We start from the raw sequence: 57,671 nt of genomic DNA, 5'->3' as shown, positions 1-57,671 counted from the left end.
ATGGCCGGTAAAGCATTGGGGTGCGGGTTTGATCTCAAATGCCAAGTTCCAAACCAAGTGCATCCCCCATGCTGTCACCGAAAGCTTTTTGTTTGCTCTGCTCTTCCCGCATAATCTCGTCGATGCTGCCCACGGGGACGAATGCCATGTGTGTAATTCTGTAGCGTGTTGAGCGAATTCGTGCGAATGGAAGAAACAAACCCATGGTGCAAACAATCAGGAGAATATTGCTGATGTGGATCCATGTGGCCGTGATTGGGCTCGCCGTGCTTTTGAACCGATGCTGGTTTGCAAGTGTGGTGTTGTTCCACATCAGGTTGTCAATGGCGGTTTTCAAATAGGCGCCGAATGCAAACAATACGAGATAAGCCAGCAATGCAATTGCGCCGAGGCTTGAAAGCATGGCCATGGCTTGCATGGCCACATGTGCTTGTTCTTGCGCAGCGCTGTCTTCTGTCGTGGGGGTTTCTTCACTCAAGGGCATCGAAAAATCGAACGCGTCGGTGAATAGGCTCATGTTGATGGCAAATGCAGCAATGGCCAGAAGAAACAAAGCCAGGCCAGCCAAAAATGTTGATTTCAGGGTGGTTTTGCCAAATTCGCCAAACTTAGCGCCGCACTTCAGCTCGGCGTTGCCGAACTTTGAGTGATTCATGACAAACAAGCGCAGGCCGCTGATGAACATGGCGAGAATGAATGCAATGCCAGTGCCTAGCAACAGTGAGGCTGCAATGATCATCAGGACTGAGGTTACCCCAGAGAATTCCAGGTTGATCAGCCCTCTACCGATTCCGAAAACCATGCCAAGCACCACAAAAAAGCCCAGACTGATCAAAATGGTGACTATCAATTTGCCATAGGCCCTTTTAGCTGCGCCGTTGAAGCGGAAGCGCAACCCCCTATAGCTGCTGTTAGCCAAGTGAAAACGCAGGCTCATGACCAGAAACAGTGGCATCAGGAAAATCACCGACAACATGATCAGGCCCGCAAAACCTGGGGAGTAAGCCGATGAAAACAGGTAGGTCAGTGCGATGCAGACAACCAGCAAATTGCCTTTCAGTATTGCTTTGGGGTCGCCGTGATAGTCAAACCTGTTGCCGTTTAATTCAGTGGATTGGTAGAAATACTTGCGGGTTCGCACTTTGGCCCATGCCGCGTAAATACCCAAGGTTGCGATGGTGAGTACAAGGTTTACAAGCCAGATTTTGAAATATTCGCGGCCTGCGCCATGAAAAATGAACTTGTCAGGGGTGTTGGTATCGAGCATGGACTAACAGCCAATCATGTAAACAAAGTAAGTGACTTTGCCGCACCGGAAAGTTCATTTGTACGTTTCCCCACAGAGAGGTACCAAGAAGGAACCATTCTTGTATGTTTCCCCACGAAGCGCTCCTTAACTGATTCAGGAGTGTTGATTATGCAAAGTCCGATTGGAAATCTTCATGCCCAGTTGCAGCACAGTACCGCGGTGCTGGATGGTTTCATTTCTGATGTTCAAACTTTGAAGAAAGAATCCAGTGCATTGACCAAGTCGGTCGACTCGCTGGCAAAAGATTATTTGAAGCAATGCCGACGTTTTGCCACGCCAGCCAGTGTGGCCAATCCGGTGATTCAAAACCTTGAAAATTTGCAGGCATGCAGTAGCCTTGTTTACGATCAGGCTGATAACTTGAAAGGCTGTCTGGATGCTGTGGTGAAAAACAGTTACAAACCCGATTTGAAGCGGGCTGATCAGGGTAAACGTACCAAAATACTGGTTCAAGCCGAACAAGAGGCCGCCACGTTTGAAACTCACATTCGTTTGGCCGAGAGTTTGGTGGCCACCGTCTTGCCCAGGCATCAGGCCCCGGCCTGCCACAATGCACTGCCCCGTGATTATCAACAGTTGGGTGACCTGAATTCAGCCTATTTGGCGGTTCAGGGCTCCATCCCCACCGGTATTCAAACACCACTGCTGGGGCAGTTGCGGGTAGGCACGTTGACGGCTGCAGCCATGCATCTGCGGGATCAAATCGAGGCGCCAAACGTGCGTCATCGTGTTCCGCCCTTGTCCTTACCCTTGCCCCTCAACCAGTAGGCAACACCGGGTTTTATAATTTCAATCAAGCAGGCGGCTTAGGCCCGGTTAAGCTCGCCTCACCCATTACAATCAAAGTCATGTAGCAACTGTTTTACCCCGCAGGCACCCCATGACTAGCAAAGCAAAAAAAGACCAAAATTCCCAATACCTAGGCAACATCATTCGTATCAAGGGTGCCCGCCAGCACAATCTGAAAAACGTTGACATCGACATCAAAACCGGTGAAATCACAGTGTTCACGGGTGTGTCGGGCAGCGGTAAAAGTTCATTGGTGTTCGATACCCTGTATGCCGAAGGGCAACGCCGCTATGTTGAAACCTTTTCGCCCTATGCGCGCCAGTTTCTGGACCGCATGGACAAACCCGATGTAGACAGCATTGAAGGCGTGTTGCCCGCCATTGCCATCGATCAGGCCAACCCCGTGCGCACCTCCCGCAGCACCGTGGGCACAATGACTGAAATCAATGATTACCTGAAGTTGATTTACGCTCGCGCCGCCCACCTGCATTGCCGCCAATGTAGCCAGTGGGTGCGCGAAGACACCGTGGCCACTATCAAGCAATCGATACTGGACAAGGCCGCTGCGCAAAACGACCCACGCTTGGTGGTTACCTTTCCCGTGCGCGTGCCCGCAAAATTTACGACTCAGGAGATTGAAGATTTCTTGAGCGCGCAAGGTTACACCCGCATTCACCGCGAAACACCGATTAAAAAAGGCCGCAGCGTGGTGGAAAAATTGCTCGATGTGGTGCAAGACCGCTTCCGCGTGGCGGGTGTAGAGGAAAGTCGTTTTAGCGATGCCGTGGCCAGCGCCCTGCACCGCGGCAAAGGCAAAGTGAATGTGTTTGCGCTGCCCGAAACTGGCGATGAAGGGGTTGTAGAACAAGAACCCTGGCGCTTCTCCGAAGGTTTGCATTGCGCCACTTGTGATCTGGATTATTCAAGCCCTTTGCCTAGCCACTTCAGCTTCAATTCACCCTTGGGCGCTTGCGACACCTGCCGTGGTTTTGGCAGGGTAATTGGCATTGATTATGGCCTTGTGATCCCAGATGAAAACAAATCGCTGGAAGAGGGGGCCGTAAAACCCTGGACCACCGAGAGTTTCAAAAGCTGCCAGAAAGACTTGGTGAAATTTGCCAAAAAACGCGGCATTGCCACCGATATTGCTTACAAACATTTGCCCGAAGAACACAAGTTGTGGGTGATTGAAGGTGATGCCAATTTTGACGGCAATTGGGACGGTCACTTGTTCTATGGTGTGGCCCGTTTTTTCGAATGGCTCGAAAGCCGCACCTACAAAATGCATGTGCGTGTAATGCTGAGCAAATACCGCAGCTACACACCTTGCGGCGATTGCGGTGGTGCACGTTTGAAGCCCGATTCATTGTTGTGGAAATTGCCCAGCGATTCGGGCAAATACAGCATTCATGAAATCATGCAAATGCCGCTGTTGAAGGTGGCACAGCTTTTCAAAAACCTGCAACTGCCCGGCGCGCTCGATGAGGCCAGTGATTTGGTGTTGCAAGAAATTCGCACCCGCTTGGGCTTTTTGATTCAAGTGGGCTTGGGTTACCTGACACTGGACAGGCAAAGCAGAACCCTGAGTGGTGGTGAAGTACAGCGAATCAATTTGACCACGGCACTGGGCAGTTCGCTGGTGAATACTTTGTTTGTATTGGACGAACCCTCGGTGGGCCTGCACCCCCGCGACATTGCGCGCGTGGCCCAAGCCATGCAGCGTCTGAAAGAGGCCGGTAACACCTTGGTGGTGGTGGAGCACGACCCGCAATTGATGAACCAGGCTGACAGGCTTGTGGACATTGGTCCAGGCCCGGGTGAAGCCGGTGGCAATATTGTGTTTGATGGCGCGCCCGCCAAAATTGCTCAGGCAAATTCGCTGACTGCCCGCTACTTGAAGGGCGAACTGAAAGTGGTGGAAAACATCGAGCCGCTGGGCGATTCCACAGAGCACATTAACTTGACCGGTGTGCGCGCCAACAATTTGAAAAACATCGACCTCAAATTGCCCTTGAACCGCCTGGTGGTGCTCACCGGTGTTTCAGGTTCAGGCAAAAGCACCCTGGTGCAAGATGTGCTGGTGCCCGCCATTAAAAAAATAAAAGGCGAGCCCACAGAGTCACCGGGTGACTTTGATTCATTGGAGGGTGTGGAATGTATTTCACAACTTGCCTTTGTTGACCAAAGCCCGATCGGCAAAACCACGCGAAGCAACCCCGCCAGCTATGTCGGTGCATTTGACGAACTTCGCAAACTGTTCTCCAAAACAAAAATTGCCGTAGAGCGCGATTACAAACCTGGCTTTTTCAGTTTCAACAGTGGCGATGGCCGCTGCCCCATGTGTGGTGGCAATGGCTTTGAACATGTTGAAATGCAGTTTTTAAGCGATGTGTATTTGCGCTGCGGCGAATGCAATGGCACACGCTACCGGCCAGAGGCACTGGAAGTCACGCTTGAACGAAAAGGCCAAGTGTTGAACATGGCGCAGGTGCTTGAACTAACCGTAGATCAGGCGCTTGATTTGTTTGAGAAAGACACTGCACTGCTAAAAACACTGCAACCGCTGGCACAGGTGGGGCTGAATTATTTGCGCCTGGGTCAGCCCGTGCCCACGCTTAGCGGTGGTGAAGCACAACGCCTGAAACTGGCTGGCTTTCTGGCCAACTTGAAGCCCACTGCCAGCGGCCAGAAAGTGGCCAAGCGTGGTGACCTGTTTGTGTTTGACGAACCCACCACCGGTCTGCATTTTGACGATGTGGCCAAGTTGATGCGTTCGCTGCGTTTGTTGCAGGAAGCAGGGCACAGCGTGCTGATTGTTGAACACAACCTGGATGTAATATGCGCCGCCGATTGGCTCATCGACCTTGGTCCTGAAGCGGGTGAATACGGTGGTGAACTGGTGGCCCAGGGCACGCCTGAACAACTTGCAAAAAACAAAGTTAGCCACACCGGCATTGCAATTAAGCAGTATTTGGCGCAAACCAATTTGCTGGATGCTGCCGATTTAAGTATAAAAAGCGACAAAGGCGCTCAAAGTGGCGACCGCATGGTGGCCGAAGCCGCCGCGCTGTACGGCCTGAACACCGCGCACAGCAAGCGCGGGCAGACAGATGGCATTGAAATTCTGCATGCGCGCGAGCACAACCTGAAGAATGTCAGTTTGACTATTCCGCGTGAAAAAATGACGGTGATTACCGGGCCTTCGGGCAGCGGAAAATCCACCCTTGCGTTTGATATTTTGTTTTCCGAAGGCCAGCGCCGGTATCTTGAAAGTCTGAATGCCTATGCCCGTCAGTTTGTGCAGCCAGCTGCCAAGCCTGATGTGGATGCCATTTTTGGTATTCCACCCACGGTGGCGATTGAACAGCGCACCAGCCGTGGTGGCCGTAAAAGTACAGTGGCCACAGTCACCGAGGTGTATCACTTCCTGCGCCTGATGTTCGTGAAGCTTGGCATTCAGCATTGCCCCACATGCGAGGTGCCCATTGCCCCGCAAAGCATGGACAGCATGCTGACGCAAATCATGCAACATTACAAAGGGCAGGAAATTACCTTGCTGGCTCCACTGGTACAGGGGCGTAAAGGTATTTACAACGAAATTGCAAAATGGGCCGTGGACCGTGGTTATGAACGCCTGCGCGTGGATGGTGAGTACGTGCCCACCAACCCCTGGCCCAAATTGGCCCGATATCAGGAACACCACATTGAAGTGCCTGTGAAAACCCTGCTAGTGCAGGCCAAAACAGAAAAAGAATTGCGCGAAGTGCTGATTCAAACGCTTGAGTTTGGTAAAGGCACGGTCATGGTCGAGGCGCCCGGAAAAAAAGGCGAATCACCTGCTATTCGTTTTTATTCCACCAAACGTGCTTGCCCCAGTTGCGCGCGCAGCTTTCCAGAACTCGACCCGCGCTTGTTCAGCTACAACAGCAAACATGGTTGGTGCGCCAGCTGTTTTGGGGTGGGTGAAGAAGTAGAAGGCTTTGATGCCGAAACTACAGGCGAAGAAGGCAAGTGGCTTTCTGAGCAAGACAAAAGCGCAGACGAAAATGCTGAAAATGAAGAAGGAAGTTATTTGCGCGAAAGCATGGTGTGTGGCTCCTGCAATGGTCAACGCCTAAACCCCACTGCGCTGGCTGTGAAGTTCAAGAACAGCAATATCGCCGAACTGGCTGATCAAACCGTCAGCGATGCTTTGCAGTGGGTGGAGCAGCTCGAACTGGACGAACGCGAAACAGCGATTGCCAAAGACATTCGCATCGAAATGGCCGGGCGATTGAAGTTTTTGAAACAGGTGGGTCTTGATTACCTGCACCTGAACCGCAGCGCGCCTACTCTGAGTGGTGGTGAAGCACAGCGAATTCGCTTGGCCAGCCAGCTGGGCACCAACCTGCGCGGTGTGTGTTACGTGCTGGACGAACCCACCATTGGCCTACACACTCGTGACAACCACCGCCTGCTGGATGCGCTTGAAGAACTTCGGGCCAAGGGCAATACGCTGTTGGTGGTCGAGCACGATATTGACACCATGAAACGTGCTGACCGGTTGGTCGACATCGGTCCTGGTGCAGGCAAGCTGGGAGGCGAAATTATTTCTCAAGGCACGGTGGCCGAGGTTACAGCGGACAAAAACTCGCTGACAGGCCGCTATTTGAAAAATCCGATTCCGCATTTGCTACAGCCCAAGCGCCCGGTGGAAAAACTCACCCCCCGATTGAGCATTAAAGGGGCAAAACTGCACAACATCAACGGTTTAAATGTGGACATTCCGCTGGGACGTTTGGTCGCCATTACTGGTGTGTCAGGTAGCGGAAAATCGACTTTGGCGCGCGATATTTTATTGGCCAATATGCGCCAGTATGTGCTGAACCAAAACAAGAAAGGCAAACCCATACACAACTGGTTTGCCTGCGATGCGATTGAAGGTGCTGATCAAGTAGCCCGTGTACTGGAGGTGGACCAAACTCCGATTGGCAAAACACCGCGCAGTTGCCCGGCCACTTACATTGGCTTTTGGAACCGAATTCGCAATGTGCTGGCTGACACCATCGAAGCCCGGATGCGAGGCTTTGCAGCCAACCGTTTCAGTTTCAATGCGGGGCCCGGCCGTTGCCCGGTGTGCGACGGCCAAGGCATGCAAACCATAGAGATGAACTTCCTGCCTGACGTGAAAGTGGTGTGTGAAGCCTGTCGCGGCAAACGATTCAACCCGGAAACCTTGCAAGTCACCTGGCGCGACAAAACCGCTGCGGAAATTTTGAACATGAGTTGTTCAGAGGCAGCGCCGTTTTTTGAAGCGCATCCGGCGATCGCGCAAGCCCTGCAACTGCTGAACGACGTTGGTTTGGGGTACCTGACTATTGGCCAGCCCAGCCCCACGCTGAGCGGTGGCGAGGCGCAGCGGATCAAGCTGGTGACCGAGCTGGTGAAAGTACGCGAAAACAAGGCGGGTGTACAAATGAGCCCCCCGACCTTGTATGTGCTGGACGAACCCACGGTTGGCCTGCACATGAACGATGTGGAAAAGCTGATTGCCGTACTGCACAGGCTGGTGGATGCGGGCCACACGGTGGTGGTGATTGAACATGACCTTGACTTGATAGCCCAGGCAGACTGGGTGATCGACATGGGTCCAGAGGCCGGCATTGGCGGAGGCCAACTGGTGGCGCAAGGGAGCCCGCAAACGCTGGCCAAGGCGAAAGGCAAGAAAGCGGGGCACACTGCAGCCGCGCTGGCGCAGTTTTACGCCAGTAGAAACTGATATGTATCAATAGCTGGAGGAACTTTCCGGCCGCATTTGTTCCTTAGATGAAAGGGGATATTTTCCCTGTCGTTTTACTGAATTTCAGGCAAGGGGAATACATGCCGGCCAGTTCCTCCGGGGTAGGGAATTCACCCTCCTTAACTCCTCAAAGTGTAGTTGCGGAAAGTGCAGCCAAATCACCCTCTGGCGCAAAGACTGTGGGTGAGGGTGGCCTGTCAAAGGCGGCATCAGCCATTTGGAACAAGCTGAGTGCAGACTTGAAGCAGAACCCTGCGCTGCATTGGCAAAATGCATTAAGCACCGCCGATGAATTGGCTCGGTCAGTATGTGGCCAGGATCTTCCCGAAGATTTTCAAGCCGATCTTATCGGCAATCTCAATCTCCTTGAACAAACATTGTTGGGGTTGAAAATTCAATCTACCGACGGACTGCTTGTCCCCGGCCCTCATATCAAAGAGCTGCTCTCGGTTTTAAAGTTGAATGTGGTGACCACCTCCAAGCAACTCCAGACCCTTCACAGTCTCAAGATGAATTCTTCAAATTGACCCCATGATTCAGACTCGGAGCTAATTCGTGACTCAACATTCTCCTATTTCATCCAATGCAAACGGCACAGTTGTTCCGCCCATTCCGGCGGCTGCATCCAATAAATCGGTGGTTCAGCCTCGGCCTTCTTCACAGCTGCTTGCAACTCAAACCAACGCGGATTTCACACGCTCACCACAGGCGCGGCCCAATGTCATCGAGTTACTTACTGAGTGCCATCAGATTGCTGGCACTGAAGAAGTAAGTAATGAGTTGAATTCGATTGTTGATGAGTTGGCGGTTCGTGTTGAAAAACTGGGTGGTGGTCACAAGTCCGATGATGTGAAAAATTTCATCATTGGACTCATGAAAAAAGCAGGCCCAGCAGTGGCTGCAACTCCCGCAGCAGCAACACCAGCAGCAACACCAGCAGCAACACCAGCAGCAACACCAGCAGGTTCCTCAACACTTTCGCCATCCCCAGCGCCTGCAACACCAGGAGGGACGGCTACCCCAACCCGCCACATTTCGACATCTTCTTTGCCGTCATCGCCACAACCCGAAGTTAAATCCGGCGGTGTTTGGAGTTGGTTGAATCCCCGTAACTATTTGGGCTCGAAAAGTCAGTCCATTTCCGAGGTGGTGCAGCAGGTCGCCAGCCAGGACGGACTCTCGGGCAAAGTGGTCAAGCTTAAAAAGCAGCTTGAAACTGAAAAACAAGAAAAAGCAGTTCAGGCAGAACTCAATGCAGAGCTCGCAGCGATTGATGGATTGTCTGATATCAAAGCGGTGACCACCGTATTTGAAAACCTTAGAACATCAACAGAATTGTTGAAAAAGGTTGTTGAAGCGAGAAAACAGGGTCTGGTTGGTGAACTTCGTCTTGTCGAGGTTAGCAATCGAAAAAAAGGCGAGTTGCTTGTTGAACAGCGGGTTACGCGTTCCGCGATTGATGCATTTTCTCCGCCAAAAACACTCGAGGAAAAGTATGCCAAAATTTGGTTGACCAAGGCCAGGAACGGGTCACAACTGCGTGAAGCTGCGCAATCTGCACAAGCGGGTTACAAACACATCCAAGAAAGCTCCTCGCAGTTGATCAATGTCACACTGCCCGAATTGCAGCCTAAAGTGAATAGTCAGGTGGCTAAATTGGAGGCCTTCGCTAAAAAGTTAGGCGAACTGGATACTCAATACAATCAGAGCTTGGACAAACTTAAAAGTGATTTGGGTGTTGCAAAAAAAGAGGGTCGGGCTAACGATGTGTCTCAGCTTCTGACCCAGATTGACCACGTGGATGATGTGCTTGGTAGCCTCAAGAAGTTGAGGAAACAGTTTGAGGATATTGAGCACGATGTGGAGTTGGCCGGTGTCGGTTTGCGCGCAATCGAAGAATTGGGTGCACGCGTTGCAGTCAATCGGTCGGATGTTAAAGATTTGCCGTTTAATCTGGCCATGTTGGCCAATGGCAAGGAATCCCCCTCCATTGAAAACGGTTGCAGTTTGAACCAGGCCCTTCTTCTGGGTAACTCTGGTTCAGGTAATCATGTTGCGCCTCGAGCGCTGACCCTGAGTCACCGTTTGGCTGAGTTTGGCTCTGATCTGAATCTTTTTCAAAACGAAGGCAATCCTAGACCTACACAATCTCGGGGTGACAAGCGTTCGTTCTTGGCTGCTCTTGGCGGCGCACTGAGGGCCAACGAAGAAAAAAGTGTCAATGATGTGCTCAACTTCATGAGTCGTCCTGAGGGTCGAAAGCATGTGCATCATTTGGCGGCCATTAACTTGGTCGCTGCCGGGTTCAATGCCAAGACACTTTCATTGGATGCGCCTTCGCTGGCTTATAAAGTGGAGTCAGGGTTGAGTGGGCTGAAAAAATGGTTTATCACGCCCACTGGCAAATTTGCACGCAATCCGGAAGAACACATCGGTGTGCGCCTTACTTTGCTCGGCCATGTGTCCGAAGTGTTGCAGCGGGAGCTATTTCGCAACGGCAAACCCGTTAGTCTTGAGCATGCAGTGATTACACCACAGCATGCCGTAGAGGCGTCGTCTTTGATTATTGCCGCTCTTCCCAATGACCTGTTGACGATTCATGGCGACGAGGTGAGTCGCTTCGTTGGTGTTCTAAAAGAGTTTGAGGCAGAAGTGGTGGCATCTTCCAAGGAGAAGCCGCTTGACCCCCGCTCAATGATCGCCTTCAAACGTACTTTGAATGACTTTCATCAACAGGCGGGGCAGTGGCTCACCGAGCGAGCCGGGGCGGGCGGGGCCGCAAATTCCATGGCTTCAGCGCGTCAAATTTCGGCTGATCTTGCCAGCAAAGCGCGTAAAGGTTTCTTCCGGCAAGCGAAGGCTTCAACAGGTAATTTCATTAACTTGGCGGGTGGAAGACTGGTGCGTGAAGGTTGGTCTGCATTCCGGGCCTACGTCGGTCAAATCAACCAGAAAGAGCGCATGTGTCAGGCCATTCGAAGCCCTGTGAATGTGGTGCAGGTAGCCCAGATGAAGCGGGATTTGATGGATTTGGCGGAGAAAGAGCCGGGTTCGAGCGCGAACGCAAAAGCATTGATCTCTTACCTGGATGGCCGTTCCTTGAATGTTGAATTGAAAGACCCATTGAGTCCCCGAATGATTATTGAATTGAAGCGCACCGGTGATTTTTTACACAAAGCCTGGGCGCCTGTTTCAAAGGGCAAAACAGCACCCAAGGTCATCGGTTTGTCCGCATCTCAAACCAATGAAATTCCTGGTTTCGTCCACACCAAGCTGAGTCAGTTTGTAGGCAATCCCTTGTCGGGTTCTGAATCACCTTTGCCCAAGTCTGCTCCTACAGCTGTTCCGGCGCGTAGCGGGGGGGTTGCGGCATCCTTGTCTGCAGAATCCATCAACAAATTATCCAATAATCAGTGGGTTGTGGCCATGTGGGGCAAGGTGTTGAACCTTGCAGGTCAACCAAGAACCAAGCAACTGCACAATCTGCAAAAAGATTATGAACGGGTGTTTCTCACAAATTACCCCGAGGGTGCGAGTCCACCCAGCGAAGTTGAGGTCAAGAAATACCATGAGAACCGCAGTGCAATGGCAGCCATTTCTGCGCACATTGCCTCGGAGGTTAAAGACATCCCGTCAGATATCATCTCAAAAATGAAAGAGTTAACACCATTGCTGCTCGACATTACTCGAGGGCATGTTTTGACTACTGAATTGGCTGAGCTTAATACGCGAGTCTTGCAGAACGTGGCGCCAGATAAGAATCGTTGCTGGTTGCGATCTGCATGGGGGGTGGCAGCTCAGGCCTTGTCCAAAGAGGACTTTACGACACGCGTATCACAAATTGGCAGCGATTTGACTACAAGCGAGATTCAGGAAATTTATGATCAAACCAAGAAAACTCCCTTGAGCGGCATGATGAACAATCCTGCACTTGAGGATAAGCAAGTTAACTTGATGATCGGAATTGCCAAAAAACAGGCAAAGGCTTGGTCGAGTGATGCGCGAGCCACTTTGCAGGCACTTGAGGCGAAGCGTGAGGTACAGGCAGAAGGTGATTTCGGTGCGGCATTTTTGAACGCCTTGAGCCTACCGGTGGTAATAAGAAACGGAAACGGCGATGCTCCTGATATTTATTTGCCCGAGAATTTTTCAGTTGATCAACAAGGCCACCCTGACACTTGGCCAACACTTCGATACGACGGAACCGGCAATACCGGCCACTGGCAGTTTTATCAGAAACCAGCAGCCGCTTAAGTAAACAGAGCGAGAAAGCAATATTGGTGCTTAACTTTTCTTCTGCCCAATTTTGCTTTCTTTACCTGCAATCAAATTGGCAATGTTCTGCTTGTGTCGATAGATGAGCAATGCGGACATAATCGTGATTGCGGCAGCCTGCCCGTTGATACCAAAAAGCAGTACGTTGTAAAACACAGCAAACAGCGCGGCGATCAAGGCTGCCAACGAGGAATAGCGGAAGAAGTAGGCAATTACAATCCAGGTAATGGCGGTGGCCAGGCCCAGTACCCAGTTCAAACCAAGCAGTACGCCCAGGGCGGTGGCAACGCCTTTGCCGCCTTCGAATTTGAAAAAAACAGGATACAAATGGCCGATGAATGCAGCCAGTCCAATCCAGGCAATGTCGGTGCGGCTGTAACCCAATTGGTCTTGAAAATGGAAGGCCAGCGCCACTGCGAGCGTGCCTTTCAAGGCATCACCCAACAAAGTTAGCACGGCTGCTTTTTTGTTGCCGCTTCGCAGTACATTGGTGGCACCAGGATTTTTTGAGCCGTAAGTGCGTGGGTCGGCCAAACCCACGAATTTGGAAACAACCACTGCGAATGAAATGGAACCAATCAAATAGGCGATCAGCAGGCCAGCGGCAAAATTAAGCAAAAGTGTCTCCTTGTGGTTGGGCTTTGGCGTCGATTTTAGCGACTTTTTGATCGTGGGTGGCTTTGATTGAGCAAGGTGTGCAGGTGTTCTTTGGCCACATGGGTGTAAATCTGGGTGGTGCCAATGTCGGCGTGGCCCAGCAACAACTGCACCACACGCAGGTCGGCGCCGTGGTTGATCAAATGCGTGGCAAATGCGTGCCTTAATACATGGGGGCTCACCGTGGTATTGATTCCAGCAATCAAGGCCAGGCGCTTTATGTTTTTCCAGAAGCCTTGCCGTGTCATCGGTGTCCCAAAGTGGGTTACGAATAAAAAGTCGCTGGTTTTCCCCTTCAACAACTCACCACGGGCCTGCTGCAAATACAGCTGAATCGCCAGCCTTGCAGGTTCGCCCATGGGCACCAAGCGTTCTTTCTTGCCTTTGCCCAGCACCTTCACTGCCCCAACATTCAGGTCGATAGCGCGCAAGGGCATGTTCACCAGTTCACTGACCCGCAGGCCGCTGGCGTACATGAATTCAAGCATGGCCTTGTCGCGCTGCCCTGCGGCGTTGCTCAGGTCGGGTGCGGCCAGCAGGTCCAGTACTTGTCTCTCGTTCAGGGTTTTGGGAATGCGCAAGCCGCGTTTGGCACTTTGCAGTTGGGTGCAGGGATTGTCTTCGCGTTGCTTGGTGGTGTTCAGCCACAAATAAAAACGTTTGTAGCTGCTTAGTTTTCTGTTCAGGCTGCTGGGCTTTAATTCCAGCAGGTCGTGTACATGGTTGCGGATGTGTTCACTGCTGGTTTGCATCAGGTTTTCAGCAAACTGTTCATCCAGCCAGTTTCCCAATTGTTGCAAGTCGCTGCGGTAAGCCTGTAGCGTGGCTTTGGCCAATCCTTCTTCAAGCCACAAAGTGGTGCAGAATTCGTCGATGAGATCGGCATTGCTCTTCATTGTGGTGCTGGCAGCATGTGAAAATAAAGGTCATGATACCTTTAGCAGCACCCAGGAGTTTTGTTTTATGTCGATCGCTGATCTTCGAAAAGACTATACCCAAGCCACACTGGACGAAGCCGACGCCCTGGCCAATCCACTCGACTTCTTCAAGCTTTGGTTTGACCAGGCTTTGAATGCGGATTTGCCCGAACCCAATGCCATGACGCTTGCGACAGTCAATGCGAAGGGGCGACCCTCAGCACGGATTGTGTTGATCAAAGGGCTGGATGCGCGCGGCATTACGTTTTTCACCAATTATGAAAGCCGCAAGGGCCAGGAGTTGGCGCAGAACCCGCATGCAGCCATTCTGTTCCACTGGACAGAACTGGAGCGACAGGTGCGAATCGAGGGGCGGGTAGAGAAGTGCAGTCCTGAAGAGTCTGATGCCTATTACCTGTCTCGACCGGCAGGTAGCAGGTTGGGCGCCTGGGCTTCGCCGCAAAGCCAGGTAATCGATTCCCGTGCTGTGCTTGAAGCCAGGGTGCGTCAGGCTCAGGAAGAACAGCGGGGTGACCCGCAAACACGGCCACCATTTTGGGGCGGTTACCGTTTGGTGCCCGATTTTTTTGAATTTTGGCAGGGCCGTCCATCGCGACTTCACGATCGCCTGGCCTACACCTTGCAAGGTGATTCATGGGCAATGTCCCGCCTTGCTCCTTGAGGAATGAGTAAACCTGTTCATGGTCAATAACAAAACCGGCAAAGCCGCCACACCTCCACTGAAAGTACTCTTGGTCGACGAAGAACCAGGCCGCGCTGCCATACTGGAACGCGCCTTGCTTGATGCAGGTTATGTGTTGGTGTCCCGTCTCAGTTCTGCTGATCGTTTGGTTGAGCATGTGGCGGTGTCCCAACCCGACATCGTGATTGTGGACATCGACTCGCCCGATCGCGATTGCCTGGAAAACATGGCCGTGTTGTCGCGTAGCAATCCCAAGCCGGTCATCATGTTTTCGGATGAAGACAACGAAGAGACGATTGCCAGCGCCATCAAGGCTGGCGTGAGTGCCTACGTGGCCGACGGCATGAACCCGGATCGGGTTCGGCCCATTGTGCAGGTGGCGGTGGCGCGTTTTCGTGAGTTTCAGGCGCTAAAAAACGAGTTGCAGAAAACCCGGGATCAACTTGCAGACCGCAAGCTGATTGACAAAGCCAAAGGCCTGTTGATGAAGCACCGCAATTTTAATGAAGACGAGGCCTACCACGCCATGCGCAAGCTTGCCATGGAGCGTAATCAGCGTTTGGTTGACACTGCCCGCAACGTGATTGAGGTGTTTGAAATGTTGGGCGGAGGTGGCTTGTAATGCAACAGGAAATTCGCATCGGCGTGATCGCCTTGACCGATTCTGCGCCGTTTGTGGTGGCCCAGAAAACGGGTTTCTTCGAGGCGGAGAATTTGACTGTAGAACTTGTCAAGCAGGCGTCTTGGGCTACGCTACGCGACAAGCTCGCCTACGGTGAAATTGATGCGGCACACATGCTTTCGCCCATGGCTATCGCTCTTCAGTTGGGCTTGGGTGGTTCTCCCAAAAAAGAAGTATTGGCACCATTGGTGTTGAATCGGAGTGGCAATGCGATTACGGTCAGCAAGGCCTTGGCGGCGTTGATATCCGGGCTGGTCGAGGGTGAAACCCTTGGCTCAGCCTTGCGTGCGGCAAAATCCCGGGGTGAGCGTGTGATGGTATTCGGCACGGTGTTCCCGTTTTCGATGCACACCCTGCAGCTGCGCCGTTGGTTGCGCTTGAACGATGTTGATCCGGATCAGGATGTGCGCTTTGAAGTGGTACCGCCGATCCGCATGGTGGGTTCATTGCAAGCGGGTTTGATTGACGCATTTTGTGTGGGAGAACCCTACAATTCCTTGGCAGTGAATGAGGGTTTGGGCACTATTGTGGCGACATCTAATGGTTTGTGGCCCAAGGCCCCCGAAAAAGTCTTGGGTTGTACCTGTGCATGGGCTCAAGAAAATCCTGAGGCGATGACTGGTTTGACGAATGCTTTGCGTCGCGCCTGTATTTGGCTGGAGGGCGGCATAGAGAATCGCAGCAAGGCTGCCGCTTGGTTGTCTACTTCGGATCATGTGAATTTGCCAGGCTCCGTACTTGAAATGGCTTTGTTGGCAACGATCAAGGGTGGGACCGATCCGTTCATTCAGTTTGACGGCGCTGAGTTGACCGAAGATCAGCGCCCCATGTTTGAATCGCTGGTGGTTGAAACCCATGCCTTGACCAGTTTTCGACCCCTGGACGCCAAACAGTTTGCAAGCGGTCTGAAGCCATTTGGTTTCTAGCCAATTGCATGGCGCCGGTGTCGTGATTACACTTAGTAAGTAATGTTGCTCGAAGTTGGAGTGGAGTATGTGGCGTGCATGGGTCAAAGTTTTGCGGTTTGTACGGATCACCTGTCTGGGCTTTCTGTTGTTTTACTCGAGCGCACAGGCGGCAACCCGCACGGACGTTGACCATGCAATAGTTCAGTTGGGCAAGGCCGTGCCCAATATGAGGCTTCAAGTGGAGCTGACCAAAACCTGGAGCAGGGCCTACGTGTCTGACCGCATCGAGGGCGCGCTGCTTACTATGGATCCCGATTTTCTGAACCGCTTAACGCCGGATGGCGTGTTGTTTGTGATCGCCCATGAGTATGCCCATGTGCACCTGGAGCATCAGAAAAAATTAGGCTTTAAAGCCATGGAACTGGCTGGCCAGCCTACACCTGACATGGCTTTTGATGCGATTGAACGCAACCCGGCCACCATGGAAAAACTGCATGCCATGAACCGTCAGTTTGAACTGGATGCTGACGAGGCTGCCACCAAATGGCTGGCCAGTTTGGGTATTACCGCCTGCACCGAGGATGTGCTTCGAAGCATTGACGGTGCAGACATGATGATGCCAGTGGTGCCCTCGCACCCTGGCTACTACAGCCGTAGGCAGGTGATATGTCGAAATTAGTTTGCCCGTATGAGCAGATCACACCAGATACTTCGCGGGATTCAGGCTCATTGATTTGGCAAGTGATTCGAATCTGGGCTTTTCTGTGGGTCTCACGTAGCTGCTGATCAATCCAGATGTAATTTTCCCGTAATTCCGATCTTCTCGTGCGGCATGCTCGAGCAAGGTCCAAGCGCACAAGTCTTCTTGTCTTTGTGTTAAAAGCCCGGGATTGTTAACCTGATTGTCGATGAGATAGGTGGACAAAGCCCTTCGGGTGTTTACCCTGATTAATGGAATTTCTTGATTAATTGCGTTGCAATGGCAAATGATTTGTAGCGCTTGCTCATTTCTTAGTGTTTCACTCGCGATGGTCAAGGCTGCTTTTTTCGTGGGTCTTGCCTGTTCCTCCAAACCGATTTGGCTAAGGTTCCTTGTCATTGAACTGATTTGGCGTGGCACAACCGTGCTGTTGGAGTTGTTGATTGTCATGGTGATCCATGTTGTGAAATTGAAAGGACCCCTTAGTGATTGTTCAGCCCTTTCAGTTCCCTGGCTCGACAGCTAGTTTAAATCGCTTGTGCCACCCACTCCACCCAATGCCGCACGTCCACGGTGGCATCGCTTTCCAAATGACCCAAGCAACCAATGTTGGCCGATGCAATGGCTTGGGGTTTGCCCGCCATCAAATTGGCCAGTTTGCGTTTCTTCAATTCTTTTGACAGTTCGGGTTGCAATACTGAATAGGTGCCGGCCGAGCCACAGCACAAATGCGAATCTGCCACGGGAGTCAGCTTGAATCCCAAGGTGGTCAACACGTTTTCGATCACACCTTTGATCTGCTGCCCATGTTGCAAGGTGCAAGGCGGGTGAAATGCAATGGTGCCGGGAATGCGTTGCTGCTCAATGGCCGCTTTTACTTTCGTGCCCAAGCGGGCAAGCCCGTCCTCGTTTTGTTGGGTAATGAATTCGCCAATGTCGAGGGTTTTTTCGCTGACCAGTTTGGCTTTGGCCGCGTATTCTGCGTCGTTCTCGAAGTGATGTGCGTACTCGCGAACCGTGACACCACAGCCCGATGCATTCATCACCAAGGCCTCAGCCTCGCCACTTTCAAGCAGCGAATGCCATGCATCAATATTGGTCTTCATTTGAGCAAGGCCGCCTGCATGGTCGTTCAGGTGAAACTTCACTGCACCACAGCAACCTGATTCCTGAATCACCATGCTTTGAATGCCCAGTGCATCGAGAATGACCGATGTTGCAGAGTCAATCGACGGCATCATTGCAGGCTGCACACAGCCTTTCAGCAAAATGACTTTGCGGGTGTGGGCTGTGCTTGCAAATGGCAAAGTGGCGCGCTTGGCAGGTACTTTTTTCTTGATGCTTTCGGGCAGTATGCCGCGCACTGCCTTGCCCATCGCCATCCCGGCTGTGAACATGGGGCGATTGGTCATCAACATTTTCAGGCTTTCACGGGTCAGCTTCTCCGACATCGGGCGTTCTACCCGCTCGTCAACAATCTTGCGACCAATGTCGATCAACTGGCCATATTTCACGCCCGATGGGCAGGTGGTTTCGCAGTTGCGGCAGGTGAGGCAACGGTCCAGGTGCTGCTGGGTTTTGCGGGTCACCTGCTTGCCTTCAAGCACTTGCTTGATCAAATAAATACGACCGCGTGGGCTGTCCAGTTCATCGCCCAGTATTTGGTATGTTGGGCAGGTGGCCGTGCAAAAACCGCAGTGCACACACTTGCGCAAAATGGCGTCGGCAGCCTTGCCATCGGGGGTGTCTTTGATCCAGTCGGCGAGTTGGGTGTCCATGGGCTCTGCTTACAAAATAGGTGACAGGCGGTTGATGCTGAACACACCAGCCGGGTCGAATTGTTCTTTCAGGCGACGCTGTAGTTTCAGCATTACCGCATCGGGTTGCTGGAATGCGTGAACGCGCGCAGCTTCGTTGGCAGTTCGGTACAAAGTGGCATGGCCGCCCACGCGTTTGGCTATTGCGCGAATTTGTTCGGCATTTGCAGCAGAAGAGTCATCTGCACGGAACCAGCGCAAACCACTGCCCCATTCATGCACACTTTGACCATGCATGGCCAAATCTACTGTGGTGGGTGGCACGGCCAAGCGCCACAAATCGCCTTCGCGGCTGAAAAACTCATGTTGCTGGTCGCGTACGCTTGTCCAGAAGGCTTGTGCCTGCTGCACCTCGATTTCCTGCCCACCCATGTTTTTAATGGCTGCCTGCACCGCGGCACTGGCACCACGCAGGCGCACAGTCAGCTTGCCATTCTCAAAGAACGTGGCCGAAATGGGCAAGGGTTTGGACAACCATTCATTGCTTTGCGAAATGGCTTTGTTGACGTCCATCTCGAACTGCAGGGTGGCTTCAGCGGGTGCAACCGGCATGACCTTGATTGACAGTTCAGTGACAATGCCCAGCGTGCCCATGCTGCCGGGAATAACCCGGGATACATCGTAACCGGCCACGTTTTTCATCACCACGCCGCCAAAGTGCAGCAGTTGGCCCTTGCCATCCAAAAGGGTGCAGCCCAGTACGTAATCTTTCACGCCACCACGGCTTAAACGAGCCGGGCCAGCCAGGCCGCTGGCGATGGCGCCGCCAATGGTACCGCCGGCGCTCAACCTAGGTGGCTCAAATGCCAATTCCTGCTTTTGCGCAGCCAGTGCCGCTTCCACTTCAGCCAGCGGCGTGCCTGGTTTTACCGTGATTACCAACTCCGTTGGCTCATACTCCACAATGCCAGCCCATTGGCGCATGTCCACCTCAATGCCTTGCAAGGGGCCACCATAAAAGTTTTTGGTGCCGCCACCCACCGGGCGAATTTGCGTGTTGTTGCGTGCAGCCAGTTCCACCTGCTTACACAGGTCGTCGATAAAGTCGCTCATGGTCTCGTTCTTTTAAAAGCGGGGCAGGTCTGCAAAAGGCACTTGGCCACCATGCACATGCATGCGGCCGTATTCGGCACAGCGGTGCAGGGTTGGAATGGCCTTGCCAGGGTTGAGCAAACCAGGTTCGTCGAAGGCTTTCTTCACTGCGAAAAATGCATCCAGTTCAGCACGTGAAAATTGCACGCACATCTGGTTGATTTTCTCGATGCCCACGCCGTGCTCACCCGTTACGGTGCCGCCCACTTCGACGCACAGTTCCAGAATTTCGGCGCCGAAATCTTCGGCGCGTTTAATTTCCTCGGGCTTGTTGGCATCAAATAGTATCAGGGGGTGCAAATTGCCGTCGCCTGCATGAAACACGTTGGCGCAGCGCATGTCGTATTTCTTTTCCATCTCGGTGATGGCGTTGAGTACACGGGCCAGGCTTCTGCGGGGAATGGTACCGTCCATGCAATAATAATCGGGTGACACGCGGCCAGCAGCAGGAAATGCATTCTTGCGCCCCGCCCAAAACTTCAGGCGCTCAGCTTCGCTTTGCGACACCTTGATGGCGGTGGCACCGCAGCCGTTCAGCACGCGGGTCATTTCCGCGATTTCTTCGGCCACCTCTTCCGGGGTGCCATCGCTTTCAAGCAGCAAAATGGCTTCGGCTTCAGTGTCGTAACCAGCTTTCACGAAAGGCTCAACCATTTGGCTGGCGCGCTTGTCCATCATTTCAAGGCCAGCGGGAATAATGCCGGCAGCAATCACGGCAGCCACGGCATTGCCTGCGTTGGCTACATCGTCGAAGCTGGCCATAATGACCTGTGCCAGTGCGGGTTTGGGCACCAGTTTTACGGTGACTTCAGTAACCACAGCCAGCATGCCTTCAGAGCCAATCACCAAATTCATCAATTCAAGGCCGGGAGCATCGGGTGCTTCAGAACCGAATTCGACGATTTCGCCCTCAATGGTGATGGCGCGCACCTTTAACACGTTGTGCACGGTAAGGCCGTACTTCAGGCAATGCACGCCACCACTATTTTCGGCCACATTGCCGCCAATGGTGCAGGCAATTTGGCTGGAGGGGTCGGGTGCGTAATAAAGCTGGTGTTGGGCCACTGCCTCGGAAATAGCCAGGTTGCGAACACCAGGCTGCACCACAGCGCTGCGCGATTGCACATCCACTTTCAGGATTTTGTTGAACTTGGCCATGCCCAGAAGTATGCCGTGCTTGTGGGGCTGTGCACCGCCAGACAAACCAGTGCCCGCACCACGAGCAACCACCGGAGCATTCAGACGATTGGCCAGTTTCAGGATTTGAACGACTTGATCTTCTGTTTCCGGCAAGGCCACCACCATGGGCAGCTGGCGAAACAGGCTCAGGCCATCGCATTCATAGGGTTTGGTGTCTTCAACTTCGTGCAAAACAGCGTGTGCAGGCAGAATCTGGTTCAGTCCGGCGATTACCTCTGCGCGCTGGGCGGCATTCAGTACAAAGTCTTCGGTGGGCGCATTCATAGGGGGTACCTCTTTGACAGCTTTAAAGAATACCTTTTTCAGAACCCCTATGGTAATTGGTGCTTGCCCGAGTTTCTAGGCACTCAGCTTTGCGGCTTTGTTAAAACACCTTTGTTTGGAATACGATTTACCCTGGAAAATTACATGTTCATCGGTGCCCAAGGTCAAACCAAGTTGTGCCCAATAGTTGGGGTTGGATGGTTCCTCGCGCAAGCGGTGGAGCGCGGTGTCTATTGGATTAACGAGAATATTGCTCACGGTAACAGGTGCCCGGCACATCATGCATCGCGGGTCTATGCCCTGTGCAATCGCCTGATTGGCCAATTTGCGTGCGCAATTTGTGCACGCTGTGTGCTGGTTGTTGCAAAGTTCAATTTCTGGATTGTTCTGTGGGGACGGTATTTCGTAGCAAATGGGGCATTCAGCTGCATTTATCATGGGTGCTGCAAGAGGCGAAGCGGTAAACACAGTCAGTGGCATTTGCTGTCGATGGGTTCAATTTATATTTCCATCGGGGTGGCCAGTTCGCACCTGGGGCGAGTGCGCATGCCGTAATCCCGCGCATCCAGCAGTGCTGGGTTCTTGGCCAGTTGCATGGCACCTGCAAACGCAATCATGGCGCCATTGTCGGTGCACAGGCTCAACTCGGGAAAGTAGACTTCCACACCACGTTTGCGCGCCGCTTTCACCAATTGTTCTCTTAGCAATTTATTCGCACCCACGCCACCAGCCACAACCAAACGCTTGTGATCTTGCTGCAGGCAAGCTGCCAAGGCTTTCTTCACCAGGGTTTCCACAATGGCCGCTTGAAAACTGGCCGCGAGGTCAGTTTTGTCTGTGTCGCTGATCGCCATGGTTTCATTAGGTTGACTGACCCCGGCCAGTTTCATGGCGGTGGTCAGTACTGCGGTTTTAAGGCCTGAAAAACTGAACATGAAATCGCCACTGTGCAGCATGGGCCGGGGCAGTTTGAAGCGTTCCGCATTTCCGCTTTCTGCCAGTCTTGATAACGCCGGGCCACCTGGGTAAGGCAGGCCGATCATTTTTGCGGTTTTGTCAAACGCTTCGCCAGCTGCATCGTCCAGCGTTTCACCCAGCAGGGTGTAACGTCCCAGGCCTTCCACACCCATCAGCTGCGTGTGCCCGCCACTAACTAACAGCGCGGTGAAAGGAAAAGCAGGTGGGTTCGAAGAAAGCAAAGGTGATAGCAAGTGCCCTTCCAGGTGGTGCACAGGAATAACAGGCAAGTTCAAACCCATCGCCAGGCTGTAGGCAAAGGCGCAACCCGCCATCAGCGCGCCTGGCAAACCGGGGCCTGTGGTCACGGCAATCGCATCAACATCCTGTAAGGCAATGCCGGCTTGTTCAAAGGTTTCATTCATCAGCGGGATCAGGCGGCGAATGTGGTCGCGTGAAGCCAGTTCGGGCACCACGCCGCCGTAGTCCTTGTGCATTGCAATTTGAGAATACAGCGCTTGCCCAAGAATGCGGCCATCGGTGGTGCACAGTGCTACGCCAGTTTCGTCACAGGAGCTTTCAAAACCAAGCACAATTTTTTGAGAATTTGCAGCAGAAGTCACTTCAGGCGGCCAAAATGGAGTCAACACCTTATTTTAGCGTGGCTTCGATAAGCAATTGAATCTGAAAGGGTTCAAGTGCAAGTAATAGTCGAAACATTACAAATCGGAGACATTTCATGTTGATCGGCGTCACCAGACTGTTGGGACCCCTGCTGTTGGTAGTTGGGCTTGCGGGTTGCCTGTCGGAAACTGACCAGGCAAGGGTTGGCAATACAGGCTCAAACGGCAGTAGTGGCGTCAGCCCTTCTGAAACTGAAATGCCGTTGCGGGTTAAAAACCAGCAAACTGCCACAGGCCATGCCGCACGTGTTGAGCAGGTAGTTATCCCAGCATTTGACGGCACAGATTTGGCGTTGACTGTCTATTTTCCTGAGTTGGATGCGGGCGAGGCTACGCCCCTGTTGTTGCACTCCCACGGCTTTGGCGGCAACCGCGCTGCAACGCTTGATTTCGATGAGGCCCAACAAACCTCCGAAATTGGTGTGGATACCATGCAGGTGGCCTACAACGAAAAGGAACCGATTGCCGGGCGCGCAGGCTGGTACGTGATTTCCTATGATCAGCGTGGTCATGGCGACACCGGTGGCAATGTCACTATTCTTGATCCTGATTTTGAGGGCAAAGACTTCAAAACCATTCTGGATTGGGCCGAGGCCAATTTGCCCAACCTGGGTTACCGCAACAAGGCTGGGACGTTGAACCCGGTGGTGGGCACCATTGGTCGCAGTTATGGCGGTGCTTTTCAACTGATTGGCAGCGGGCTTGATCCCAGAATTGATGCCATGGTGCCCAACGGCACCTGGTACGACTTGCGCTACAGCCTAAACCCCGGCGGTGTACCCAAAACGACTTACCTGAACGGTTTGGTGGCTGGTGGTTTGGAAAGTAACCGTGGACGCTACGATCCTTTCCTGTTTGAAGGTTTGGCGCAGGCCAACACCACCGGTGTGGTGTCTGAGGAAATCGCAAAGCGATTGGGCTCGCAAGGCTCAATTTCGTACTGTGACTTGTCTGCAAACTTGCCCAGAGGCATGACCTTGAAAACGGATGTGCCTGCCTTTTTTATTCAAGGCGCCACCGATGTGTTGTTTAACCTGAATGAAGCAATTCAAAACTTTGAGTGTTACCGCAAGGTGAATGCCAATGCGAAATTGTTGTTCGTCAAATATGGGCACCTGCTCAATGCTTTGGGCGTGCAGCAAGACCCCAACGTGGCGCTGGAAGGTACAGGCGCCAAATACGCCTTCAATGAAAGTCTGATCTGGCTTAAAACTGTACGGAATAGCTGCCCAAGTGCCAATTGGGATGCTGAAACAGGCCGTTGCGTCATTCCACTGAAAAATATGATGTTCCAGTTCCTGGCCCAGCATTTGGTGGGCGGCAGGCAAGCCAGGTCTGCGGATTATCTGGGGTTCGACCCAGTGCCCTTGCCCGAAATTGCTTCAGTTCTTGAAGACAGCAGAAATGACCCCACCGCGGTTGAAGTGAAGTCCAATTCATCCAACCGCCCAACACTGGAGGGTGTACGTGCAGCCTCGGCGTTTACTGCACCCACGCAAGTGGCGGCGGGCGTGGCAGGTCTGTTTTCTGGTTTAACGTCAACACAGGCGGCGCAGTTGGCTCAACCTGTGTATGTTGAATTGAACAATGCGAACTTGCCCGGTTGTTTCGTGGGTACGCCTAAAGCCACTGTGAAAATAGAGCCAGTTGGCCCAGCGTCGCCGGAGGCGCCCATTGTGTACGTGGGGTTGGGTTTGAAGCGCGCCAATGGTACCCAAACCGTGTTGCATGATCAAATTACGCCGTTGAAAGGCTATGGCGAGAAGGCAATCGAGTTGCCGGGTATCTCGGTTCAATTGTCGGAAGGCGATTCGCTCACCTTGACCATTCAGGGTTACAACCCAGTTTTTGTCAGTAGTTTCAACCGCTTGCCCGTGCCTGTTACAGTCAGTGCCAGCGTGGCCTTACCCAATAAAGTTCAAGACCCAACCGGTTTTTGTACGCTGTAACAAACCAGCGCACTGTTCTACACAGAATGGTGCGCTGCACTAGTTGGGTGCCAGCCCTCCCGTTCAATACTTCCCCATTTCACCAGAATCAGCCTCTTTGTGGTGCAAAACTACACTGAATCGGCTGGCACGCCCCTTGCATTGATAGGGGCGTAGGTCGTCAACGGCGGCGATCTGCAGGTGGATTGACAGGTCTCCCACGGTTACGAAAGTGGCCACGGGAGTTGGACAACGGCGTCCGTGCTGCTTCGTGCAGCCGGGGGCCGTTTTTTTTTGGGTAAATTGGGATAAAGAGTATGCTGATGTCCGTCAAAAAACAGAAGCTGGTGGTAATTGGTAACGGCATGGCCGGTATCCGGGTGGTTGAAGAGCTGATCAAGCTTGCCCCCGAATTGTATGAAATCACCGTGTTTGGCGCAGAGCCGCATCCCAATTACAACCGGATCATGCTTTCGCCGGTGCTGGCTGGAGAGCAGAAGTTCGAAGAAATCGTGCTCAATGATTGGGACTGGTACACCAGCAACAACATCACCCTGCACGTGGGCCGAGAGGTCACCGAGATCGATCGAGTGAAACGCGTGGTGAAATGTGCAGACGGCACTGCCGCGCCATACGACCGCTTGCTGTTGGCCACCGGTTCCAATTCCTTCATTTTGCCAGTGCCAGGTTCAACCTTGCCCGGCGTGATCGGTTACCGCGACATTGCAGACACCGAAGCAATGCTGGAAGCCGCCAAGCATTACAAAAAAGCAATCGTGATTGGCGGTGGGCTATTGGGCCTTGAAGCCGCAAACGGTTTGGCTATTCAGGGCATGGATGTGAGCGTGGTACATTTGCCCACTTGGTTAATGGAACGTCAGCTTGACCCCACCGCAGCCGGCCTGTTGCAGAAAAGCCTGGAAGCCAAAGGGCTGAAGTTTTTACTCGCGAAAAACACCAAGGCGTTGCATGCCGGGCCCGATGGCCGTGTTGCAAAAATTGAATTTGTCGATGGTGAAATTCACGACGCGGATTTGGTCGTGATGGCGGTGGGTATTCGTCCGAACGACAAGCTGGCTGCCAGCAGCGGCCTGCTGTGCAACCGCGGTGTGGTGGTTAGCGACACCCTGCAAACCATCACCGACCCCAAAATTTATTCTGTGGGCGAATGTGCAAGCCATCGCGGTGTGGCCTATGGATTGGTCGCCCCTCTGTTTGAACAGGCCAAGGTGTGTGCCAACCACCTGGCGCAGTTCGGCATTGGGCGCTATGAAGGCTCGGTGACCTCCACCAAACTAAAAGTAACCGGAGTTGATTTGTTCTCCGCTGGCAACTTCATGGGCGGCGAGGGCTGCGAGGAATTGCTGCTTTCCGACCCCATTGGTGGCGTTTATAAAAAGCTGGTGATCAAGGAAGACAAGCTGGTTGGCGCCTGCCTGTACGGTGACACCGTGGATGGTTCCTGGTACTTCAAGCTAATGCGCGAAGGCAAAGCCATCAAGGAAATTCGTGACAAGCTGATGTTCGGCCAGAACAACATTGGCGACGCAGGGCATGAAGGCCAAAGCCAGGCCAGCAAAATGGCCGATACCGATGAAGTGTGCGGTTGCAACGGTGTGTGCAAGGGCACCATTGTTCAGGCGATTAAAACCAAAGGTTTGTTCACGATTGAAGAAGTGCGCAAGCACACCAAGGCCAGCGCAAGTTGCGGTTCATGCACAGGTTTGTGTGAACAGATTTTGATGAGCACCGCAGGCGCCGACTATTCCGCTACTCCGAAAACAAAACCCATGTGTGGCTGTACAGACCATGGCCACCAAGTGGTTCGCGATGCAATTTTCAAGCACCACTTAACCACCAAGGAAGAAGTGTTCGCGGCTATGAACTGGCGCACGCCCAACGGCTGTGCAAGCTGCCGCCCAGCTGTGAATTACTATCTCATCAGCTCCTGGCCCGGTGAGGCAGTGGACGATCCACAAAGCCGCTTCATCAATGAACGCGCACACGCCAACATTCAGAAAGACAAAACCTATTCCGTAGTGCCACGCATGTGGGGTGGTGAAACAACCGCTGCTGAGCTGCGCCGCATTGCTGATGTGGTCGACAAGTACAACATTCCCACTGTGAAGGTAACCGGTGGCCAGCGCATCGATTTGTTGGGCGTGAAGAAAGAAGATTTGCAAGATGTTTGGAAAGACCTGGACATGCCTAGTGGGCATGCTTATGCCAAAGGTTTGCGCACGGTGAAAACCTGTGTGGGCAGCGAATGGTGCCGCTTTGGCACGCAAGACAGCACGCAAATGGGCAAGGACCTTGAACGCGGTTTGTTCAAAATGTATGCACCTCACAAAGTAAAACTGGCTGTGTCAGGGTGCCCCCGCAATTGTGCTGAAAGCGGTATTAAAGATGTCGGCGTGATCGGTGTGGATTCCGGTTGGGAAATTTATGTGGGTGGTAACGGTGGCATTAAAACCGAAGTGGCTCAATTCCTGTGTCGCGTTAAAACTTCCGATGAAGTGATGGCAGTGAGTGGCGCATTCCTGCAGCTGTACCGCAAAGAAGGCTGGTACCTGGAGCGCACGGTGCATTATCTTGAGCGCGTGGGTCTTGAGCACGCCAAGGCCCGCGTGGTCGATGATGTCGCCAATCGCAACGCCTTGTGGGCCGAACTGCAAGCAGCACTGGCTATTGAAGAAGACCCATGGCACAAGCCCAAGGAAGCGCAGGTTGATTTGCGCCAGTTCATTCCAATCAAGCTGGCGGAGGTGGTCTAATGTCGGCATCATTGTTGAAGGAAAAGAAGGAAATTCAAATGGAATGGATTGATATTTGCGCGGTGGAAGACATCCCCGTATTGGGATCACGCATTGTGCGCCGCCCCACAGGGCAAGACATCGCGGTTTTTCGCAACAGTGAAGAACAGGTGTTTGCTTTGCTGGATGAATGCCCGCACAAAAAAGGCCCCTTGAGCCAGGGCATCGTGCACGGCACCACGGTCACCTGTCCCTTGCACAACTGGCAAATTGGTTTGGCCGATGGTTGCGCACGTGAACCCGACGAAGGTTGCACTGCCAAGTTTACAGTGCAGGTGGTCGATGGCCGCGTGCACTTGAAAGCCAGCGAAGTGAAAAACCACGGCATTTAATTAACGCACTTGAGTTTCGGAAAACCATTCCAATGAGCGAATTGCTGCAAGCCATTCAAAACACCAAAACAACCTGCCCGTATTGTGGCGTGGGGTGTGGTGTGGTGGTGCGCACGCAAGGCGGAAAAATTATTGATGTGAAGGGCGACGAAACACACCCGGCCAACCTGGGCAAGCTGTGCAGCAAAGGCAGCAAGCTGGCAGAAACCGCCACGGTGAATGTATACGGGCAAGTGCGTGCAAGCCAGCCGCTGTTGCGCATTCAGCGCGACCAACAAGTGGCGCCCACCGACTGGAACACCGCACTTGATTTCACCGCGCGTGAATTTGCTAGGTTGATTGCTACGTATGGGCCAGACAGCGTCGGCTTTTACATCAGTGGCCAATTGCTGACCGAAGACTATTACGTGTTCAACAAACTCGCCAAGGGTTTGATTGGCACCAACAACATCGACACCAATTCGCGCTTGTGCATGAGCAGCGCAGTAAGTGGTTACAAACGCACGCTGGGTGCTGATGCGCCACCCTGCAATTACGATGATTTGGCCCTGGCCGATTGCGTGTTTATCGCCGGTTCCAATATGGCGTATGCGCACCCAGTGGCTTACCGCAGGCTTGAAGCTGCGCGCGCTGCCAAGCCCGGTCACAAACTGATTGTGGTGGACCCCCGCGCAACCGACACCGCGCTAATGGCTGATTTGCATTTGAAAATTCAGCCCGGCACCGATGTGATGTTGTTCAACGCCATGTTGCACGTGATGATGCAAAACGGTTGGCTTGACATGGCCTACATCAACAAACACACAGAAGGCTTCGACGCAGTGGCCAAAGGCTTGGTCGATTACACGCCCAAGCTGGCAGCCAGTGTGTGCGGAGTTCCGGAAGGCGACATTGTGACTGCCGCCACCTGGTTCGCCCAAAGCAACAGGACACTCTCCCTGTATTGCCAAGGGTTGAACCAGGCCACCACCGGAACTGACAAAAACACATCGCTGATCGCATTGCACCTGGCCACAGGGCAAATCGGCAAAGAAGGTTCAGGCCCGTTTTCGCTGACTGGCCAGCCCAATGCCATGGGCGGTCGTGAAGTGGGTGGCTTGTCCACCTTGCTGCCCGCGCACCGCGAATTGAACAACCCTGCCCATGTTGCAGAGGTGGCGAAGTTCTGGGGTGTCAAGAAAATCAGTGCCACACCGGGTGCCAGTGCAGTTGAAATGTTTGATCAACTGGAACAAGGCAAAATAAAAGCCGTGTGGGTGGCCTGCACGAACCCTGCGCATTCATTGCCCAATTCCCAGAAAGTGGCGCGTGCCTTGCAAAATGCAGAGTTGGTGGTGGTGCAAGATGCTTACCTGACACCTGCTACCGTGCAGTATGCCGACGTGCTGTTGCCCGCAACCACATGGGGTGAAAAAGAAGGCACGGTCACCAACAGCGAAAGGCGTATCAGCCGCGTGCGGCCCGCAATGCCTGCCTATGCGGATTCAAAAAACGATTGGCAAATTGTGGTGGAATTTGCAAAGCGACTCGAAGTGGAGTTGGAAAAGCTGGGCGTTGAAAGCCCGCGCATCAATAGCGGCCCACAGGCTTTCATGCCCTACAGCAACACCGAAGAAATTTTCAACGAGCATCGCGAAACCACGCGGGGCCGTGATCTGGATATTACCGGTTTAAGTTATGCGGTGTTGGAGACAAAAGGCCCGCAGCAGTGGCCCATGCCTGAAGGCGTTGCTGAAGGCAAAGCCCGCCTGTACGAAGATGGGGTCTACCCCACAGCAACAGGCAAGGCCAAATTTGTGTTTGCAAATTATGAACCTGTGGCCGAAGAGGCCGATGCACGCTTTCCATGGCGCTTGAACACGGGGCGCTTGCGCGACCAGTGGCATGGTGCAAGCCGCACGGGCACACTGGCTGAGTTTTTTTCACATGAAGCGGAGCCGGTCATCGCGCTGCACCCAGCCGATTTCAAGCGCTTGAACTTGAAGCCAAACAGCTGGGTTTCCGTGAAGTCGCGCCGCGCCACGATTACCTTGCGTGCCAAGGAAGATGAATCAGTTGCGCGCAACCAGGCTGTGTTGCCCATGCATTGGGGGCCAGAATTTTTCGGTGGCAAATCGGGTGTGGGTGGCGTGAATGCGCTCACCATTGAAGCCTTCGACCCGTATTCCAAGCAACCTGAACTCAAACATTCTGCAGTGAACATTCAGCGCGTGCATTTGCCCTGGCAAGTGGTGGTGTTTGTGTACAGCGAACACTGGCTTAGCCTGTGGCAGAAGGCCCGCGCCTTGTATCCGGAGTTTGATGCAGCAGTGTGTGTGCCTGTGGGCCGGGAACAAACCGGCGTGTTGTTTCGCGCAGCCAGTGCACAGGCACCTGCCAAGGAAGTGATTGATCGCCTGCAATCTTTGTTTGAATGCGAGGGCGGCGATGTCATGGTGTATTCCGACCCGAAAACCGACGCACGCCGCCGCATTGGTGTGAAAGTTCAAACCTCGCCACAAGGCCAAACCGCTACGCTGAATAAGGTGTTCCTTGCTGGCAATATTGAATCCGAAGGCTGGTTGCGTAATTATTTCGACCAGCAGCTTGATGTCATGCCTTTGCGCAGCTTTCTGCTCGCACCCGAAAGCCAGCCTCCCGGTGTACAAACCGAGGCAGTGCGTATGGTGTGCAACTGCGTGGGTGTGTCTGAACAGGCCATACAGGCGGGCATTGCAATTGCCTGTGCAAAAAGTCCCGGTTCAAACCTGTGTGCCGACGAAAACCAACTGCTCAGTGGTTTGCAAGGCAGCCTGAAATGCGGCACTCAATGTGGTTCGTGCGTGCCTGAAATTCGCAAACTGATTCGCGCACAGGCCAGCCTTGCTACAATGGCGTCTTAAGTATTTTTCAAGACCCTATGTCCAACTCCGCTCAAGCCGACAAGTTTTGTTGTGCCCCCTTCATCAAAGAAATTGGTCGCGGGAAGGATGGCGCTCGTGGCTTGCCCCGCGAGCAAGCGAAAACCCTGTTTTCAGCCATTTTGCGCGGTGAGGTGTCGGATTTTGAACTGGGCGCAGTTCTCATTGCATTGCGGGTCAAAGGCGAAAGCCACGACGAGTTGATTGGTTTTTTGCAAGCCATTGCTGAGCACTGGCCTGACGAAAGTCATTCGCCTCATTTTCACACCCTGCAGGCGCTTAACGCACAATCCCGGGCCGAGGGCAAACCGGTCATTGTGATCCCAAGTTACAACGGGGCGCGGCGCAAACCCAACTTCACTCCCTTGCTGGCAGGCCTTTTGGCGCAGCGCGGCTTCCCTGTACTCGTACATGGTTTGCAAAGCGATTTCACCGGGCGCGTAACCAGTGCGCAAGTGTTTGCCCATTTAAACTGGAATGCCGTCCACATGCCCTACACCGCACCCGTGTACATGCCCATGGCACAAATTTACCCGCGTATTGAAGCCTTGTTGCAAACCCGCAAGGTACTGGGTGTGCGCAGTTGCACACACACTTTGGTCAAATTGATGGTGCCAAGCGCATTCAATAATGCGCTTCTGGTGACCAGTTACACCCATCCAGAGTTCTGGAATTTGCAACGCGAGGTGTTGTGCGCAACAGGCCACACTGCGCTGGTGTTGCGCGGACATGAAGGCGAACCAGTGGCAGCCCCTTACCGCAGCCCCCGAATGGATGGAGTGAAGGCTGGCGGAACCTGGTGCATTTCAGAGCCTGAAAACCTGTTTACCGAGCAGCCCGATCCACACCCCGATATTGACGCAGAATCAACTGCACGTTTAATTGAAATGTGGTTGAACAATCCGCAGGAAATGCCGCATGGATTTGCGCGTCAGCTGGATGCGATTGAGGCTGTTCACCAAGCACCAAACCAAGCAATAAGCCATGCAGCAGTTTGATGTCATTGTGATCGGTGCCGGCGCTGCGGGCCTAATGTGCGCTGCGCAGGCCGGGCAGGGCGGTTTGCGGGTCGCATTGCTGGACCACAGTGAAAAACTGGCTGAAAAAATTCGGATCAGTGGCGGTGGCCGTTGCAATTTCACCAATGTGAAGGTGTCTGAGGACAATTTCATATCTGAAAACCCAAGGTTTGCGCGCGCCGCCCTGGCGCGGTACACACCAGCCAATTTCATTGCGTTGGTGAAGCAATACAACATACCGTTTCATGAAAAACACAAAGGCCAGTTGTTTTGCGACCGCAAAAGCGACGACATCATCGATATGCTTGCAGCCGAATGCAATGCAGGCAAAGTGAAGTGGTTTCGCCCTCACAGCGTGAATGCAGTGGAACATGATGGTAGCCAGTTCAGGTTAAGCACTACAGCGGGTGTCTTACAGGCCCGCAATGTGGTTGTGGCCAGTGGGGGCTTGCCAGTGCCCAAAATTGGCGCCACCGATTTTGGTTTGAAGCTGGCCAAGCAGTTTGGCCACACACTGGTCGATCAGCGACCTGCACTGGTTCCGCTCACTTTTGATTCTGGCATGTGGGAGCCCTTTGTAGGGTTGGCTGGTGTGGCGCTGCCAGTGTATAGCCGCGGAAGCGATTCCAATGCCCCCTGGTTTGATGAAGACTTGTTGTTTACCCACCGGGGCTTAAGCGGCCCGGCGGTATTGCAGGCCTCGACTTACTGGAACCCCGGCAAGCCAATTACGCTTAACCTCTCTGGCAGGGAAACCGACGCAACGGCGCTACAAACCGATTTGCTACAGGCCACGCTGGGTGCAAAAGCCAACGCTGAGAACTGGTTTGCTGCGCAAGTGCCGCACTGGCCCAAGCGTTTGGTGCAAGCCTGGCTGAACAAACCCGAATTGCAGTCGCTTGCCGGCCGCAAAGTGGCGGAGTTGGGGAAAAAACAACTTGGGCCTTTGGCGCAGCGAATTGCAGCCTGGCAGTTGGTGCCCAGTGGCACAGAAGGCTATAAAAAAGCCGAGGTAATGCGGGGTGGGGTCAACACTTCTGATTTGCAGCCCAAAACACTCGAATCGCGCAAAATTCCAGGCCTGTACTTTATTGGCGAGGTGGTGGATGTAACCGGCTGGTTGGGTGGCTACAACTTCCAGTGGGCTTGGGCCAGTGGCTACACTGCGGCCCATGCAATATTGGACCAAAAATAGTTGAAAACCCTTGAGAAAGCCGGCTTTTGCATGGTACTATCTTGGTCTTTGCCAGATTCTTGGCGGTAACTCTTTGCTCTAGCGCATTGGGTTTTGCATAAAAAAACATGTGAAATCAATGGGTTAAAGATCAGAAAAGAGCTGAAAAACAACTTACGAACACCCGATTGGAGCCATATGCCAAACGTTCGCGTTAAAGAAAACGAGCCATTTGAAGTTGCCCTGCGTCGCTTCAAGCGCACTATCGAAAAAACAGGTCTGTTGACTGAACTGCGTTCACGCGAGTTCTATGAAAAGCCAACCGCTGAGCGTAAGCGCCTGAAAGCTGCTGCCGTAAAGCGCCACTACAAGCGCCTGCGCAGCCAAATGTTGCCCAAGAAAATGTATTGATTCGTTTGGTATGTCACTGAAAGCGCAAATTCTTGAAGACATCAAGCAGGCCATGAAGGCCCGTGAGCAAGCGAAGCTCACAACGCTTCGAATGCTCTCAGCGGCAATCAAACAAAAAGAGGTCGACGAACGCGTCGAACTCGACGATGGGGCGGTTCTCGCCATCATCGAAAAGCAAATCAAGCAACGAAACGAAGCCGCCATCCAGTTTGAGCAGGGTGGTCGGCCAGAGTCAGCCGAGGTTGAAAAAGCCGAAGCTGCCGTTTTGGCGTCTTACCTACCCGCACAATTGTCCGAAGCAGAAGTTGTCGCCGAAATCCAGGCTATTGTTCAGGCAGTGGGCGCAACTGGCCCGCAAGACATGGGTAAAGTCATGGGCGCAGTGAAAACCAAGTTGGCTGGAAAAGCCGACATGAGCAAAGTATCTGGGCTGGTTAAGGCTGCTTTGACCAAATAAGCAGGCCCATCCCAAACCAACTACGCGTTTCCTCCCCTTTGGGTTTGTTATTCTAGAAGTCGGGCCTTCGGCTCTGATTTTTCTGCATGTGAATTAACCCAAACTGCATGATTCCTCAAAGCTTTATTGATGACTTACTCTACCGCCTCGACATTGCCGATGTGGTGGGGCGTTATGTGCAATTAAAGGCGGCCGGGGCAAACTTGCAGGGCTTGTGCCCGTTTCACAACGAAAAATCCCCGTCGTTCACAGTCAGTCCGTCCAAACAGTTTTATCACTGCTTTGGCTGCGGTGCGCACGGCAATGCGGTGGGGTTTGTCATGGAACACCTTGGGCTTACGTTTCCAGAGGCTGTTGAGAACTTAGCCGGCAATTTGGGCATTGATGTACCGTATGAAAAAGGCATGGATGTGCCTGCCGAAGTGCGTTCTGAGCGGGAAGAGCTGGTTGAGTTGTTGACACGTGCCGCCAACTATTACAAGGCGCAACTGAAGAAAAGCCCGGTTGCGATTGATTACCTGAAGAATCGCGGATTGACGGGGCAGGTGGCTGCCCGTTATGGCATGGGCTATGCGCCCGATGCATATCAAAACCTGGAGGCTGTCGTTGAGAATTACGCCAGCAATACCCAGCTTGACCTGGCCGGGCTCACCAAGATTAGCGACAGCAACCGCCGATACGACGCCTTTCGTGGCCGCATCATGTTCCCGATTCGCAATGCCAAGGGGCAGGTGATTGGTTTTGGTGGCCGAGTGCTGGGCGATGAAAAACCCAAATACTTGAATAGCCCTGAAACGCCGGTCTTCTCTAAAGGTCATGAGGTGTACGGCTTGTTTGAGGCGCGCCAGGCAATTCACAAAATGGGTTATGCCTTGGTCACCGAAGGTTATATGGATGTGGTGGCTTTGGCGCAATGGGGTTTTGAGAATGCAGTGGCCACGCTGGGTACAGCGGTAACGCCTGATCATGTATTGAAATTATTCAAACAAACCGACCGGCTGGTTTTTGCCTTTGATGGCGATGGGGCTGGTCAAAAGGCGGCCTGGCGAGCCTTGCAGGCTTGTTTGCCACACGTCAGCGAGAACAAGCGGGCAGATTTCATTTTTCTGCCAGCCGAGCATGATCCTGACTCTTTTATTCGAACTGAAGGGCCAGATGGTTTCGAGGCCATGGTGGCTCAGGCCGCCTCCTTGTCTGAATTTTTGGCGCGCTACCTGGAGCGCAACTACCCCTTGCAGCAAATTGAAGGCAGCGCGGCTGCCATTTCATTCTTGAAGCCTTTGATTGTGCAAATGCAGCCCACTGTTTACAGGTCGTCGTTGTTGCGCGCGCTCGCCAACTTGCTGGGTGCCACACCCATGGAGCTTAGCCGCCACTTGGGTTTGAAAAGCCGAGAGGGCGGAGGTGATTACTTTTCACCGAAAAACAAGGGGCAGTTTCAGGGTGGGCAGCAAAATGGGCAACTGAGCGGGCAGCAGGGCAAATTTTCCGGCAAGAAGTTCGGTAAACGGTTTGGAAAGTTCGACGACGAGCCATTGCAAAACAATTGGGGCCCCAGACCCACAGCAAAATCGCCGTTATTAAGCCTTGCTGCGCGAGTTATTCGCGCACCCCAGCTTGTGGAGTTGTGTAATTCATTGCTTGAGCTGTACGAGCGAGAGCAAGACCCCGCAGCCGAGGTGCACAGTTTTGTTCATTTGCTTGAAAAAGTCAGAAACGACCCCAACTTGCTTGAAGCGCGGCTTCAACATGCCTTTAATGACGAAGTGCATCAAAATTGGGTTAACTCGGTTCTGAAAGAAGCGCGCAGTTTGGATGATTCCCTCGATTTTGAAACCGAGTTGCGTTCTGGCGTGTATCAATGTAGCGAGCTGTGGTTTAAGGCCGAGCTGGAGCGACTAACCGCCGAGATACCCACTCAGGGGGAGCAACTCCGTTGGTATCACGAATGCATGCAACGCTTCCAAGAATTAAAACAAAAGCGAGTTAATCAGTTATAATTAAGGGTTACGGTGCAGCTTTTGCATCTTTTTGTAGTGCGTATTTGCGCACTAAGTGGCTGTTATTGAGTTGTTCAGGGAATGAATGTTCAAAATACTCAACATTTTTTCAAAAACACAGGAACAGAAAGCCAAATCCGGCCACAAAACCAAGTCTGCGAAGTCACAAAATGTGAGTTCTCAGCAAACCGATACACACACACAGATTCCTGGTGGCCAAAAGCCGGAGAAGGAATCCTCCACTAAGGCATCCAAACGCAAGGGAGCGTCGTCAATGGCAGGGAAGAAGGTTTCTCCTCAAAAGGCAACTGTAAAAGAAGCGAAAGTAAACACCGTGGTTAAGAAGACAGAATCCAAGAAAACAGCACCTGTTGCTGAAAAGCCTGTGAGCAAGAAAGCCGCTGCGCCCGCACCCGCACCTGTTGTGGCCGAAGAAAAGCCCAAACGTGGCCGCAAGCCCAAAGTAGTTGAGTCAGCCGCTGAGCCCGTGGCCAAGGCAGCCAAGCCAGTGGCCAAAGCGGCCGCCAAACCGGCCAAGGTTGCCGAGTCTGTAGCGGTAGAGGAAGCACAGCCCAAGAAGCGTGGTCGCAAACCCAAGCTGGTGGAACAGGCGGCGCCTGCACAAGCCGCTGAAGCCCCCAAGGGGCGCGGACGCCCGCCCAAGGCTGGCAAGCCCAAGGCTGAAGAAGAGGATGACGAGGACATCGATTCCGGTGCAGATGCATCGCTCGATTCCGACGACGTGCCCGAAGACGATGATTCAGACGCCAAAAAAGCCGACCTGGTGATCATGCCCAAGCGTGGTCGCGGCTCCAAGGCCAAAGACAAAGCGCTGATCAACTCGGCTTACCTTAGCTCGGCCAACGCCACGGTTGAAGAACTCGAATTACGCCGAAACCAGCTTAAAACCCTGATCAAAATGGGTAAAGAGCGCGGCTACTTGACCTTTGCTGAAATTAACGACCACTTGCCTGACGATGTAACCGACGGCGAAGTGATCGAAGCCATGGTCAGCACCTTCCACGACATGGGTATCACTGTTTACGAACAGGCCCCTGACGCTGAAGCCTTGTTGATGAACGACAACGCACCCGTGGGCACTTCTGCCGAAGACGCAGAAGAAGAAGCTGAAGCCGCGTTGAGCAACGTCGATTCTGAATTTGGCCGCACCACCGACCCTGTTCGCATGTACATGCGTGAAATGGGTACGGTTGAGTTGCTGACCCGCGAGGGCGAGATTGAAATTGCCAAGCGAATTGAAGCTGGCCTGAAAGACATGGTGCAGGCCATTTCTGCGTGCCCAGCCATTGTCGAAGACGTGGTGGGCCTGGGCCAGCGCATTGCTGAAGGTTTGTCGACGGTAGATGAAGTGGTTGACGGCATTGTTGACGACTCAATTACAGATGACATGGTTGAAGCCGCAGCGCCTGAAGAGGTTAGCGACGACGAAGACAGCGATGACGAAGAAGAAGGCAATGACGGTGGCACCACCTCCGGCATGTCGGCCCGTCAGCTGGAAGAACTCAAGAAGAATTCGCTGGTGGTTTTTGCTGAAATTGAAAAGCAGTTTGCCAAGCTGAAAAAAGCACGTGCAGATGGTGGCTACAATTCTGCGGCCTACAAAAAAGCCAAGGAAGCGATTGCCGAACAATTCATGAAAATTCGCTTCACGGCCAAGCAGGTTGAGCGCCTGTGCAGCATTTTGCGTGAGCAAGTGGACAGTGTTCGCAAAATTGAACGTGAAATTTACGACATCGCCGTGAACCGCGTGGGCGTGCCCCGCGAGCAGTTCCTCGATAAATTCCGTGGTCATGAAGTGGAAGCTGCATGGGTAGATACATTCAGCGCATCGAACGCGGCTTGGGCTGAAACCTGGGCGCGTAATATTCCTGCGATCAACGAATTGCAGCAAAAGCTGGTTGCCATTCAAGACGCGGTTTCTCTGCCTTTGAATGACTTGCGCGCGATCAACAAACAAATGGTGTCCGGTGAAAACCGTGCCCGTTTGGCCAAGCGTGAAATGATCGAGGCCAACTTGCGTTTGGTGATTTCGATTGCCAAGAAGTACACCAACCGTGGCTTGCAATTCCTGGATTTGATCCAGGAAGGCAACGTGGGCTTGATGAAGGCGGTGGACAAGTTTGAATACCGCCGTGGCTACAAGTTTTCTACGTATGCCACTTGGTGGATTCGTCAGGCCATTACCCGCTCCATTGCTGACCAGGCACGCACCATTCGTATCCCGGTGCACATGATCGAAACCATCAACAAGATGAACCGTATCAGCCGTCAAATTCTGCAAGAAACCGGTATTGAGCCCGATCCTGCCACCTTGGCCGAGCGCATGGAAATGCCCGAGGAAAAGATTCGCAAGATTCTGAAAATCGCGAAAGAACCCATTTCGATGGAAACACCGATTGGTGACGACGACGATTCACACTTGGGCGATTTCATCGAAGACAACCACACCTTGGCCCCGCAAGACGCCGCGCAATACAGCAGCCTGCGCTTCGTGACCAAAGATGTGCTCGATTCGCTGACCCCACGCGAGGCGAAAGTGCTGCGTATGCGTTTCGGTATTGAGATGAGCACCGACCACACGCTGGAAGAAGTAGGCAAGCAGTTTGACGTAACCCGCGAGCGGATTCGTCAAATTGAAGCCAAGGCACTTCGCAAGCTGCGTCACCCCAGCCGATCAGACAAGCTGAAAAGCTTCCTGGAAGGCGAATAAAGCTTTTGAAAGGTAAAGTGGGGCTGTAGCTCAGCGGTTAGAGCAGAGGACTCATAATCCTTTGGTCGAGGGTTCGAACCCCTCCGGCCCTACCAGTAAAAACAAGGACTTAGAGGTGAACAGCCCCTAAGTCCTTTTGTTTTCAAACCTTGATCAGCAGGGCGTTGAATTCACGTATCACCTGCGTAAATGCATCTGCATTCAATGTTTCCAGGCGATGCGCTCGCAACTTGGCCACGTGTTCAAAGGTCAGAGGTTCCGCTTCGATAACACCCATGGTCCAGTTGTCGAACATGCGCTCTTTCATCGGAGAGATTTGAATGAGTCGACTGTCAGTGTGCCGCTTGTCGTCGAGAATTTTCATGTAGGTGCGCAGCACATTTTGCTCCGGCCCTTCAAGCACTTGCATGAACATGCCACCTCCGTGAACCAGCACGCCTGTGATCCCAGCTGCGCTATTGTTTTTTCTGGAGGTCAGCAAGATTTCTTTCAGCACTTCTTCACTGAAATCGGACTTGGCTTGGCTGCAATAAAGAAGACGAATCATGAGCAGCGCTCCGGGTGGGCTGGGGGGTTAGCGATTTGATTTCACCATGTTAGTGGGTTGATTTGATCGCGCGTCGATAGAGGATATGGGTAATTTGGGTGGCAATTCCGGCTTTGTCGGGATTTACTCGGCGCGGGCTTCTTTATTTTCCGACATGCTGTCAGCCGAAGTCTTGCAATCATTTTCCTGTGTGCCTGATTTATATCGGGAATCGTTGTAAGTATCTTTTTGTCTTTCCGTCTCAACAAACCAACCTTCAGCATCACCATGATTTCTGGCGATAAACCCCCGATAGCCTTCACCATGCCCGATCCCAAGAAGGCGGACGCATTGGCCGCCTCGCGCCCGCCGGAGGTGAAAACCGCTGCAGACCGGGATGGTGCCAGCGTGGTGGTGTCGATCTCAAGGCCACGGGGCACCATGTTGGTAGACAGTACCACCCCATTTGATGCGGACAAGGTGGAAATGATTCGCCGTCAGCTGAGTGAGGGTGGCTTGAAAATTGATGCCAGTATCGTGGCTGATCGCATGATTAATGATCAAAAAGTACTGTTGGGAAGCTAAATTTTCAAAAGTGTTCACTAAAAAAAACCATTTCAATCAAATAAAAAAATATCAATAAAATCAATTATTTGATAGATAAAATAAGTGTACAGTTGTACTCTTCTGACACTTTATTCTAGTTTTTTCAGCAAAATATCTTGCGAAAAACAGGCGTTTTTAGTTACATTGGTGCACATCTGTTCACTAATGTGGAAAACGCAATGAGAACCAACAGCCAACTGTCCAACAAAGTAGTCCGCGGACTCTCCAAAATTCTGGGTCAAGAATTCGTTACCTTCTGGCTTGAGCAAGCGGGCAGCACCCATTCAAGCGATCGTTGTCTGGCCGAGGTGGTGCGTATTGATCGCGAGACTGCGGATGCAGTCAGCCTGTGGTTGCGCCCCAATGCTTTGTTCAAAGGTTTCGAGGCTGGCCAGCACGTGAACCTGAGCATTACGATTGATGGTGTGGTGCACACGCGTTCATACAGCTTCAGCAGCGCCCCCACTGAAAGTGGCTTGGTGCGCCTGACTATCAAGCAAACTCCAACTGGTCTTGTTTCACGTTATGTGGTGAACCAACTTGAAGTGGGCACTGTGGTGGAACTGGGCGATGTGTTTGGTGACATGACCCTTGCACATACTCAGCCCATGCTGAACCAACAGCGCCCCACTATGCTGCTGCTGGCCGCCGGCAGTGGTATTACACCCATGATCAGCTTGATTGAAGAATTGGAAGTACTGGGTTGGCCAGCAGACGTAACCTTGATGAGCTGGGCGCGCAACCCGGAAGACGTGTTGTTTGACACCAACCTGAAATCCAAAATCAACGAACATTTCAAATATGTGCGCCTGCTGGAAAGCGGCGCCAACTTGGCCGAAGGTGATTTGGCGGGTCGCCCCTGTGCGGAGCAATTTGCAGCTGTCGCGGGTACTCTGGAAACAACCGATGTGTACGCCTGTGGCCCCGATGGTTTCATGACCGCGCTGCGTGGCATTTTGGGCGACACGCCCAAAAGCTTTCATGCCGAATCGTTCACCCCCATGGCCTTGAGCATTGATGAGAACGCCGAGGTGAAAACATTCACGGTGACCCTGACCAAGAGCAACCGAGTTCTGGAAGTGAGCAACAACAAGCCACTGCTGAAAGCGTTGCAAGAGCAGGGTATTAACCCCCCACACGGTTGTGGCATGGGCATTTGCAACACCTGTTCATGCGAAAAGCTGACAGGTACTACGCAAAACATGCAAAACAAATCGGTGTGCGGCACCAACAACACGGCGCTGCGTTTGTGCATCAACGCCGCCCAAGGCCCGGTTTCACTGGACCTGTAAAAGCAAAACCTAAAAATACTGGAGCAAATCATGAGAAAAGCTGACCGCAAATTGAGCCCCGCTGAACTGGAACAGTTTGGTGCCGAGATTGAAGCGATTCGCCAGAAGCACCTGGCCGACGTGGGTGAACGCGACGCCAAGTACATCACCAAAATTGAAAAAGCAGTGCGCTACACCGAAATTGCTGGCCGCGGCCTGTTAATGGCCGGTATTTTTCCGCCCGCATTCATTCTGGGTACGCTGACTTTGGGCGTGTCGAAAATTCTGGAAAATATGGAATTGGGCCACAACGTGATGCATGGCCAATACGATTTCATGCAAAACAAGCGCCTGATGGGCCAAACTTACGAGTGGGACACCTGGTGTACCGCGGACAACTGGCGCTACAGCCACAACTACCGCCACCACACTTACACCAACGTGTTGGGAGAGGACCATGACATTGGTTATGGCGTGTTGCGCCTGTTCCCTGAACAAAAATGGGAACCCCGTTTTTTGGCCAACGTACCGCTGATGGTAATTTTGGCCACCTTCTTTGAAAACCTGCTGGCTTTGCAAACCCTTGAACTTGAGAAAGTAATCAGCGGTGAGAAAACCCTGAAAGAAACCAAAGACCGCGCCATTCCGACATTCAAGAAAGCCGGTCGCCAGATTGCGAAAGACTATGTTTTCTTCCCGCTTTTGGCTGGTCCATTTTTCTTACCCGTGTTGGCTGGCAACTTTTTGGCCAACATCATTCGCAATTACTGGACCTTTGTGATTATTTTCTGTGGTCACTTCACAGCTGATTCAGAAGTATTCGACAAGTCCATCATCGAAGGCGAATCGCAAGCACACTGGTATTTGCGCCAGTTGAAGGGTTCATCGAACCTGACCGGCGGCAAGTTGTTCCACATCATGTCGGGCAACTTGAGCCACCAGATTGAACACCACCTGTTCCCCGAGGTGCCTGCGCACCGTTACGCAGAAATGTCGGTTGAAGTGCAGGAAATTTGCAAGCGCTATGGCCAGTATTACAACAAGGCTTCGCTGCTCAAGCAGTTTTCTACCGTGGTGGGCCGCGCGTTCAAGTACAGTCTGCCAAGTTTGAAGCGCAAGAATCAGGAACCATTGGCTGCCTGATCGATAACCGGTTTACCGCTTATCACTGGTTTTTGTAACCCGATGGCTGATTTCCTGCGTTAGGTACCGTGCATCCCCCCAAGGGGTGCGCAGTATCGATAACAAACAAAGGAAGTCAGCCATGAAAAAATTAATTTCTGTTGCCGTATTGTCTGCAGCCGCAGCCAGCCCCGCCTTCGCTGAAGGCACTTACCTGGGCGCTACCTACAACAGCCTGGGTATTACCGACAGCCGAATTGGTGGTGTTGAGCTTGACGTGGACACTCTTGGCATTGTGGGTGGATATGAACTCAGCCCAAATCTGGCTGTTGAAGGCCGTTTGTTGACCGGTGTTGATGAAGAAAATTCTGGTGCTTTTCGCGCAGAAGTTGATTCGTACATCGGCGCCAATCTGCTGGGCAAAGTGCCCTTGAACAATCAGTTCTCGCTGTACGGCACTTTGGGTTACGGCTTTCTCGATGCGAATGTCAGTGGCCCTGGCTTTAACACCAGCGATGACGACGGCGCACTAAGCTATGGCGGCGGTGTGATGTACACCGCAGGCAACGTGAATATTCGAGCAGGTTACGAGATGCTGTATGACAAAGACAACATCGAAGCAGATGGCTTGAATTTGACTGCCACTTTTGCGTTCTAAATTCAAGTAAATCGGGGGTGCACAGGTAAAGCGGCACCCCTCTGTCCACGCCTTGCGACACTCCTTGAGTGTTTGATCATTCAATGTCCAGAAGAGATGGCTTTTGGTGTTTCTTCTTGGTAGTTTTCTGATGTAACAATGCCCCTACACTTAATGGGGGTCTTTTGGTCATCGAGAGTTTGAATGGTTCGCACTGCATTTTTTCTCAGTTTCTTGTTGTCATCCTTTCTAGCCCAAGCCGCACCTTTGCGCATTGGGGTGTCTGAAAACTTGATGTCTTTGCCTTTGTACGTGGCAGAAGCTGAGGGGTTTTTTCAAAAGCGGGGGGTGAATGTTGAATTTGTGAACTGCGTGGGCGGCAACCGCTGCGTGAGGAATATGCTCGATGGCCAAACTGACCTGGCCACTGCCACTGAGCTGCCGGTGGTGTTCAACAGTTTTACACGAAACGATTTCGCGATTTTGACCAGCTTTGTCAGCGTTTCAAACGACTTGAAAGTGGTGGCTCGTACTGATTCTGAAATTACCGAGCCGGGCAAGCTTCGTGACAAAGTACTCGGATATGTTAAAGGTACTGGAAGTCAATATGTGTTGGACTTGGTGCTGGTTTACAACGGCATCGACCCTGATACGGTCAATTTGGTTGCACTAACTCCTGAGACCACACTGGCTGCCCTGGCCAGTAAAAAGGTGGATGCTTTGTGTGTTTGGGAGCCATTTGCCTCTCGAATTGTTTTGGAGTTGGGCAACGATGTACAGCTGGTACCCATTCCAAAGCTGTACACAGCAAACTTCAATTTAATCGCTATGCAGAGCGTCATTAAAAACAAACCGCAAGAACTTGAGCGAGTGGTCAGGGCCTTGAAAGACAGTACCCGATTTATTCAAACCCACCCTGAGAAGGTGAAGGCTTTGGCTGCCAAGCGATTGAACATTCCAGTAGTCGTATTGGATAAAATATTTGATGACTATCGGTTTCGTTTGAGTTTAAACCGCTCTTTGCCGCGCACAATGGAAGGGCAGGCGCGTTGGGCCCTTCGTGAAGGGCATGTGAATATTAATTTGCCGCAACCCAATTACACCGGGTTTCTCTACCCCGCCTTTTTGAAAACAGTAGACCCTGGCGCTGTGTCGCTCCAATAAAGGGAAGTTAGAGTGCGTGTTGCCACCAAAATCAACCTTGCCATTCTTAGCACCATTGTGTGTGCTGTGGTGTTGGTGTTGGGCAATCTGTTCATTCTCAGTGAGCAGTTCAAAGGCTTGGAGCAGTCACAGAAGGCCCAAAATATTACCCGTTTGTCCTCCAGCCTATTGGTGCTGACTCAAGAGTATGTGCTGTTCAAGTCGCCTTCTGTGGCGGATGCCTGGTTGCGCACTCAGGAAGAGCTTGAGACAGTGATCAGCTCCACGGTAAGCCCCACAGTGGCACCGCAAGAATTGTCGGATATTCAAGGTAGCTTGGCCGAGCTAAAACCAATTTTCAATGAGCTGAACAACAGCACAGTGCGCGGTAATAACAACCCAGCGTTTTTAAAGCGCCGTGAAAGCCTGATTGTGGAGCGCTTGATTGCCGAAACCCAGGTAATTTCTGAGTTGGGTTACCAATGGGCCACACAAGTGAATGATGCACAGGCCAGAAACCTCAAAGGTTTGACCCTTCTTGAATCGGTGGGCTTGGGTAGTTTTGTGGTGGTGATTGCCTTGTTGGTGGTGTTGATGCGCATGGGCGTGTTGAACCCGCTGGCCAAGTTAAAACGTACGGCCGATGAAATTCGCAGCGGCAATGAAGATGCGGTGTGTGAAGTAAACACCAACGACGAACTGGGCGATGTGTCCAAGGCTGTGAACCAGATGGCACACAACCTTGCGCACAAAAACAAGCGATTGCGGGAGGCCAACACTCGGGTAGAAATGGCGAGCCAGGCAAAAACAGAATTTTTGTCGAACATGAGTCATGAAATTCGCACGCCATTGAACGGAATTGTGGGTCTGACCTATTTGTTGAAGGACACCTCGGTGTCAAGCAATCAAAAGTTGTTGCTGGAGAGCCTGGAAAAAACATCGCGCAACCTGATTGATTTGGTCAGCGATGTGCTCGATATTTCCAAGATTGAAGCGGGCAGCATGGAGCTGGAGTCCAAGCCTTTCTCGACACTGGAGTTTATCGACAAGGTGTCGGGAATCATGACTGGCGCTGCGGCGAACAAGCCAATCGAGCTGATTATTGAACCACCTGCTCATATGCCACGCGAATTGATTGGCGACGAGCTGCGTTTCCGTCAAATTGTAGTGAACCTGGTGGGCAACGCCATCAAGTTTACGCAGGTGGGGCATGTGTATTTGCTGTTGCAAGTGTTGTCGAATCAAGACGGTGTTTGCCGCATGCGCGTAGAAGTGCGAGACACCGGGGTCGGTATTTCACCGCAAGGGCAAGCCAACCTGTTTCGACAATTTCATCAGGCCAACACCTCGGTTGCCCGGGAGTTTGGTGGTTCTGGTCTGGGTTTGAGCCTGGTTAAAAAGCTGGTCGAGTTGATGAACGGCAGCCTGGGTTTCAACAGCGAGTTGGGCTGTGGCAGTACCTTTTGGGCCGAACTTGAATTTGCTGTGCCCCAGGGTAGCGCAAGTACGTTCACAGAGACAGGTCAATCGGTGCTGCTGGTGTCTGACAGTGAACTTCAACCCCGGGCCTTGCTCAACGCCAGTAAGCTGGTGGGTCGTCAATTGATTACCACTGGCAGCCTTGACGAGGCGCGCAAGTTGATGGTCAGCACTCCCGGGGTCGCTGGCGTTGTGTTGGACTTCCCCAAGCGACAAATCGATCGACTGGCGTGGATTGAGTTTGTCAAGGCCATGGGTTTGATGGGAGTTCCCTGTGCTGTGCTGCTGGGCAGTGATGACACGCGGCGTTTGCTGGACAAAGGCATCAGCGAAATTTTTAGCGCAATTTATGTGAAGCCCTTAACCCCGCTTCAACTTCAGAGTGCATTTAAAAATGCGGCACCGAACCTGGCCACGCGAATGAGTTCGGCAATTGCGGCACGCAATAAAATGAATTTGTTGATTGTGGATGACAGCGAACTGAACTTGAAGGTGCTTGAAGGAATTTTGGTGCGCAAGCAAGCCAACATTACCAAAGCCAACAATGGGCTGGAGGCATTGTCGTTCTTGCTGCAATACGGCCATGGTTTTGATGCGGTGGTGATGGATGTACAAATGCCGTTGATGGACGGACTTGAGGCCACCCGAGAACTGCGCAAACAACCTTTCAATGCAAATTTACCGGTGATTGGTTTGACTGGTGAAGTAGGGCCGGAAGACGAAAGACGTGCCCTTGAGGCGGGCATGAATGCGGTTCTGCACAAGCCGCTGCAACCCGAAGACCTGATGTACATACTCAACAAGCTGGTCAAGCCGGTGAGTGTTTGACCGGTGCGTGTGCCCCCGATTACTTGGCCGCAACAATCCACATATTGTCACTGGTGGGCTGCCTGTCGGCCAAACCAAATTGCACCACTTTCATGCCTTGCCGAACAATGAGTGCTTCCAGGTTTTCGGGCGTGAAGTAATTCACGTGGTCGGGTAGGCGAAAGCCACACCATTTTTCAGCGCGAATTTTTCGGTTCCATGAGCCATAGTTTGGAACCTTGATAATGACTACGCCGCCAGGTTGAAGTACCTTGGCTACTCCTTGCAGCAGGCCGTTGGGTTCTACTTCGTGTTCAAGAAACGCGCTCATCAGCACACCAGCGAAGTGGTTCTCGGGCAGCTTTCGAATGCCGTTCAGGGCGTTGTCGTGCATGATGCTGCCACCCCGAGGCTCGACCACTTCACTGGCCGCCTGGGCCAGGGCTTTGGATACTTCAATGCCATAAGGTTGGTATTTTGCGGGCAGAGTGGCCAGCAAGCCGCCAGCAGCGCAGCCAATGTCGAGTACGCGACCGCCGGGAATGTATTTTTCGATCAGCTCGGGCAACTTGTTGCGCTTGAGTACTTTTTGCCGAAAATGTTTGAAGGCGCGGCTTAAGCCCTGCTTCACAGGTTCGCGCTCCTCCCGCACCTGGCGTTCGGTTTCCGATGTTTTTTCCCAGGCGAATTCTTCGCTCAAGCGTTCATAAACCGGTGCGCGTTTCAGATACACAAAATGGCATTTGTTGCATTCAATCATTGGCCACTCACTGCTGCCGTAGCTGAGTACCTGTGCGTCCTCTGCGCTGTTTTGGCAGAAGGGGCAGCTGCGGGAGACGAGGCGTTGAGTGACATCCATCAGAAATTCTCGTTGTTGCTTAATGTTGTTGCTTGATATTGTGCACCAACCGGTTTTGTCGAAATGTGATAGCTTGGCAAGCAAGCATTTCGATTGTACATCACTTGTTTTCTGAACTTGGAGGGAATGGATTTGAAACTCTTGCTGAGCTGGGTTTTACACGCAGTGGCACTGATGGGGGTGGCCTACTTGTTACCAGGTGTGGTTGTAGAGGGGTTTTGGGCAGCATTGTGGGCTGCATTGATTCTGGGTTTGGTAAACACCATTGTGAAGCCGGTGTTGCTTATTCTGACATTGCCTTTGACTGTATTAACCTTGGGCCTTTTTTACTTCATTTTGAACGGTTTAATGTTTTACTGGGTGGGCTCCATTCTGGAAGGTTTTCAGGTCAATGGTTTTTGGTGGGCTGTGTTGGCCGCCCTGTTGTATTCCCTGTTCGCGACCTTCTTGAGCTCGATCCTGTTTCAGGAAAAGGTCAGGATCGAGCGAATTTAAACCTTGATTGACGCTTTACGCTTGCTGGGTCAACTTGAATTTGCCCATGACGGTGTCCATTTGATTGGACAGATTTTGTAGTTCAGTAATCACTTGGTTAACTTCATGGGCGACGCCTTGACTTTCTTCGGTCATGCGCGCAATTCGTTCTACCTGCTGGGCAATGAGCGTTGAGGCCGAGCTTTGCTCTTTCAGGGCTTCTGTAATTTCGGTCACTGCGCGTTCGGCATCGCTGGTGTGGTGGTTGATGGCTTCCATTTGCTGGTCGGCACCCGTGGAAGAGCTCTGGCCGAGGTTGATCATGTCGGTCCAGCCATTGACTTGCTCAACGGCTGAGCGCGTCTCGTGTTGAATGTCTGAAATCAAGGCTGAAATGCTTTTGGTCGACGATGCAGTTTTCTCGGCCAGCTTTCGTACTTCGTCCGCCACCACCGCAAAACCCCGCCCCTGTTCACCAGCGCGCGCCGCTTCAATGGCCGCATTCAGCGCAAGCAGGTTGGTTTGGTCGGCAATGGCGTGAATCACCTGAATAATGCTGGAAATGTTGTCAGACTGATTGCCCAGGTTGTTGATACTTTGCGCCAGATTGCTCGATGCGGTGCCAATTTCCTCCATGGCCTGGCGGGCTTGTTTTACACTCTCGCGACCACTTATGGACGATTGCCCGGCCTGATTGGACAAACCAAGCGCCAGGCTGGCATGGGTATGTACCTGGCTGATCGATACCGTCAGTTCTTCGACCGAAGCGGCCACCGCCGAGGCGGAATCGGTTTGCTCCTGCACGCTGCTTTTCACCTGCGAGGCGGCAATCACCAAGGTGTTGATGGTGTCGGCCATTCGGGTGGAAGCATCCTTTACTTCGCCCACCAGGCTGGTTTGTTTTAGACGAATATTCTCGAGTGCAGCGCGAATTTTGCTGATTTCATTGCTGCCATGGCTGTCAATCGGTTTGGACAAATCTCCCATGCCGATAATTTTTGCATGCGCCAAAATTTGGGCGATTTCAGTGTTGGTGTCTTTGAACACCACATAACCCAAGGCCAAGGCTAGCAACAGTACTGCCAAGGAACCAGCCCCTGCCTTGATCAGCGTGCCTTGCATGCCCGAGATGCGCTCTGTCAGGTCGGCTTGCAAGGTTTTGTTCAAACTTTGGCTCAGCTGAAATCCGGTGTTGACGGCTTCGCCAAGCAAGCCAACCATGTTGGCATGGCCCGTGACGCTGTCGTAATTCAGGTCTTTGGCCGACTGCTCTTTCACCCAGGCCGAGATGCTGTCAATTCGTTGGTCAATGGTGTCAATTTGTGCGCGCGTGTCAGCGGTAATTGCACCGCCCGCAGCAGCTGATTTCTCGGTGGCTTCACGAATTTCATCCATGGCCCGGCCCAAAGTGCCAAGCCGTGACTGTACGAAACTCAAGGTAGCTGCGGCATCGCTGTTGGGGTTGCGAAGGCGACCTTCCAGTTCAGACAAATACTCGATGACGCGTGGTAGCTGAAAGGCCATGGGGCTCATCATGTAGTAGCTGGGCAGGAAGGGGTCCAGTGTCAATTCACTTTCATCGGCCAGCTGGCGCACCAAGGTGACCATTTGATTGCCCAGTTCCTCGGATTGGGCATCGGTGGTGCCCCTGTTCAGCGCTTGAGGTAACAGGGCTGTCACTTGCTCCAGGTTGCGGTCTGTGATGGGCCAGCTCTCCGGCAAATCCGTTTTGGCTGCTTTCAGGGCTGCGCTCAGATCGCCAACAGCCCCGGCCTGTTTTTGTGCTCGATCAGCCAGGACCTTTTGCATCACAGGGTTAATTTTTTCCAGAAAAACGGCACCGCGCAACTCGTTTTCGGACGAACTGATTAGCGTGTTGATTTGCGTGTACATTTGCTGAAACAGAAAGCCAAAAGCCAGCAAAAGTGGCAGCGCGATGATGGCGCATTTTTGGGGCAAGGTCAGCGAATTTAGCGTGCGTTTGAATACCATGGGGCAACCTTCAGTGGCGTGTGAATTGTGTTCAGCTTTGAGTGTGGAACACAATTGACCGCTTGGTATCCCTGTTGAATGGGAACCCGAAATGGTTAGTTGCCAGCTGTTAGAATCGCGCTGATGCCTTGGTAGACCAAACGAAGGGCCAATGCGGTCAGCAGCCAATTCAGGATGAGCGTGAATTTTTCCTCGGGCACGCGTGTAAGCAACCTGGCACCCATCAGGTTGCCCGCCAGTGTTGCAAGGCCAATGCCCAACAACAGGGGCCAGTACGCCACCAGGCTCACGTTCAGGCTGGAAAATGCAATTACCTTGATGCCATGTTGAATCACCATGGCCATGCCATGTGTGCCCACCACCACTTGCCTTTCCCAGGCAGATTTAGGCAGCACCGACATCACCAGTGGGCCGGTGGCACCCAGCACCAGGCTAAGCCCGGTGGTAATTCCACCCGAAGCTGCGGGCGGCCAGTGTGCAAGGCGCAACCATGCACTTTTCCAGGTGGCCAGCACAATGAACAGGCCCAACAACACCTGCCCCACGGGCACCGGCACATACAGAGCCAGCGGTGTGATCAATGCCCCGCCAACAACGGAACCCAGCAGGAAGGGCCTGATATAGGCCCAATTGATGAATTTGCGTTGCACCAACACACGGTTGGTGTTGGACATGAGTTGGGCTGCGCCGTGCAGTGGAATCAGTATGGCGGGCGGTACCAGTTGCGCCATCAGTGCCAGCAACACCACGCCACCACCAATTCCAGTGGCAGCCGTGATGCTGGAGGTGATGAATGCTGCAAGGCTGAGCAGCAACACCAAAGTCATGGCGTGACTTCGATGCTGCCGATGGTGGTGCCAGAAACATCAAGTTCGATGGCGTGTGTGCCCGGCGCATTGGCCGCAATACTAACCAATGTGGTTTGATTGCCTGGAAGTGGCACGCGTGCATCCAGCCCTTCAACAATCAGTGAATCGGTTTGATTGCTGTGAACCAAAAACTGAACACGCTGCCCTTGACGAACTGTTGCACTGTAGGAACCCGTGGTCAGGTTGCCGTCGACGATGGACAAGGACTCCAGCGACCGCGCGACATCCTCTTGTGCAGCCGGGGCAAGTGCATTTTCGGTGGGCAATGTTTGAACGTAAAGGTAAGCCCCGGCCAGCGTGGCGCTGGTCAGGCCGAGGTAAACAAGTGCGCGTTTATTCATGAATTGATTTGAGGTCGTTTCGCTGTGGTTCTTTCCCACATTTGAATATACACCGGGTTGTGGCTCTCAAGCCAAAACTTAAGTTGCGTGCCCTGTGTTTCCGATTCGATAAATACTACCCCCCTTTGGAGGGGTAAAGTGTTTCAGATTCCTGAAAAGCCTGCCGTTATTCCATTCGAGGAGAATGCGCCGCATTCGCAAGGGAACCCGCACCATGTCTGTTGAACAAGCCGCCGATGACAAGCAGTTGATCAAGGAACTAGAGCGCCAGTTGGCGGAGTTCCAAGGCAATGCTGACAAGTTAAGCAAGGAAGTTGAAAGTTTGCAGGGTGCAAACTCAAGCTTGAGTCAGCAGCTTGAGTCTCAGCGTGCTGAAACCCACCAGATGCAACTGATGCTGGAGCAAATTCAGCGCGAGATGCGAATGCAGTACCTGGCTGCGGTGAAGTCGTTTTCCAACTTGATGGAGTTGCGTTCGCCGCAACTGGCTGCACATGGTTTGCGGGTTGCAGAATTGGCGCGTTTGATCGCCAAGGAACTTCATGCCAGCGAGTCGGCTTTGCAGGATATCTATGTGGCCGCGCTGTTGCATGACATTGGCAAGCTGGGTTTGAGTGACGACACACTGTTCAAGCCAGTGGTGGAGTTGAAGGGTGATGCGCGCGTGGCCTTGATGAAGCATCCTATGAAGGCGCAAGCGGCTTTTCATGGTGTATCGGAAATGGTGCATGTGTCCGAGATTATTCGACACCACCATGAGCGTTACGATGGTCAGGGCTTTCCCGATGGGCTGGAGGGTGATGGTATTCCGTTGGGTGCGAGAATTCTCGCGGTGGCTGAAGATTACGACGAGTTGCAACAAGGCTGGCTGGCGTCCAAGGCTTTTGATGAGCTGCAGGCCCAGGCTTTTTTGGTGGGTGCTGCTGGCAAGCGTTATGACCCCAAGGTGATTGCTGTGTTACCTACGGCTCTTGTGAAACTGAAGGCCGCGGAAAAAGCCAACGAGAAAATTTTACATGGCGAGGACTTGTACGAGGGTTTGGTGTTGGCCCGTGATTTTGAGGGGCCAGACGGGTTTATGTGGTTGTCCAAGGGGCAGGTGGTGTCGCGCCATTTCATTGATCGGGTGCGGGAGGCAGAGCAGCAACATGGTGTTCAGCTGAAAATCTACACAGTGAAAACCGCCAATTCACGCAATGCATCTTCAAGTAAAGATGCAACACTGCAGCCAGCGCAGCAGACAGGGCATGTGGCGCTGTAGGTGACTTGGGAGCTAAACCTGAATGGTCACGTGCGACCCATTGCAAGTTCTGCTCCCCGCACTCCCGTGCAGCGTTTTGCCATCGCCTCGCAACTCACAGCTGTGTTCAGTGCCCAATCGGAACCCAAGCCTATCGGGCATGTAACACTCAGCGCGTCAAGGAATCAGCACCGTACAACCTGTCGTGCGTCTGTTCTCAAGCTCGGTGTGGGCCTTCACCACATCAGCCAGCGCAAAGCGTTGGTTGATTTGAATTTTCACCGCGCCACTGGCAACCACGCCAAACATCTCGGCGGCACTTTCTAGCATTTCGGCTTTGTCCACGGTAAAGGCGGCAACCGATGGGCGAGTCAACACCAGTGAGCCTCTTTCGACTAGCCACTGTAGCGGTACAGGGTCCACCTTGCCGCTGGCGTTGCCAAAGCTGACCATCATGCCACGGGGCTTCAAGCAATCCAGGGAATCAACAAACGTTGCTTTTCCTACACTGTCGTATACCACCGGTACACCTTTGCCATCTGTCAATTCTTTCACGCGTTTAACCACGTTTTCTTCGCTGGTAATAATGACTTCGGCGCAGCCGTTGGCGCGTGCCAACTCTGCTTTTTCACGCGTGGACACCGTACCAATTACCCGTACTCCCAGTGATTTTGCCCATTGCGTGGCAATCGTACCGACGCCGCCAGCTGCTGCATGGAACAAAATGGTTTCACCGGCTTGTACTTTATAAACACGACGCAACAGATATTGGGCTGTAAGACCTTTGAGCATCATCGCCGCGGCGGTCTCAAAATCAATCGCATCGGGGATTTTCACGAGGGGATGGGCGGGCATGTTGCGCACTGTGCTGTAAGAACCAATCGGTCCGGAACCGTACGCAACGCGGTCCCCCGGTTTGAAGTCGTTTACGCCTTCACCCACAGCCAGAACGACTCCCGCGCCTTCGTTTCCGATGCAGGTTGGCAAAGGCAAGGGGTAAACTCCGCTGCGCCAGTACACTTCGATGAAGTTCAAACCGATCGCTTTGTGCTGAACCTGGACTTCTCCAGGCATGGGCGGGCCGATTTCCATATCCTCGATCTTCAGCACCTCAGGTGCGCCGGTGCTGTACATACGAACAATTTTTCCGGGTGTTGCAGTCATGTGATTACTCCTTCTTTTGCTTCTTTTTTTATGCTGAGCAGGGCTACACCAGTGATTACGAATGCGGTCCCCACAGCATGCCAAACTGTAAATGGTTCATTTAAAATCCAGGTGCCTAAGGCCATGGTGGCGATTGGACCAATCATGCCCATTTGCGACACACGGGGTGCGCCGATCAAGCTGATTGCAGTCATCACAGCAAACACGGGCACAAACGTGCAAAATACGGCATTCACCAGTGACCAACCCCATACAGGCAAGGGCTGCTCAACAATGATGCTTAAAGGCTGCTGAATATTGATTTGTAGCAGTATGGCGGCGGCCGAGACCAGCGTAGCCATGGCTGTAACCCGTATGGTACCCAAGCGCTTTAGCAACCTTTCACCGACAATCAAATAACTGGCATAGCAAACTGCGGACATAAACACCAACAGCACACCAAGCGCCGTGTTATCGCCCACCAGCACGGTTTCATGGCCATACACGACAGCCAACCCTACGTAGCTGAGCACCATACACATGACTTGCCAGGGCTGAGGCCACTGGTGTTTGATCAAACCGGCGATCAACAGCACGATGGACGGATAGGTGAACAGTATCAGTCGTTCAAGCCCGGCGGTGATGTATTGCAATCCCATGAAATCGAACAGACTGGCCAGGTAGTAGCCTAAGAAACCTGCCAGCGCAATCAAGCCATAGTCTTTGGTCGTCATTTTCACAGCATTTTTTTCTCGCAGCACGGTGAATATGAGTGCGCCCAAAAACAGCGGAAGCGACAACAGCATGCGCATGGCCAGCAGAGTCGATGCATCGACAGGGTAGGCATATGCAAGTTTCACCACAATGGCCTTGCCGGAAAAAAAGACGGCGCCCAAGAGCGCCAAACCCACGCCCCAAGTCGTGGGTGATCGTTCCAGTAAAGCGCGCGTTCGGCTCAAAGCTTTCCGCGCGCGTTTACAAACGTTTGATAAGGCTGGAAGTGTCCCAACGCTGACCGCCCATGCCTTGAACTTCAGCGTAGAACTGATCAACCAATGCGGTCACTGGCAGCTGCGAACCATTGCGGCGTGCTTCTTCAAGCACCAGGCTCAGGTCTTTGCGCATCCAGTCCACTGCGAAACCAAAATCGAATTTGCCCTCCACCATGGTTTTGCCACGGTTGTCCATTTGCCAGCTTTGGGCGGCGCCCTTGCCTATCACTTCCAGCGCCTTGTTCACATCCAGCCCGGCGTTCATGCCGAACTTCAGCGCTTCGGCCAAGCCTTGCAACAAACCGGCGATACACACCTGGTTCACCATTTTTGTCAGCTGACCACTGCCGGATTCACCCATCAAAGTCACGGCTTTGGCGAATGCGGCAATTACATTCTTGGACTGTTCGAAGTCGGCGTGAGTTCCTCCGCACATTACAGTCAACTGGCCATTTTCTGCTCCAGCCTGGCCACCAGACACTGGCGCATCGATGAAACCAAAACCTGCGTCTTTCGCATGTTCAAACAGTTCGCGTGCAATTTTCGCGCTGGCCGTGGTGTGGTCGATGAACACCGCACCGGGCTTCATGCCGTGGAAAGCGCCATTGATGCCCGTGCAAATTTGGCGCAAGTCATCGTCGTTGCCCACACAGGCGAAAACAAAGTCCTGGCCTGTCGCGGCTTTTTCAGGTGTTGTGGCCATTTTGCCGCCGTGCTGCGCGACCCATTTCTCGGCCTTGGCCGAACTGCGGTTGTACACCGTCACCTCGTGGCCTGCTTTGGCCAAATGACCTGCCATGGGGTATCCCATTACACCCAAACCCAAAAACGCGACTTTGAAACCCATATTTACCACCTGAAAAGTTTTAGTTCTTGATTGAACTGTATCGGAATAGAACCGGTATTGCGCTTCGGATCATCCCTAGGTTTATGAGAAAAGGGTCGCATGGGTGATACCTCGATATCCAGGCTTTCTACCCTCCAACAATTATCGAATAAAGTGAATTTTAATTAATATTTGTACATACATTGTATTTATGATTAAATTTGAATGGGATCCTTTAAAGGCAATTTCAAACAGGAGAAAGCACGGAGTGTCTTTCGATGAGGCTCAATCTGTGTTCTATGACGAATTTGCGCTCCAGTTTTTTGATGATGAGCATTCAGAGGACGAGGAGCGTTTTATTTTATTGGGCTTAAGCGATCAGCGCAGACTGCTGATGGTTTGTCATTGCGAAAGACAGCAAGGTAATTCGGTGCGGATCATTTCCGCGCGTAAAGCAACTAAAAATGAAGCCAGGTTTTATTCGGGAATTTGACGATGAAGAAAGAATTTGATCTCTCAAAGATGAAGGTGAGAAAAAATCCTTACGCTGGAAAGCTTAAAAAGCCGGTAACCATGCGGCTAAGCGAAGACGTTATCGAGTACTTCAAGTCGATGGCTGAGGACGCGGGTGTTCCCTATCAAAGCTTGATCAATCTATATCTACGTGATTGTGTTCTTCAGCACCGAAAAATTGAAATTTCATGGGATTCGTCAACACAATGAAAATCTGGGTCGATGCCGACGCTTGCCCGGTGGCAGTGAAGGAAATCATTTTTCGTGCGGCTGACCGAACTGGCATTGAAACCACTTTGGTGGCCAACCAATACATTCGTACGCCGCCCTCTAAATTCATCAAGCTGTTGCAGGTGCCGCGTGGTTTTGATGAGGCTGATGATGAAATTGTACGCCGCGTTGAAGCCGGGAATCTGGTGATTACCAGCGACATCCCCCTGGCGGCCCAGTTGGTGGACAAAGGTGCGCAGGTGTTAAGCCCGCGTGGGGAAATGTTCACCGCTGAGAACATCAAAGCCCTTCATACCATGCGCGACTTCATGGACACCATGCGGGCAAGCGGCATCGATACAGGCGGTCCGCCCGCCTACAGCCAAGCGGACCGAAAAACTTTCGCCAGTCAATTTGACCGAATCATCGCGAAGTTTCCAAAGGCTGTTTAGCCTTTTTCTACCGTGACTTCACTGATCAAAATCACCGGGCTGGCATTGGTGTAGTTGGGAATGTCTGCCATGATTTCCTGCGCATGCGGGCCAAATGCGGCCTGAAAAGCTTCAACGGAATCCACCAGCAAATGGCCCATGGCCACAAACGCTGGCGCATCGCCTGCGCCGCCAGCCAGCCCTTTGTCGACTGTGTAGTGGTGCAAGGCTTTGCCCATTTTGCTTTTTACCAGCGGCATGTGCGTGGTTTTGTAGTAATCATGGTCAAAGCTGACACCTTGCGCATTGGGGTACATCACACTGACTTTAATCATAGTAATTTGTCTCCTCGACTGCCTCTATTTGATCCAAACCTGCTTGGCGTTAACAAACTCGCGAATGCCGTGTGGCCCAAGCTCGCGGCCATAACCCGATTGCTTGATGCCACCACTGGGCAACCGAGGGTCTGTTTTAACAATTCCATTCACCGCCACCTGGCCGGCCTGCAGTTCATTGACTGCACGCATGGCCTTGCTGGTGCTGGCAGTCCATATACTAGATCCCAAACCATAGTTTGTGTTGTTCGCCACGTTCAGCGCTTCATCAATATTTTCTATTGGCATAACCGCCATGACAGGCCCGAAGGTTTCCTCTTCAAACGCGCACATGCCGGGCTTCACATCGGCCAATAAGGTAGGGGGGTAGTGGTAGCCCGGCGCATCCGGAAGCTGGCCGCCCAGCAGGCACTTTGCCCCTTGCTCAATGGTTTGCAGCACTTGGCGGTGAAGATTGTCGCGCAGGTCTTTACGTGCGATGGGACCAATGTCGGTGTTGGGATCCTGTGGATCGCCCAATTTCAGTTTGGCCAGCCGCACCTTGAGCAAGGTCGTGAATTCTTCATAAACCTTCGACTCAATCAATATGCGTTTGGCTGCAATACAGCTTTGGCCGGCATTGATGATGGGTGACAACACCACCACATCGGCCGCGCGTTCAAGATCGGCATCTGCCAGCACAATGCAGGGGTCGGAACCGCCCAATTCAAGGACTGCGGGTTTCAGTTCGGAAGCCGCTGTGGCGGCCACTTTTCTGCCCGCCGCGCTGGAACCCGTGAAGCTGACAGCCATGATCCGGGGATCTCGAATGGCTTGTTCCACATGTTCGGTGCGCAGTGGCAGGTTCACCACCACTCCAGCAGGGGCACCGGCCTCTTTGAACAGGTCGGCCAAGGCCTGTGCGGTGGCCGGCACATTCGGGTCGTGCTTCATCACGCAGGTGTTGCCAGCCATCAGCGCTGGGGCCAGGTAACGAAAGGCCAGCCACGCTGGCGCATTCCAGGGCAATATGCCCAACAAGGTGCCCAATGGCTGGTATTTCACGTAGCTTTCTGATGCATCGGATGCGATCCATTCATCGGCCAAATGCTTGCTGGCATGTTCGGCATAGTATTCGCAACATGTGGCGGCTTTTTCAACTTCAGGGCCTCCTTCCTTCACAGGTTTGCCCATTTCGAGTGCCATCAATTCGGCCAACTTGGTTTTGTGTTTACGCAGTTGAGCTGCCACGGCATGAAGCACTTTGCCGCGTTCGGCAAATGATTTCGATGACCATGCAGGAAAGGCTGCAGCGGCAAGTCCAATTTGTGCACTGATTTGTTCGCCTTGCAATGCGAGGTGCATATTCTGGCCAAACT

The 57,671-nt window shown here is 52.7% G+C and carries 48 protein-coding genes, 1 tRNA gene and 1 pseudogene (1 of these 50 running past the window's edge); 30 read left to right on the top strand and 20 right to left on the bottom strand.

The window, feature by feature from the left end; translation table 11 throughout:
• Both PY990_RS12705 and PY990_RS12700 read right to left on the bottom strand, forming a co-directional pair.
• On the bottom strand, positions 1–38 hold the 5' end (the start) of the coding sequence (locus PY990_RS12705) for a M48 family metallopeptidase (RefSeq protein ID WP_275271908.1). 976 nt of this gene lie to the left of the window's left edge; only the first 38 of its 1,014 coding nucleotides appear in the window; its start codon is at positions 36–38; the stop codon falls past the left edge of the window.
• A complete protein-coding gene (locus PY990_RS12700) occupies positions 35–1,267 on the bottom strand; it encodes a YjgN family protein (RefSeq protein WP_275271907.1) in 1,233 nt (410 codons plus the stop codon). Before PY990_RS12700 ends, PY990_RS12705 begins: the two co-directional genes overlap by 4 nt.
• A 150-nt stretch (positions 1,268–1,417) precedes the next feature.
• Here PY990_RS12700 and PY990_RS12695 point away from each other — a divergent pair, with 150 nt between their 5' ends.
• From PY990_RS12695 to PY990_RS12680, 4 genes are all read left to right on the top strand, one after another.
• The gene (locus PY990_RS12695) at positions 1,418–2,077 is read left to right on the top strand and encodes a hypothetical protein (protein ID WP_275271906.1); all 660 of its coding nucleotides are present in this window, start codon (positions 1,418–1,420) and stop codon (positions 2,075–2,077) included.
• Between the two features lie 112 nt (positions 2,078–2,189).
• Positions 2,190–7,856: an excinuclease ABC subunit UvrA gene (gene uvrA / locus PY990_RS12690; RefSeq protein WP_275271905.1), complete on the top strand. Its 5,667-nt coding sequence runs from the start codon at positions 2,190–2,192 to the stop codon at positions 7,854–7,856.
• 47 nt (positions 7,857–7,903) lie between these two features.
• Positions 7,904–8,404: a hypothetical protein gene (locus PY990_RS12685; protein WP_275271904.1), complete on the top strand. Its 501-nt coding sequence runs from the start codon at positions 7,904–7,906 to the stop codon at positions 8,402–8,404.
• A gap of 28 nt (positions 8,405–8,432) precedes the next feature.
• Positions 8,433–12,131: a hypothetical protein gene (locus PY990_RS12680; RefSeq protein WP_275271903.1), complete on the top strand. Its 3,699-nt coding sequence runs from the start codon at positions 8,433–8,435 to the stop codon at positions 12,129–12,131.
• Positions 12,132–12,161: 30 nt separating this feature from the next.
• Here PY990_RS12680 and plsY read toward each other — a convergent pair whose 3' ends face one another.
• Entirely contained in the window at positions 12,162–12,770 is a 609-nt protein-coding gene (plsY, locus tag PY990_RS12675; protein ID WP_105027207.1) for a glycerol-3-phosphate 1-O-acyltransferase PlsY, read from the bottom strand.
• Positions 12,771–12,805: 35 nt separating this feature from the next.
• The gene (gene xerD, locus PY990_RS12670) at positions 12,806–13,705 is read right to left on the bottom strand and encodes a site-specific tyrosine recombinase XerD (protein WP_275271902.1); all 900 of its coding nucleotides are present in this window, start codon (positions 13,703–13,705) and stop codon (positions 12,806–12,808) included.
• Between the two features lie 67 nt (positions 13,706–13,772).
• Here xerD and pdxH point away from each other — a divergent pair, with 67 nt between their 5' ends.
• The 4 genes from pdxH to PY990_RS12650 all read left to right on the top strand — a co-directional run bounded on the left by pdxH (position 13,773) and on the right by PY990_RS12650 (position 16,698).
• The gene (gene pdxH / locus PY990_RS12665) at positions 13,773–14,408 is read left to right on the top strand and encodes a pyridoxamine 5'-phosphate oxidase (protein WP_275271901.1); all 636 of its coding nucleotides are present in this window, start codon (positions 13,773–13,775) and stop codon (positions 14,406–14,408) included.
• 19 nt (positions 14,409–14,427) lie between these two features.
• Positions 14,428–15,051 (top strand): ANTAR domain-containing response regulator, encoded by a 624-nt coding sequence (locus PY990_RS12660; RefSeq protein WP_275271900.1) that lies wholly within the window; start codon positions 14,428–14,430, stop codon positions 15,049–15,051.
• On the top strand, positions 15,051–16,037 hold the full coding sequence (locus tag PY990_RS12655; RefSeq protein WP_275271899.1) for a CmpA/NrtA family ABC transporter substrate-binding protein: 987 nt from the start codon (positions 15,051–15,053) through the stop codon (positions 16,035–16,037). The genes PY990_RS12660 and PY990_RS12655 overlap by 1 nt, the downstream gene beginning before the upstream one ends.
• A gap of 67 nt (positions 16,038–16,104) precedes the next feature.
• A complete protein-coding gene (locus tag PY990_RS12650; RefSeq protein ID WP_275271898.1) occupies positions 16,105–16,698 on the top strand; it encodes a M48 family metalloprotease in 594 nt (197 codons plus the stop codon).
• 18 nt (positions 16,699–16,716) lie between these two features.
• Here PY990_RS12650 and PY990_RS12645 read toward each other — a convergent pair whose 3' ends face one another.
• From PY990_RS12645 to tsaD, 6 genes are all read right to left on the bottom strand, one after another.
• A complete protein-coding gene (locus PY990_RS12645; protein WP_275271897.1) occupies positions 16,717–17,169 on the bottom strand; it encodes a hypothetical protein in 453 nt (150 codons plus the stop codon).
• Between the two features lie 77 nt (positions 17,170–17,246).
• Positions 17,247–18,497, bottom strand: coding sequence for a glycolate oxidase subunit GlcF (gene glcF, locus PY990_RS12640; protein ID WP_275271896.1), 1,251 nt, complete (start codon positions 18,495–18,497; stop codon positions 17,247–17,249).
• A gap of 9 nt (positions 18,498–18,506) precedes the next feature.
• Entirely contained in the window at positions 18,507–19,589 is a 1,083-nt protein-coding gene (gene glcE, locus PY990_RS12635) for a glycolate oxidase subunit GlcE (RefSeq protein ID WP_275271895.1), read from the bottom strand.
• A gap of 12 nt (positions 19,590–19,601) precedes the next feature.
• The gene (locus PY990_RS12630) at positions 19,602–21,092 is read right to left on the bottom strand and encodes an FAD-linked oxidase C-terminal domain-containing protein (protein ID WP_275271894.1); all 1,491 of its coding nucleotides are present in this window, start codon (positions 21,090–21,092) and stop codon (positions 19,602–19,604) included.
• Positions 21,093–21,167: 75 nt separating this feature from the next.
• Positions 21,168–21,530, bottom strand: a complete 363-nt coding sequence (locus PY990_RS12625; protein WP_275271893.1) for an RING finger protein — start codon at positions 21,528–21,530, stop codon at positions 21,168–21,170.
• Positions 21,531–21,592: 62 nt separating this feature from the next.
• Positions 21,593–22,696, bottom strand: a complete 1,104-nt coding sequence (gene tsaD, locus PY990_RS12620; protein WP_275271945.1) for a tRNA (adenosine(37)-N6)-threonylcarbamoyltransferase complex transferase subunit TsaD — start codon at positions 22,694–22,696, stop codon at positions 21,593–21,595.
• A gap of 92 nt (positions 22,697–22,788) precedes the next feature.
• Here tsaD and PY990_RS12615 point away from each other — a divergent pair, with 92 nt between their 5' ends.
• The 11 genes from PY990_RS12615 to PY990_RS12565 all read left to right on the top strand — a co-directional run bounded on the left by PY990_RS12615 (position 22,789) and on the right by PY990_RS12565 (position 38,592).
• Positions 22,789–24,681 (top strand): alpha/beta hydrolase, encoded by a 1,893-nt coding sequence (locus PY990_RS12615; protein ID WP_275271892.1) that lies wholly within the window; start codon positions 22,789–22,791, stop codon positions 24,679–24,681.
• Between the two features lie 296 nt (positions 24,682–24,977).
• Complete coding sequence (nirB, locus tag PY990_RS12610; RefSeq protein WP_275271891.1) at positions 24,978–27,434, top strand: nitrite reductase large subunit NirB; 2,457 nt, start codon at positions 24,978–24,980, stop codon at positions 27,432–27,434.
• Positions 27,434–27,805 (top strand): nitrite reductase small subunit NirD, encoded by a 372-nt coding sequence (gene nirD, locus PY990_RS12605; RefSeq protein WP_343075078.1) that lies wholly within the window; start codon positions 27,434–27,436, stop codon positions 27,803–27,805. Before nirB ends, nirD begins: the two co-directional genes overlap by 1 nt.
• Positions 27,806–27,837: 32 nt before the next feature.
• Positions 27,838–30,687: a nitrate reductase gene (locus PY990_RS12600; RefSeq protein ID WP_275271890.1), complete on the top strand. Its 2,850-nt coding sequence runs from the start codon at positions 27,838–27,840 to the stop codon at positions 30,685–30,687.
• Positions 30,688–30,704: 17 nt separating this feature from the next.
• Positions 30,705–31,703, top strand: coding sequence for a DNA-binding protein YbiB (gene ybiB / locus PY990_RS12595; RefSeq protein ID WP_275271889.1), 999 nt, complete (start codon positions 30,705–30,707; stop codon positions 31,701–31,703).
• On the top strand, positions 31,690–32,919 hold the full coding sequence (locus PY990_RS12590) for a BaiN/RdsA family NAD(P)/FAD-dependent oxidoreductase (RefSeq protein ID WP_275271888.1): 1,230 nt from the start codon (positions 31,690–31,692) through the stop codon (positions 32,917–32,919). Before ybiB ends, PY990_RS12590 begins: the two co-directional genes overlap by 14 nt.
• A 177-nt stretch (positions 32,920–33,096) precedes the next feature.
• Positions 33,097–33,309 (top strand): 30S ribosomal protein S21, encoded by a 213-nt coding sequence (gene rpsU, locus PY990_RS12585; protein WP_105027193.1) that lies wholly within the window; start codon positions 33,097–33,099, stop codon positions 33,307–33,309.
• A 10-nt stretch (positions 33,310–33,319) separates the two neighbouring features.
• Complete coding sequence (locus PY990_RS12580; RefSeq protein ID WP_275271887.1) at positions 33,320–33,766, top strand: GatB/YqeY domain-containing protein; 447 nt, start codon at positions 33,320–33,322, stop codon at positions 33,764–33,766.
• Between the two features lie 107 nt (positions 33,767–33,873).
• Entirely contained in the window at positions 33,874–35,766 is a 1,893-nt protein-coding gene (gene dnaG, locus PY990_RS12575) for a DNA primase (protein ID WP_275271886.1), read from the top strand.
• Positions 35,767–36,040: 274 nt separating this feature from the next.
• Positions 36,041–38,497, top strand: coding sequence for an RNA polymerase sigma factor RpoD (gene rpoD, locus PY990_RS12570; protein WP_275271885.1), 2,457 nt, complete (start codon positions 36,041–36,043; stop codon positions 38,495–38,497).
• Positions 38,498–38,516: 19 nt separating this feature from the next.
• Positions 38,517–38,592: transfer RNA gene (locus PY990_RS12565), tRNA-Ile, on the top strand.
• 47 nt (positions 38,593–38,639) lie between these two features.
• Here PY990_RS12565 and PY990_RS12560 read toward each other — a convergent pair.
• Positions 38,640–39,044: a BLUF domain-containing protein gene (locus PY990_RS12560; RefSeq protein WP_275271884.1), complete on the bottom strand. Its 405-nt coding sequence runs from the start codon at positions 39,042–39,044 to the stop codon at positions 38,640–38,642.
• 267 nt (positions 39,045–39,311) lie between these two features.
• Here PY990_RS12560 and flgM point away from each other — a divergent pair, with 267 nt between their 5' ends.
• The 6 genes from flgM to PY990_RS12530 all read left to right on the top strand — a co-directional run bounded on the left by flgM (position 39,312) and on the right by PY990_RS12530 (position 46,109).
• The gene (flgM, locus tag PY990_RS12555; protein ID WP_275271883.1) at positions 39,312–39,608 is read left to right on the top strand and encodes a flagellar biosynthesis anti-sigma factor FlgM; all 297 of its coding nucleotides are present in this window, start codon (positions 39,312–39,314) and stop codon (positions 39,606–39,608) included.
• Between the two features lie 200 nt (positions 39,609–39,808).
• Complete coding sequence (locus tag PY990_RS12550) at positions 39,809–40,921, top strand: ferredoxin reductase (protein WP_275271882.1); 1,113 nt, start codon at positions 39,809–39,811, stop codon at positions 40,919–40,921.
• A 30-nt stretch (positions 40,922–40,951) separates the two neighbouring features.
• Entirely contained in the window at positions 40,952–42,043 is a 1,092-nt protein-coding gene (locus PY990_RS12545) for a fatty acid desaturase family protein (protein WP_275271881.1), read from the top strand.
• Positions 42,044–42,164: 121 nt separating this feature from the next.
• Entirely contained in the window at positions 42,165–42,680 is a 516-nt protein-coding gene (locus PY990_RS12540; protein WP_275271880.1) for a porin family protein, read from the top strand.
• 183 nt (positions 42,681–42,863) lie between these two features.
• The gene (locus tag PY990_RS12535; protein ID WP_275271879.1) at positions 42,864–43,823 is read left to right on the top strand and encodes an ABC transporter substrate-binding protein; all 960 of its coding nucleotides are present in this window, start codon (positions 42,864–42,866) and stop codon (positions 43,821–43,823) included.
• Positions 43,824–43,835: 12 nt separating this feature from the next.
• On the top strand, positions 43,836–46,109 hold the full coding sequence (locus tag PY990_RS12530) for an ATP-binding protein (protein ID WP_275271878.1): 2,274 nt from the start codon (positions 43,836–43,838) through the stop codon (positions 46,107–46,109).
• Between the two features lie 19 nt (positions 46,110–46,128).
• Here PY990_RS12530 and PY990_RS12525 read toward each other — a convergent pair whose 3' ends face one another.
• Positions 46,129–46,947 carry a class I SAM-dependent methyltransferase gene (locus tag PY990_RS12525; protein ID WP_275271877.1) on the bottom strand — a complete coding sequence of 273 codons (819 nt, stop codon included), beginning with the start codon at positions 46,945–46,947 and terminating at the stop codon, positions 46,129–46,131.
• 132 nt (positions 46,948–47,079) lie between these two features.
• Here PY990_RS12525 and PY990_RS12520 point away from each other — a divergent pair, with 132 nt between their 5' ends.
• Positions 47,080–47,442: a phage holin family protein gene (locus tag PY990_RS12520; RefSeq protein ID WP_040513453.1), complete on the top strand. Its 363-nt coding sequence runs from the start codon at positions 47,080–47,082 to the stop codon at positions 47,440–47,442.
• A 15-nt stretch (positions 47,443–47,457) separates the two neighbouring features.
• Here PY990_RS12520 and PY990_RS12515 read toward each other — a convergent pair whose 3' ends face one another.
• The 3 genes from PY990_RS12515 to PY990_RS12505 all read right to left on the bottom strand — a co-directional run bounded on the left by PY990_RS12515 (position 47,458) and on the right by PY990_RS12505 (position 50,623).
• Positions 47,458–49,413, bottom strand: a complete 1,956-nt coding sequence (locus PY990_RS12515; protein ID WP_275271876.1) for a methyl-accepting chemotaxis protein — start codon at positions 49,411–49,413, stop codon at positions 47,458–47,460.
• A 95-nt stretch (positions 49,414–49,508) separates the two neighbouring features.
• Complete coding sequence (locus PY990_RS12510) at positions 49,509–50,240, bottom strand: sulfite exporter TauE/SafE family protein (protein ID WP_275271875.1); 732 nt, start codon at positions 50,238–50,240, stop codon at positions 49,509–49,511.
• Positions 50,237–50,623 (bottom strand): hypothetical protein, encoded by a 387-nt coding sequence (locus tag PY990_RS12505; RefSeq protein ID WP_275271874.1) that lies wholly within the window; start codon positions 50,621–50,623, stop codon positions 50,237–50,239. Before PY990_RS12505 ends, PY990_RS12510 begins: the two co-directional genes overlap by 4 nt.
• 184 nt (positions 50,624–50,807) lie before the next feature.
• Here PY990_RS12505 and PY990_RS12500 point away from each other — a divergent pair, with 184 nt between their 5' ends.
• The gene (locus tag PY990_RS12500) at positions 50,808–51,884 is read left to right on the top strand and encodes an HD-GYP domain-containing protein (RefSeq protein WP_275271873.1); all 1,077 of its coding nucleotides are present in this window, start codon (positions 50,808–50,810) and stop codon (positions 51,882–51,884) included.
• Positions 51,885–52,040: 156 nt separating this feature from the next.
• On the opposite strand, the gene PY990_RS12495 is transcribed toward PY990_RS12500, so the two are convergent.
• From PY990_RS12495 to PY990_RS12485, 3 genes and pseudogenes are all read right to left on the bottom strand, one after another.
• The gene (locus PY990_RS12495) at positions 52,041–53,027 is read right to left on the bottom strand and encodes a quinone oxidoreductase family protein (RefSeq protein ID WP_275271872.1); all 987 of its coding nucleotides are present in this window, start codon (positions 53,025–53,027) and stop codon (positions 52,041–52,043) included.
• A complete protein-coding gene (locus tag PY990_RS12490; RefSeq protein ID WP_275271871.1) occupies positions 53,024–53,965 on the bottom strand; it encodes a DMT family transporter in 942 nt (313 codons plus the stop codon). The genes PY990_RS12495 and PY990_RS12490 overlap by 4 nt, the downstream gene beginning before the upstream one ends.
• A 16-nt stretch (positions 53,966–53,981) precedes the next feature.
• A pseudogene (locus PY990_RS12485) lies at positions 53,982–54,857 on the bottom strand (NAD(P)-dependent oxidoreductase); the annotation flags it as partial.
• 178 nt (positions 54,858–55,035) lie between these two features.
• Between PY990_RS12485 and PY990_RS12480 the strand changes: the two are divergent.
• From PY990_RS12480 to PY990_RS12470, 3 genes are read left to right on the top strand one after another with little or no spacing between them, the layout of a single operon-like run.
• A complete protein-coding gene (locus tag PY990_RS12480; protein WP_105027171.1) occupies positions 55,036–55,317 on the top strand; it encodes a BrnT family toxin in 282 nt (93 codons plus the stop codon).
• Positions 55,318–55,319: 2 nt separating this feature from the next.
• Positions 55,320–55,547 carry a BrnA antitoxin family protein gene (locus tag PY990_RS12475; RefSeq protein WP_105027170.1) on the top strand — a complete coding sequence of 76 codons (228 nt, stop codon included), beginning with the start codon at positions 55,320–55,322 and terminating at the stop codon, positions 55,545–55,547.
• Positions 55,544–55,999: a YaiI/YqxD family protein gene (locus tag PY990_RS12470; protein ID WP_008252002.1), complete on the top strand. Its 456-nt coding sequence runs from the start codon at positions 55,544–55,546 to the stop codon at positions 55,997–55,999. The genes PY990_RS12475 and PY990_RS12470 overlap by 4 nt, the downstream gene beginning before the upstream one ends.
• Here the strand turns inward: PY990_RS12470 and PY990_RS12465 are convergent.
• Positions 55,996–56,313: an EthD family reductase gene (locus tag PY990_RS12465; protein ID WP_275271870.1), complete on the bottom strand. Its 318-nt coding sequence runs from the start codon at positions 56,311–56,313 to the stop codon at positions 55,996–55,998. The genes PY990_RS12470 and PY990_RS12465 overlap by 4 nt on opposite strands.
• Before the next feature lie 24 nt (positions 56,314–56,337).
• Positions 56,338–57,671 (bottom strand): NAD-dependent succinate-semialdehyde dehydrogenase (locus PY990_RS12460; protein ID WP_275271869.1); only part of this gene is annotated, 1,334 nt, incomplete at its 5' end.

Origin of the sequence: Limnobacter olei (assembly GCF_029087225.1) — a bacterium.
GTDB lineage: Bacteria > Pseudomonadota > Gammaproteobacteria > Burkholderiales > Burkholderiaceae_B > Limnobacter > Limnobacter olei.
This window is presented reverse-complemented; position numbering and strand designations above follow the sequence as displayed.

Bases quoted from the DNA above. Each gene is read 5' to 3' on its own strand.
- PY990_RS12700 (WP_275271907.1), bottom strand. From the start codon at position 1,267: ATGCTCGATACCAACACCCCTGACAAGTTCATTTTTCATGGCGCAGGC.
- PY990_RS12695 (WP_275271906.1), top strand. From the start codon at position 1,418: ATGCAAAGTCCGATTGGAAATCTTCATGCCCAGTTGCAGCACAGTACC.
- uvrA (WP_275271905.1), top strand. From the start codon at position 2,190: ATGACTAGCAAAGCAAAAAAAGACCAAAATTCCCAATACCTAGGCAAC.
- PY990_RS12685 (WP_275271904.1), top strand. From the start codon at position 7,904: ATGAAAGGGGATATTTTCCCTGTCGTTTTACTGAATTTCAGGCAAGGG.
- xerD (WP_275271902.1), bottom strand. From the start codon at position 13,705: ATGAAGAGCAATGCCGATCTCATCGACGAATTCTGCACCACTTTGTGG.
- pdxH (WP_275271901.1), top strand. From the start codon at position 13,773: ATGTCGATCGCTGATCTTCGAAAAGACTATACCCAAGCCACACTGGAC.
- PY990_RS12660 (WP_275271900.1), top strand. From the start codon at position 14,428: ATGGTCAATAACAAAACCGGCAAAGCCGCCACACCTCCACTGAAAGTA.
- PY990_RS12655 (WP_275271899.1), top strand. From the start codon at position 15,051: ATGCAACAGGAAATTCGCATCGGCGTGATCGCCTTGACCGATTCTGCG.
- PY990_RS12650 (WP_275271898.1), top strand. From the start codon at position 16,105: ATGTGGCGTGCATGGGTCAAAGTTTTGCGGTTTGTACGGATCACCTGT.
- PY990_RS12645 (WP_275271897.1), bottom strand. From the start codon at position 17,169: ATGACAATCAACAACTCCAACAGCACGGTTGTGCCACGCCAAATCAGT.
- glcF (WP_275271896.1), bottom strand. From the start codon at position 18,497: ATGGACACCCAACTCGCCGACTGGATCAAAGACACCCCCGATGGCAAG.
- glcE (WP_275271895.1), bottom strand. From the start codon at position 19,589: ATGAGCGACTTTATCGACGACCTGTGTAAGCAGGTGGAACTGGCTGCA.
- PY990_RS12630 (WP_275271894.1), bottom strand. From the start codon at position 21,092: ATGAATGCGCCCACCGAAGACTTTGTACTGAATGCCGCCCAGCGCGCA.
- PY990_RS12625 (WP_275271893.1), bottom strand. From the start codon at position 21,530: ATGATAAATGCAGCTGAATGCCCCATTTGCTACGAAATACCGTCCCCA.
- PY990_RS12615 (WP_275271892.1), top strand. From the start codon at position 22,789: ATGTTGATCGGCGTCACCAGACTGTTGGGACCCCTGCTGTTGGTAGTT.
- nirB (WP_275271891.1), top strand. From the start codon at position 24,978: ATGCTGATGTCCGTCAAAAAACAGAAGCTGGTGGTAATTGGTAACGGC.
- nirD (WP_343075078.1), top strand. From the start codon at position 27,434: ATGTCGGCATCATTGTTGAAGGAAAAGAAGGAAATTCAAATGGAATGG.
- PY990_RS12600 (WP_275271890.1), top strand. From the start codon at position 27,838: ATGAGCGAATTGCTGCAAGCCATTCAAAACACCAAAACAACCTGCCCG.
- ybiB (WP_275271889.1), top strand. From the start codon at position 30,705: ATGTCCAACTCCGCTCAAGCCGACAAGTTTTGTTGTGCCCCCTTCATC.
- PY990_RS12590 (WP_275271888.1), top strand. From the start codon at position 31,690: ATGCAGCAGTTTGATGTCATTGTGATCGGTGCCGGCGCTGCGGGCCTA.
- rpsU (WP_105027193.1), top strand. From the start codon at position 33,097: ATGCCAAACGTTCGCGTTAAAGAAAACGAGCCATTTGAAGTTGCCCTG.
- PY990_RS12580 (WP_275271887.1), top strand. From the start codon at position 33,320: ATGTCACTGAAAGCGCAAATTCTTGAAGACATCAAGCAGGCCATGAAG.
- dnaG (WP_275271886.1), top strand. From the start codon at position 33,874: ATGATTCCTCAAAGCTTTATTGATGACTTACTCTACCGCCTCGACATT.
- rpoD (WP_275271885.1), top strand. From the start codon at position 36,041: ATGGCAGGGAAGAAGGTTTCTCCTCAAAAGGCAACTGTAAAAGAAGCG.
- PY990_RS12560 (WP_275271884.1), bottom strand. From the start codon at position 39,044: ATGATTCGTCTTCTTTATTGCAGCCAAGCCAAGTCCGATTTCAGTGAA.
- flgM (WP_275271883.1), top strand. From the start codon at position 39,312: ATGATTTCTGGCGATAAACCCCCGATAGCCTTCACCATGCCCGATCCC.
- PY990_RS12550 (WP_275271882.1), top strand. From the start codon at position 39,809: ATGAGAACCAACAGCCAACTGTCCAACAAAGTAGTCCGCGGACTCTCC.
- PY990_RS12545 (WP_275271881.1), top strand. From the start codon at position 40,952: ATGAGAAAAGCTGACCGCAAATTGAGCCCCGCTGAACTGGAACAGTTT.
- PY990_RS12540 (WP_275271880.1), top strand. From the start codon at position 42,165: ATGAAAAAATTAATTTCTGTTGCCGTATTGTCTGCAGCCGCAGCCAGC.
- PY990_RS12535 (WP_275271879.1), top strand. From the start codon at position 42,864: ATGGTTCGCACTGCATTTTTTCTCAGTTTCTTGTTGTCATCCTTTCTA.
- PY990_RS12525 (WP_275271877.1), bottom strand. From the start codon at position 46,947: ATGGATGTCACTCAACGCCTCGTCTCCCGCAGCTGCCCCTTCTGCCAA.
- PY990_RS12515 (WP_275271876.1), bottom strand. From the start codon at position 49,413: ATGGTATTCAAACGCACGCTAAATTCGCTGACCTTGCCCCAAAAATGC.
- PY990_RS12510 (WP_275271875.1), bottom strand. From the start codon at position 50,240: ATGACTTTGGTGTTGCTGCTCAGCCTTGCAGCATTCATCACCTCCAGC.
- PY990_RS12505 (WP_275271874.1), bottom strand. From the start codon at position 50,623: ATGAATAAACGCGCACTTGTTTACCTCGGCCTGACCAGCGCCACGCTG.
- PY990_RS12500 (WP_275271873.1), top strand. From the start codon at position 50,808: ATGCGCCGCATTCGCAAGGGAACCCGCACCATGTCTGTTGAACAAGCC.
- PY990_RS12495 (WP_275271872.1), bottom strand. From the start codon at position 53,027: ATGACTGCAACACCCGGAAAAATTGTTCGTATGTACAGCACCGGCGCA.
- PY990_RS12480 (WP_105027171.1), top strand. From the start codon at position 55,036: ATGATTAAATTTGAATGGGATCCTTTAAAGGCAATTTCAAACAGGAGA.
- PY990_RS12475 (WP_105027170.1), top strand. From the start codon at position 55,320: ATGAAGAAAGAATTTGATCTCTCAAAGATGAAGGTGAGAAAAAATCCT.
- PY990_RS12470 (WP_008252002.1), top strand. From the start codon at position 55,544: ATGAAAATCTGGGTCGATGCCGACGCTTGCCCGGTGGCAGTGAAGGAA.
- PY990_RS12465 (WP_275271870.1), bottom strand. From the start codon at position 56,313: ATGATTAAAGTCAGTGTGATGTACCCCAATGCGCAAGGTGTCAGCTTT.